Here is a 57,671-nt window from a genome sequence, read left to right as displayed (position 1 = left end):
AGTAATGTAGCGCCATTATTTACTTTGGTTCCACTAGTACCTAATATCGTAGCTCATCTAGGCCTTGATCCGATTACTACTATGCTTGGTATGCAAAACGGTGCAAGCTTAGGTTTGTTCCTTAGCCCAATCAGCCCCGTAATGGTCGGTGTAGCAGGCGTGGCCCATATTAAATCAGTAGACTTACTTAAACGAACTGCTGTACCTGTTCTTGTAGCATTACTTACAAGCTGTGTGGGGATATGTCTCCTTTACTAACTGTCATCTAAAAGACTAATTAGTTATATTTAACCAGATATACTATATATCGCTTTTTAAGTTTAGTTTAAAATTAGAAAACCCTCTTTACATGTATCATAAAGAGAGTTATTATATTCCAATAATAAATCATATGTAATTAAAATGGTTTCCTGCTAAGGTACAAGTTTTAGTGCGTTGCGGATAAAAAGGGCCTTTCTTCGCCGGACGGTTCTAGAAGCCAGAAAGGATGTAATGAGCGATCAAGTTTCTATTTCAACAGCAAATATTCGTGGTGCCTTTGGGGGCTTCTTTATCCCAGGTATGTATACAGCCTTGTGGGCTGGTTTTGTACCATATTTAAAAGCAAAGCTTAGTATCGGTGAAGATGTATTGGGTTCTATGATTTTAGTGCTCGGTGTAGGTTCTTGTTTGTCCATGGCCATAGCTGGTAAGCTAGTAGAGAACTTTGGATGCAAGAAAGTCGTTTTATTAGCTAGCTTTATTGGCATGTTATCTCTTGCTATTGTTACGATGTGCTCTACAATTGCTACGACCACAGCCGCTTTATTCTTCTTTGGTATAGGTGTAGGTCTTAGTGGTGCATCCGCTAATTTACAAGCTATCTTGACCGAAAAGGTGAGTAAAAAGCACTTGATGGGGGCTTATCACGGTGGATGGAGTTTAGGCGGTTTTGCCGGTGCTGGTGTTTTGTTGGTGCTTTTAAAAATATTATCTTTACCTGTTAATGCTAGTATTTGGGGACTTCTCATCGTATTATTCATTGCCATGGTCGTGGTTAGCCAATTTATGTTAACCTTTGGTAGTGATCCAAATGCAAAGGTTACTAAAAAATCTAAAAGCCCACTATCTTTCCATCCGATAGCTATTATCTTTGGTCTCTTGTCCTTTGTATCTTACTTGGTTGAAGGCGCAGTAGGGGATTGGAGTGCATTATACTTATTCGAAGATAAAGGTATTGTTATCGAAGAAGCCGTTATGGGCGTTATGCTCTTTAATGGTACTATGTGTATCGGCCGTTTGCTTGGTAATACAATTGGTAAACATTTAACCTCTAAACAAGTTGTTATTGGTGGTTATTTGTTAGGCGCTATTGCAATGGGCCTTATTGTATTCCTACCAGGTTATGGCTCTATGTACACATACTTATTACTTGGTATTTCTTTAGCCATGGTTGTACCAAATTTATTCTCTGCTATGGGAGAACAAAATGTTATTCCTATGACACAAGCTGTGGCAACATCTACCATGCTTGGGTATATGGGGATTTTGATGGGACCTGCATTGATTGGTTTCATTGCTCATGGCACAAGTCTTACAGTAGCATTTATCGTATTGACTGCATTACTTGTTGTTAGTGCTGGTATTGGTAAATACGCTTATATGTTAATGGACAAATCAAAAGAAGCAGAAGCTTAAATAATAGCCCCAAAGACGAAATGTCTTTGGGGCTAATTTTTTGAAATATATCCAATATTATTAGCAATATGTTAATCCATTATATATATAACATTGATGAGATAAAAAAAAGCCACAGGATAGAACCTGTGGCTTTTACATGTAGTATTTGTATTAACGGTCGCCGTTGAAGATGGAGTTTTTAACAAGTACATAGTCTACTTTGCGGATTGCTTGTAGAGTAGTACCGCCAGCATAAGAGATAGCGGATTGTAAGTCTTGTTCCATTTCAATTAATGTATCAAAGATAGAACCTTTGGAATCGATGAAGATTTTTTTGCCTTCTACGTTTTTGCGTTCACCTTTTTGGAACTCAGAAGCGGAACCAAAGTATTCTTTTACTGCTTTACCGTCAACGATTTTTTCTTCCCCTGGGGATTCTTCATGACCAGCGAATAGGGAACCAATCATAACCATAGTAGCGCCAAAGCGGATAGATTTAGCAATGTCGCCATGATCGCGGATACCACCGTCAGCAATGATAGGTTTAGTAGCTGCTTTTGCGCACCAGCGTACCGCAGCCAATTGCCAACCACCAGTACCGAAGCCAGTTTTTAATTTAGTGATACAAACTTTACCAGGACCGATACCAACTTTAGTTGCATCTGCACCAGCATTTTCTAGTTCACGAACTGCTTCTGGTGTACCTACGTTACCAGCGATAACAAATGTACCAGGTAAGTTCTTTTTGATGTATTGAATCATATCGATTACTGCGTTGGAGTGACCATGAGCAATATCGATTGTAATGTATTCAGGAGTTAAGTTTGCTTTTTTGAATTCATCAACTAAAGCAAATTCTTCAGGTTTTACACCGATGGAAATAGAAGAATATAAGTTAAGGTCGTGCATGCGTTTTACAAAGTCCATACGACGTTCTGGTTGGAAACGATGCATGATATAGAAATAACCTTCACGAGCTAATTTTTCTGCCAATTCTTCGTCGATAATAGTTTGCATATTTGCAGGAACTACTGGCAAGCGGAATGTGCGGTTGCCTAATTTAACATGTGTATCACATTCGCTACGGCTTGTTACGATACATTTATTAGGAATCAATTGCACGTCTTCATAATCAAAGATGTTCGTTGTGTTAATCATAGTTTCTATATCTCCTTCGAGTATTACAAATTGAACCTGTACCATTATACAAGAGACTCGTAAAATTTTCAATACGTTCCGAATATTTTGTTTGGACTCAGAAACGAACTGTAGTACAATACAAGTAGATTGTATAAATAATATATTCTTTAATATATTCTTTAATATATATAGTAAAAGGAGGTTGATTGACATGGATCAGTCTAAAACCCGTATGCTCGCTGAAGCAGGTGTGGCTATTGCAATTGCTCAAGTATTATCGTTTATTACGATTTTCCATATGCCTCAAGGGGGCTCCATTAAGGCAGCGTCTCTTGTACCACTTATGATTTATGCATACCGATGGGGTGGGGCTCGCGGCATCTTTGCTGGCGTCGTATATGGTATTTTGCATTTTATTCTAGGCTTTAAATCATCTGTACACTATTTAAGTATTATATTAGATTATCTTGTAGCATATGGTGCTATCGGTGTTTGTGGGTACTTTAAGGATTCTATTTCTGGCCTTATTACAGGTTCTGTTGTGGGCATTGCATTACGCTGGGTAGCCACTGTTGTAAGTGGTGCCGTTGTATTTGCTAGTTATGCACCACAAGGGCAAAATCCATGGATTTATTCTATGATTTATAATGCTTCCTATATGGTACCTGATGGTATCTTAAATATTGTTGTTTTACTATTTATCTACAAAGGTGTTAAACGAGGTTTAGGACGTCGTGAATAAATTAGGATTAATCATTTTAGCAGGTGGTCTGAGTACACGGATGGGGCAACCTAAGGCTTTGTTACCTTGGATTAATGGTGAAAGCCTCATATCTCATGCACTTCGTAAGGGGTTGGATGCAGATGTAGAGGATATTCTTATCTCCATTGGTGATGATGAAGTGTTGGGCCATGCTATCCAAACTCATATCATAGATACTTTGTCGAACGATGAAAAAGAAAAAGTTTCTATTGTTCGGGATTCTGTTGAGCGATGTGGCCCCTTAGGTGCACTCTATAGTGCATTAGCCGTTGGACCTAGTGCAGCCTATGCAGTTATGGCTGTAGACATGCCGTTTATGGAAATGGACCTATACTTTGATTGGCTATACAAGGTAGACCATAATGACTGGAATGCTATCATTCCTACTAGTGCCAGTGGTAAAGCAGAGCCCATGGCAGGGATTTATAAACCGCACATTGCATCATTGCTACCTGCTATTTTAGCGGGTAATGATGTATCGCTACATCATGCTCTGGATACGATAGGTCTTGTTATCTCTGTTGATGCAAGCGATTATAGTGTAGAGTTACGAAATGTCAATCATTATGAAGATTACTTATGGGCACGCGCATTAGCGGCGAATGAGTATCGTCGAGTTCCCCTAATCAGCGTGGTCGCATCAAAGCGTAAAACGGGGAAGACTACCGTTGTGACACGTCTTGTGTCCGAACTACAAAAAGTGGGGCTATCTGTTGGTGTCGTAAAGAGTGATAAACACGGCTTTCACATGGATCACGATGGGACTGATACTGATTTAGCCTACAAAGCTGGAGCTGATGTAGTTGCTATTGCAGGCCCTAATGAAACGGCGATTCGTATGCGTACACAAGAACAATCTAATCTGTATGATTTATCACAGTTTATGCCTGTGGATATAGTTATACTAGAAACAAGATCTCAAGGTATTGCCCCTATTATAGAGGTAACACAAGAGGGACATACGGAAGAGTTAATCTCGGATCCGATGGACCGAGTAGCTATCGTAGAAATTAGCAAGTTAGATCAAGACGTACCTGAACTGGTACGCCGCATACAGGACATGATGAGGGGTTTACATGATCGTTGTTACTGTTGAGAAGGCACTCCAACTATGGGATGAGGCCTTACAAACAAAAGTCCACAAAGTGGAAACTATTGATGTGAAGGATGCAAAGGGCTATGTGTTGGCCGAAGATATTGTGGCGCCCACCGATGTGCCGGCATTTCCAAAATCTGCTATGGATGGGTATGCTATTAGTTATGAAGAAAGCCGTACAGAATACATTGTTGATGGTATTATAGGGGCCGGCGTAGTGTGGGATAAACCTGTTGAAGCAGGTCATGCTGTACGTATTATGACAGGGGCACCGATTCCTACAACCTGTGACACAGTTATTATGCAAGAACAGGTGGTTGGTTCTGGCGAACCTGGTACAACAATTACTATACAAGGTAAATATAAATGTGGTGATCATATCATCCCACAAGGTGAGGAATGTAGTGCTGGAACTACTGTGATTCCACGTGGTACAGAGGTAACCTCTACAGTACAAACTATTTTGACTGGTCTAGGATTTACTGAAATAAATGTAAATGCAATGCCTCGTGTATTAGTCCTTACGTCAGGACATGAGGTGATTGAACCTGGTGAAAGTTTAACACCTGGTAAAATTTATAACTCTAATCGAGCTATGATTTGTGGGCTATTGGAGGACTTAGGTTTTCATAAGATAACCCATTATCATGTGAGTGATGCGCCAGAAGCGCTTGATTCTGAAATTGACCATGTATTAAAACTCAGTGAAAACGCTGATATTATCATTAGCTCTGGCGGTGTATCCGTAGGTCTATTTGATACAATGCCTCTTATTTATGAAAAATTAGGCGCTAAATCTATTTATGCGCGCATTCAAATGCGGCCTGGTGCAGCATCTTATGGTGCTGTAACGCCTAAAGGTCAAATTATTTTTGGCCTGTCTGGTAATCCGGGGGCTGCATTCAATGGTTGGCATCTAATCGTAGCACCAACATTGAAACGCTATAAAGGGTTAGCAAACTGGACGACACCGGTAGTAGCTTGTGTAATGGATTCCGAAATCTTTAAGCGTAATGCCTTTGATCGGTACGTACAAGGTAAAGTCATATTCGGTGGTGGTGTTCCACGCTTTGTGGCTAACCGCCATTTTAATAGTAGCAGTATGTTAGGCCTATATACGGTGAATGCATTGGCATGTATTCCGCGTGGTGTACATGAAGTACATCCTGGTGATACCTTTGATGCATATCTATTAGGACTATTACCTGCTGTATAAGGGTATATATTCGTATCATCTAAAATTCTGTTGACCACAGATAAATAAATATATCATAATAAATGCATCCCTTATTGTGAGGGATGCATTTTTTGTGCGTTGAGAGAGGGCTAATGTATGGATGTCGTTGAACAGTATAATTTAACTTTACAAGTTGAAGTTGTAAAAGAACAGAGCGCAGAAACGCTAGCTCGTCTTTGTAAATTAGTAGAGGAATGTGGCAGTAATGACTGTGAAGATTTGTTAAAAGCTTTTTCTCATATCGTAAATACAAAACTATATATGGTTACATCTATAAATGACTTAGAAATTCTAAAGTCTGATATGGAAGAGCTTGAAGATAATATTAAAGCGTTACTAATACAAGCTTCTCAAGGCGTTCGTACCTCTAAAGACGTTAAAGCTATTAATGATTCACAAGATATTGAGTCCTATAGTTCTGAAGATTTTAATATGGCATTAGAGCGTACTATTGAATTACTTACTTTTAATAAAACCATTTCAAATGAACCCCATGCGGTTATTTTAGGTGGCCAAAGTGGCGCTGGTAAAACAACAATTCATCGTGTAAAAATGTTGGAGTCGAAAGACGATTATATCGTCATAGATGGTGACACTTATCGTGCACAACATCCATATTTTAGAGAACTTCAAGAAAAATATGGTGTTGATAGTGTAGATTACACAAAAGTATTTGCTGGAAAGATGGTAGAGGCTGTAATTGATACATTAAGTTCCCTAAAATATAATTTAATTATTGAAGGTACATTGCGTTCTGCAGTAGTGCCAATTAAAACGGCGAAATTATTAAAATCTAAAGGCTATACTGTCGATTTTTGTTTGATTGCTACCAAGCCTGAGCTATCGTATTTGACAACACAATTGCGATATTTAGAAATGCTCGTAGTAGATCCACTACAGGCTAGAGCGACACCTAAAGAGCATCATGATGGAATTGTAAAATCCTTGATTGATAATATTAATGAAATTGAACAGAGCGGATTGTTTGAAAGTGTTCAGGTATATAAACGTGATTTAGTACAGGTATATAATTCAAAACACTGCGCTGAATCTGTAGGAACTGTTGTAGACCAAATTCTATTTGGCGATTGGACACTAGATGAAACCGATTTGTTGAATGTAGGTAAAGAACGGGAACTGGAGCTACAAAAGCAATTACGTTAGAGGGTTTTAGAAATTATGAATTATTTCGACTATTCATATAAACATGATTATATAGAATTTAGCAGCACCATATATAAAGTAGGAACCTATCATTATAACTGGCATGGAGAAACAGAGATTTTGATTCTTCTCAAAGGCCGCGTTGAAATGAGTTGTAATAACGAAGTTTTTACAATGGAACCTCTTGATGCTGTCATTATCTCTCCTCAAGTAGGACATTCTGTATTAGCGTTAGAGGAGGATGTTATTGCTTTAGTTGTACATGTAGGCAATGAGTTTTATCAGCAGTATGATCCGAACTTTGGGACATATCAATTTGTTGTTCGTTCTGATGAAAGTACCCGTCATAATCAATTCTTTACAACCTTGCGTCATCATGCTGCAATGATGATGTTAATAAAAATAAAAGGGGAAAGCCCTGTACATCGAATGTGGGTAGAACATCATTACTTAGCATTGGCAGGCGATGTGTATCGGGAGTTTGATTCTATAAAATGCATTCATGAAAATGCTAGACCCGGTGACATTAAGCCGGCAACCTTCGACAAGATGATTTCTTATATAGATGAGCATTACCAACAAAAAATTGAATTGGAAGAGATTGCTAAAATTGGTGGCTATAATGTAGCCTATACATCGCAGTTCTTCAAACGCCAAATGGGGATTTCCTTTGTAGAGTACGTGTTGCGCTTACGCTTGCGGGATGCGACAACTCGTCTGACAACCACTGATGAGGCTATAGCAAGGATTGCTAGTAGTTGTGGATTTGCAGATATTAAAGCGTTCAATGTGGCCTTTAAAAAACACTTTAACTTAACACCTACAGAATATCGCAAGCAAGTTAAAGCGCTAGGGCGAAAAACCATACTACAAGATGGAAAGGAAATTATGGCTGTTGATAATCAAGCTATTCTTGATTTACTACATTCTTTCTTGTCCTATGAAGATGACTCTAGATCTAAAGCTGAGTTAGAATTTATGAGTCAAAAACTAGAATCCTTAAAAGCGAAGCTAGCTGACGTAGTTAATGAATTATAATCAATATCTAAGTTGTATGTAATTTTGGCGTATATAGAAATATTAGAATTGGGTGATTTTCTATATATTTTTATTACGAATACATTATTATGAAAGCACTACTATGATAAGTAGTGCTTTTTTTGATGCCTTTCTTGGTAAATTTATAGGTTGAAAATGCGTCGTAATAGTTTGAATAGAGAAAAATCAATCTATTTTTAGTGGTTTTTCTAGAAAAACTACCTTTTAATTTGGATAGTTATAATCTCAAAACTGAGTAGAATATACTTCATCAGGAGTAAACAAATTAGTAAGTTATAATTTTGGAGGATATATGAATCAAGTAAAATTTATGGAAAACGTAGGTAAAGTTGCAACTGTTACTGCTGTAGCTATGTATGTATCTTATTTTCCACAAATCATGCATAACCTAGCTCATCCAGGTACTGGTGATTGGATTCAACCACTCGTAGCTGCGATCAACTGTACATTATGGGTAGCCTATGGTTTGTTCAAAGAACATAGAGATATTCCAGTAGCATTAGCAAATGCACCTGGTATCTTCTTTGGCTTGGCAGCAGCTATCACAGCGGTTATGTAATTTAAAGAATAGAAACATAAAACTATAACGTTAATGATATATAATTATAACTTTAATGACATATAAAATTACTGTTGACCGCTGTTAATTATATATATCATAATGAATGCATCCCTTGGATTAATAAGGGGTGCATTTTTTATGTAAATAAGAGAGGTTTTTGTGGTTAATAGTACTGACTCTATTAATGTATATAGACAAATTTTTAATGCCCTTGTGAGTCCTAACTTATGGTTGCCATACTTTCGGGATAGAGGAACTTTAAGCGGTTCTATAAAAGCTGTTGTATTTTATATAGTATTCATGCTATTTATTATGACTTTGGGGAGCGTAAGTGTTAATTTATTAAAACCTGAATCTACAACAACATTAGCCGAACTTTTAATTAATCCTACTCTTGCAAGGAATATAATAGGTTCATTTTTAACGTTTATTGTTATGTCTGTTGTGTTCGTGCCTATCTTTTTATTGATAGGAAGAGGGGCCGACGCAACATTAACATTAAATCGAGTTTTTATGGTATATTTATATGCTTATTCTGAAATATTTTTAGTTAAGAGTATAGAGTTATTTATTTTTTCACTTATGGCTGTTTTTGTACTGACAAATATTGTTAATATGGTTTTTGCAGGCGCAGTAATTTTTGGGACAACCTTAATCTGTGGACTTTTACAGATAGTGCTGTTTTTTAAAACCTTTAAAATAGTTCTTGATATTCCGTATTTGACAATAGCAGTAGCTGGTGGAATCGGTGGAGGTATTTCTATGTTTACCTTGTCTCTGTTAGAGAAAATCGGAATTTAAATTTCTGGACTCAATAATTATTGTTTGATTTACTAGGGAGAATTTTGTAGTTATGGATTACTTTCATTATTCCTATAAACACAATCATATAGATTTCAATAGTGATATATATAAGGTTAGTACATATCATTACAACTGGCATAGTGGCGTAGAAATCTTAATCTTGCTAAAGGGCAGAATCGACATGAGTTGTAATAGTGAGGTTTTCACAATGGAACCTCTTGATACAATTATTATTTCCCCTCAAGTTGGTCATGCTACTTTGGCCTTAGAGGAGGATACAACGGCTCTTGTTATTCATGTAAGTAAGGAGTTTTTCCAATACTTTGATCCTAACTTCGGTATGTATCAATTTGTATTGCGTTCAGATAAAACTAACCGAGATAATGAATTTTTTACGTCCCTACGTCATCGTGCTGCACAAATGATGTTGTTAATGGTGAATAGTGAAAGTCCTGATCGTCAATTATGCTTGGAGAATCATTATTTAGCCATGATGAGTGATATATATCGGGAAATTGATGCGGTTAAGACTATCCCTGTACATACAAAGCCTGCTGATATGACTGTAGCTACCTTTGATAAAATGATTGCCTATATTGATGAAAATTATAAGCAGAAGATAGAGTTAGAAGATATTGCTAAAATTGGCGGTTATAATGTGAACTATACATCTCAGTTCTTTAAACGCCAATTGGGTGTTTCATTCTTAGAGTATTTGTTGCGGTTGAGATTACGAGAGGCTACCGTTCGTTTAGCTAACTCTGAAGATGGAGTAGCACATATTGCAAGTAGCTGTGGATTTGCAGATATTAAAGCCTTTAATGTGGCCTTTAAGAAACACTTCCATACAACCCCGTCAGAGTATCGTAAGCAAGCAAAAGAGATGGGACGTAAAACAAAGCTACATGATTGGAAGGAAATTATCTCTACTCAGGAAAAAGATATTATAGATATATTGCAAAACTATTTACCATATCAAGATGACTCTACCAATAAAATCAGATTAGAAGTAGCTAATCAAAAGTTACAGGATATTAGAGAACAACTTGAGATGGTTGTAAAAAAATTACAATCATAATTTTCATTGTTATAGTACTTTGTAATTAGTTGTAATTTTATGATTTTGAAAATTAAAATTAGGTGGATATACAATCATTAGGTATAGGTGATTTTATATATTTGATAAGCATATAAAAATAAATGATGAAAGAGCACTACCTTTTGATAGGTAGTGCTCTTTTTGATATTTCTAAATAGGTGTAATTGTATATTTTAGATGGGTGAAAATATAATTATATGGGTAATTTTGTATGAAATTAGCGTATTTTCACAAGCAAAAATCAACTTATAAATTGGATAGTTATATCCTGAAAAAAGAGTACAATGAAATCATCGAAAGGAGCTAAGGTTCCGAAACAGAAATAATTACGTCTTAAATAATGAAGTCTTTTTGGAGGTTTGCGATGAGTACGAAGGAACAACAAGTACAAGAAATGACTAATAAGATAGCTAATTTCATTTCTTATATGGCAAAGGTATTGCCTGATGATGTACAAGAAAAAATTCATGAATTGGCGCAGGATGAAAAAAATCCTATGGCCAAATCTATTTATGAGACAATGCAACATAATATGGATTTAGCAGCTCAGCTTAATCGTCCTTCTTGTCAAGATACAGGGGTCTTACAATTTTGGGTAAAGGTTGGATCTAATTATCCCTTACTAGGAGAATTAGAAGATATTCTAAGAGAAGCAACCTATAAGGCTACACAAGAAGCTCCATTACGATTGAACTGTGTAGAAACCTTTGATGAATTTAATACAGGTAAAAATATTGGCCTCACTGCACCTTATATTCACTGGGATATCATTCCGGGCCGTGATGATGTAGAAATCTTCCCATACATGGCTGGTGGCGGGTGTTCCTTGCCAGGGTCAGGTAAAACATTGATGCCAGGAGAAGGCTATGAAGGTGTTGCTAAGTTTGTTCTTGATTTGATGACAAGCTATGGCTTAAATGCGTGTCCTCCACTATTGGTAGGTGTAGGGATTGCTACAACTATTGATACCGCTGCTGGATTATCTAAAAAAGCATTAATGCGTCCTGTATCTTCCAAAGCACCTAATGAAAAAGCGGCTTATATGGAACAATTATTAGAAGATGGAATTAATAAAATTGGTATTGGACCTCAAGGTATGGGTGGAGATAAAACTGTTTTAGGTGTAAATATTGAACATGGTACACGTCATCCATCTGTTATTTCTTGTGCTGTTAGCGTAGGTTGTTGGAATCATCGTCGTGGCGATCTTGTATTTGATAAAGATGGTAATTGCACAGTTAAATCCCATAAAGGAGTGACATTATAATGGCTAAGAAAATATTAACTACACCGATTCAACAATCTGATTTAGCAGGCATTAAGCCAGGTGATGTGATTTATTTGACTGGGTATATTACAACTAGTCGTGATATGGGGCATCGTCGTGTGGTAGAAGAAGGTAAAACTTTACCGGTTGATGTTAAAGATGGGGCTATACTTCATGCAGGTCCAATTATTCGTACTATAAGCGAGAATGAATTTGAGGTAGTATCTGTAGGTCCTACTACATCTATGCGAATGGAAAAATTCGAATATGACTTTGTTAAAAAGACCGGTGTACGTCTCATTGTAGGTAAAGGCGGTATGGGTCCTGAAACAGCACGAGCATGCAAAGACTTTGGCGCACTACATTGTGTATTCCCTGCAGGCAATGCGGTTCTTGCTGCTACAGAAGTTGAAAAAGTAGAATCTGCTAATTGGCGTGAATTAGGTATGTGTGAGACTTTGTGGACCTTTAAGGTTAAAGAATTTGGTCCGCTTATAGTATCCATTGATGCAGAAGGCAATAACTACTTTGAAAATAAAAAAGTAGAATACAATGCGAAAAAAGAAGAAGTGTTAGAAGAAATCTATAAACACGTAGGCTTCATCAAATAATTGCATTGTGAAATGTAACTAAATAGGAGGATTATACGGATTTTGTACAATCCTCCTTTTTTGTACCCTTTTTTAGGTAGATTACACGTATTGGGAGGTATATATGGATACGAGTGTAATGATAACTCTTGGCTTCTTGGTGTTTGCCATTGTCATGTTTGCATGGGAGAAAATCCCATTGTCTATTACCGCTATGGTTGTAGCGGTAGGTCTGCACTTAAGTGGGGTATTATCCGCTAAAGAAGCGTTCGCCGGTTTTGTGGATCCAAATGTTTTACTATTTATGGGCATGTTTGTTATTGGTGAAGCTTTCTTTGCAACAGGGGTAGCCGTAGGCGTAGGTAATGTAGTTCATAAGTTTGCTAAAACTGAAACATCTTTACTCGTTGCAGTTATGATGATTACAGGCACTTTATCTGGTTTCTTATCTAATACTGGTACAGCTGCTGTGCTGATTCCTGTAATTATCGGTATTTGCAAAAAGAGTGGTTTTAAACAAACTAAACTATTGATGCCTCTCGTATTTGCAGCGGCTATGGGTGGTAATATCTCTCTTATCGGCGCTCCTGGTAATATGATTGCCCAAGCGGGATTACAACAAGCCGGCTTAGGCTCTTTTGGTTTCTTTGATTATGGTTTAGTAGGTTTGCCGATTCTAATCGTTGGTACTATTTTCTATGCTACAATTGGTAAACGTTTCTTACCAGACGCTCCAAGTCATCAACCAGATGGTGCTTTTGAAGGTAATGATGATTATAGTCATGTGCCATCTTGGAAGAAATGGACTGCTGCGATTATATTGATTTTGACAGTTGTTGCTATGATTTTTGAAAAACAATTAGGTGTAAAACTCTATGTAAGTGCTTGGATCGGTGCTCTTGTATTAGTAGCGACTAATGTTATTAGCGAAACGGCAGCTGTTAAATCTATTGATATGAAAACAATTATGCTCTTTGCTGGTTCCATGGCTCTCGGTGATGCAATGGTAAAAACTGGTACTGGCTCTGTAGTTGCTGATATTATTGTTAATAGCCTTGGCGCGAGTCCATCTCCAATCGTTGTGTTAGTAGTAATCTTTGTGCTTGGTGTGTTTATGACAAACTTTATGTCTAACACAGCTACTTGTGCGTTATTAGTTCCTATTGGTCTTAGCCTTGCGTCTCAACTTGGATTTGATCCTAAAGCAGTGCTTGCAGCTATCGTAATTGCTAGCTCTTTAGCATATGCTACACCGATTGGTATGCCTGCCAACACTATGGTATACAATATAGCTGGTTATAGCTTCATGGATTATGTGAAAGCTGGTTTGCCACTTATCGTTGTATCTAGTATCGTAGCACTTATTTTACTTCCAATCCTATTCCCGTTCTAATAAGATAAGTATTCGGTATATATTGAAAGACCTGATGTAGATTTACGTCAGGGCTTTTTCTTGGATATCTGTATATATTGTGTTGGTTTGCTATATATTAGATAGATTACTAAATTTGTTAGACATAAGTATTAGACATTAGAGGAACTTTCACATATAATAGAGTAATGTAAGTGTACAAATATACATTCACAGTAGACATATATTGCAAAACATATACGTCTATCTAATAGTTGTTATATAGGTTTATGTGGCCATAGCGCCGAGGAGGCTTTATGTTAAGCGATATTGAGATTGCCCAACAGAATAGAATGGAAAAAATTCAGGTTATTGCCGATAAATGCGGATTAACACCTGATGATATTGAACAATATGGTCATTATAAAGCGAAGATTTCTTTTGATGCCATTCGTCGCTTAGAAGCTAAGCCAGATGGTAAATTGGTGCTTGTTACGGCTATTACACCGACACCAGCGGGGGAAGGTAAGTCCACAACGAGCATTGGTCTCGTACAAGGCTTACAAAAAATAGGTAAAAATGCGATTGCAACCTTGCGTGAACCATCCTTGGGACCTGTATTTGGTATTAAAGGTGGTGCAGCAGGGGGCGGTTATGCTCAAGTAGTACCAATGGATGATATCAACCTTCACTTTACAGGTGATATGCATGCCATTACAGCAGCCAATAACTTATTGTCCGCTATGATTGATAATCACATCCATCAAGGTAATGAATTGCAAATCGATTTGCGTCAATTATCTTGGACTCGTGTTCTAGATATGAATGACCGTGCACTTCGCAACGTAACCGTAGCACTTGGTGGTAAAGTATGTGGGTTCCCTCGCGAAGATCACTTCATGATTACCGTTGCTTCTGAAATTATGGCTATTCTTTGCTTAGCAAAAGATCTTGAAGATTTGAAAGAACGATTCGGTCGCATTGTAATTGGTTGCAACTTAGCAGGTGAGCCTGTGTATGTACATCAACTTGGTTGCCAAGGTGCGATGGCACTCCTTATGAAAGATGCTATTAAACCAAATCTCGTACAAACATTAGAGCATACGCCAGCCATCGTTCATGGTGGTCCATTTGCAAATATTGCTCATGGTTGTAACTCCATCGTAGCTACAAAATTAGGTCTTAAATTAGGTGATATTGTAGTTACTGAAGCAGGCTTCGGTGCTGATTTAGGGGCTGAAAAGTTCCTCGACATTAAATGTCGTTACGGCGATATTTTCCCTGATACAATCGTTATCGTAGCTACCTTGCGAGCTCTTAAAATGCATGGTGGCGTACCAAAACAAGAGCTTAATACTGAAAATGTTGAAGCGATTACTAAAGGTTTCAGCAACTTACAAAAAGCAATCGAAAACATGCGTTACTTCAATGTGCCTGTACTAGTAGCAATCAATAAATTTGCTACCGATACAGATGCGGAAATCGCTGAGTTAACCCGCTTGTGTAATGAATTTGGCGTACCTGTTGAGCTTAATGAGTGTTGGGAAAAGGGCGGCGAAGGCGGCATTGATATGGCTAAAAAGGTCGTTGAATTGCTTGAGGGTCCAAAACCAACACCTAAATTCGTATATGATGTAGAAGATAGCTTAGAAGAAAAGGTAAATAAGATTGTTACTACGATTTATGGTGGTGATGGTGTTATCTTTACGGATAAAGCTAAAAAGCAAATTAAACAATTAGCAGATTGGGGTCTCGATCGTTTGCCTGTATGTATGGCGAAAACACAATACTCCTTGTCTGATAATCCTGCGTTGCTCGGTGCACCAAAGGGCTTTACTATCACTGTATCCGATATTCGCGTTGCCAATGGGGCTGGCTTTATCGTATGCCGTACAGGTGATGTAATGGTTATGCCAGGTCTTTCTAAACGCCCAGCAGCTCTCAACATGGATATAGAAGCAGATGGTACGATTAAAGGCTTATTCTAATATTAAATACATATAGTTAGTCTTTCTAAAAAGATTAACCTGTAAGACTAATTTTAATTAGAGTTATAGCGTTTATTGATTTAACTGATACAGTTTTATAGTAATTTTAAGGAGATAACAAGGTCTACCTTGTTATCTCCTTTACATGAGGTATAGATATGAAATTAGTAGAACAAAAAGTGAGTGACTTTGTAGCCGCTACTGCATCTAAAGAGCCGACACCTGGTGGTGGTGCCATTGCGGCTTTAACAGCTGCAACGGGCGCTGCATTAGCTGAAATGGTGGCAAACTTAACCTTTGGTAAAAAAGGGTATGAAGAGGTTCAATCTGAAATGAAAGACCTTCAAGGTAAAGCAGAAGCCATTCGTAATCGCATGCTTGAGTTGTCTCAAGCTGATGCGAATGTATTTAATATCTTTATGAATGCATTAGGTTTGCCAAAGAATACTGATGAAGAAAAGGCTACACGCAGTGCAGCTATTCAGCAAGCTTATAAAGATGCGGCTATGGTGCCCTTTGAAATCGGTGAGTTAGCATATCAGATCTTTGATTTAGCGGATTTGGCATCTCGCAAGGGCAATCAAAACCTCATTACCGATGGTATTATTGCTGCTATTAATGCCCGTGCTGCCGTAAAGGCGGCATTCTTAAATGTACGTATCAATTTATCTGGGATTAAAGATGAAGCCTTTGTAACTGATATAACTGCAAAAATGAATGCTATTGAAAAAGATCTTGATGCTAAAGAGTCGGCTATTATAGGCTTATATGTATAATTAGCTCAAAACAGTAGCTCAAAATATAGCCTGAAATAAATAGATAGACGTCTGGATTTATTAATTAATAAATTTTGAATGGTTTCGAACGATTTATGTTTTTGAGAGTTTAATGTTCGGAAAATATAAAAGAGAGAACTTGTTATTACTTTTAAAAATAATGAGTTCTCTTTTTTCTATTGTTAAAATCCGAACGATAGTGTAAAATGAGTGGGTGTTATTTCGAGGTTTGATGTAGGAGACATTATGACAGATCAAAAACAAATGAATACGGTCGATAGTATGTTGCCAATACCACAGCTCTTTGCCTTTGGTTTACAGCACGTATTGGCCATGTATGCAGGCGCCGTTGCAGTACCTATTATCGTGGCGCAGGCCATGCATTTACCTGTGGAAGATTTGATTCGCTTAATTACAGCGGACTTATTTACTTGCGGTGTTGCCACATTAATCCAGACGTTAGGTTTTGGTAACATTGGTGGACGTATTCCAATGATCCAAGGGGTTACCTTTGCATCTGTAGGCCCTATGGCGATGATTGGTGCCCAGCATGGTATGACTGCTATTTATGGCGCTATTATCATAGCCGGGTTATTTACATTTTTGATAGCGCCATTCTTTAGTCGTCTTATTCGACTATTCCCTCCGGTAGTTACAGGTACAATTATTACCATTATCGGTATTAACTTGATGCCAGTTGCTATTAATTGGATGGGCGGTGGTGTAGGGAATCCACAATTTGGTAGTTTTACTAATATTGGACTCGGGTTCCTTACATTCTTAATCGTCGTATTTGTTTACAAATTTGCAAAAGGTTTCTTCAGTAATCTTTCTGTACTAATCGGTTTGATTGCAGGGACAGCTATTGCTTTTGCCATGGGCGTCACCAACTTTGATGAAGTTGGTCGTTCCAGCTGGATTGCAGTTATTGAACCTTTCTATTTCGGTTTACCAACCTTTGATTGGGCTTCTGTGCTTTCCATGATTATCGTAATGCTTGTTGTTATGGTTGAAACCACAGGTGACAGTATTGCGATTGGTGAAATTGTAGATAAGCCAATTGGACGTAAGGAATTGGCATCTATCATTCGTGCTGATGGTGTATCTACTGTTATCGGTGGTATTCTTAATAGCTTCCCATATACAGCATTTGCTCAAAACGTGGGCCTTATTGCTGTAACGGGTGTTAAGAGCCGCTTTGTAGTTGCTGCCTCTGGTGTGATTTTGATTTTGTTGGGATTATTCCCTAAATTAGCGGCCATCGTAGCTAGTATTCCAAATGCCGTATTAGGTGGTGCTGGTATTGCCATGTTTGGTATGATTGTTGCTAGTGGTATTCGTTCTTTAGGCAAGGTTAGCTTTGAAGGTAATCATAATTTAATGCTTGTAGCAATTAGTATTGGTGTGGCTATGATCCCTATTGCAGCGCCAAACTTTTATGCTAATTTCCCTGCTTGGGCACAAATTATTTTAAAATCTGGTATTACCTTTGGTAGTATTATGGCAATTTTGCTGAATTTACTACTTAATGGTGTTAATCGTGGTGATGAAATTAAAGAAATGGGTCGCCGATAAGACATATTATATGAGAACTCTGTTCCTTGGAGCAGAGTTTTTTTTAGTGATTAAATTCATAGGAAATTTGTATGAATACTATGCTATAATAAATAGATAATTGTAGAATAATTTTGTGGTGCTTTCAGTAAGATGAGAATCATAAAATTAGTTGCAATTACATGTTGAAATAAAGTTATGTATATATGGTATGTTCCCATAAGAAGGGAAGGGTTACATGGCAGACGGAAAAATTATTGCTATCTCTATTAGTGAGAAAAAAGGGCAAAAGAAACATAATATTGAATCCGCTAATCTTATCGTAGATCACGGTATGGAAGGTGATGCGCACGCAGGTAACTGGCATCGTCAAATCAGCTTACTTGGCATTGCAAGTATAGACCATATGCGCGCTCAAGGTGCGGATGTTAAACCTGGTGATTTTGCAGAAAATATTACTGTTGAAGGTATGGTGCTTTACGAATTAGCAGTAGGTACACAATTACAAGTTGGCAGTGATGTAATTCTTGAAATCACTCAAATTGGTAAGGAATGTCATCATGGTTGTGAAATCATGAAACAAGTAGGATCTTGTATCATGCCTACACAAGGAATCTTTGGTAAAGTCCTTAAAAATGGTACGATTCACGTAGGTGATGAAGTATCTATTATTAAATAGCTTTGTATTATAAACGAGGTGTGTTATGAAAGACGCATGGGGCCGTACAATTGAATATGTACGTCTGTCATTGACAGATGCGTGTAATTTTTGTTGTCCCTATTGCCGACCTGCTGAAATTACACCTCAAAGTCAAACACAATTATTATCAGTTGATGAATGGATGACTATTTTAGGTGCCTTCCATCGTATCGGCGTGAAAGCAGTGCGCTTAACTGGTGGCGAGCCATTGTTGTATCCACATATCGAAGAGCTTTTAACCCGTATTAAGGATACTGGTTGGTTTGAAGATATATCTATGACTACGAATGGTAGCTTACTCGCATCTCGAGTACAACGATTGAAAAAACTTGGATTGAACCGAGTGAATATTAGTCTTGATTCTCTTGAAAGTGATGCCTTTGCTACTTGTGTAGGCAAAGAAGGTCAGCTGGATTCTGTGCTCGATGGTATTCGCAGTGCTATTAGTGCAAACTTTAAATCCGTAAAGATTAATACTGTATTATCTCGTCATTGGTCTGATGAAGAAGTCAAATCTTTGTTACAGTATGTAGAAAAATGGCCTGTTGTATGGCGATTTATAGAATACATGCCATTCCAAGGTGATGCATTCCATGGACCGACCTTTGATGAGTGGCGATCTCAATTGGAACGTGTAAGTGGAGGGCCTCTTACAGAGGTTCATTCTGTGTATGGTTTTGGTCCTGCTACGTATTTAGCGTTGCCAAGTGGAAAGGCTGTAGGTTTCATCTTTTCTATGTCTCATAGCTACTGTGATACATGTAACCGTGTACGTCTTACATCAGATGGACAAATGCGTTTATGCTTGTTACGTGATGATGAGGCTGATCTTGTATCTCTTGTGCGCAATGGTGCAACCGAGAAAGATTTAGCTCTGCATATTGAACGTGCGTTGCAACGAAAGCAAGAACGTCATGATGGCGTAGGTATGGAACAACCAGAACGTCCTATGTGGCGCATCGGAGGGTAATATGGGCTTTTTTGATTTTCTGAAACCAAGATCCAAGGAGCATGTCGAGGCTTGCTGGCCTGGTGGCAAAATGCTCCAAGTTCATATGGAGTATAATACAGAAAAGACTGTATTTACTTATTTCGGTCGATTTGGGCTTACATTTAACATTCAAAAATCTCAATTAACGGAGGTCATTGTTAAGGAAGTAAGCCGTACCCATAGTGTCCTTCAAGTATATAGTGGTGTTGACTGTGTAGGCACTACAGATATATTGCCTACAGAGGCTTGTAATATTATGAGAGACTGGGTATTACAATATTAATATAGGTATCAATGTAATGTTTTATAGGGATGTAATAATTATTCTTTACATTCCTATAAAATAAGCATATAATTAGTCATGTCATGGACCACTAGCTCAGCTGGCAGAGCACCTGACTCTTAATCAGGGTGTCCAGGGTTCGAACCCCTGGTGGTCCACCAAAATAACCCGTACAACTGTGCGGGTTTTTCTTTTGACATCATTTTGACATCAATTAGAATATGTTTGAAATCTTTTCTACCACGTCAGCTTCCATTTCACTTCTGTTAAACACATTAGATAACCAAATTGAAAGAGCAAATCAAGGGCGACAAACGAACAATTAAACTCTTACGGACGCAACGCAACTTATCTCAAATGGTGGGACAGTAATCGGAGTAGCGATTCATCGATGATTGAGAGGTGATCCATACATCTCTATACCGTGTAATGGTGGATACACGCAACTATAAATAAAAGAGCCTACTAACCTAGATATTATCTACGTTGTTAGGCTCTATTTTGTTTGTAAAAATCAAAATAAAACTTGCATTTATACACGATATAGGGTGTAATATAGACATAAGGAAGGAGGTGAAGCCGTTGAAGAAGTTAAGGAAGATAATAAAAAAGTGGCTACCGATAATAACCGCGTTTATCCAACTAGCAATAGCGATAATATAGTTATTAAATCAGTAACCACAGGAGCTCGAAGGAGCTCCACTCTTCCTAACTATTATAACAATGGCGAGCATATGATTTCAAGATTAACTTTAACAATTAGTATTATTGCTTTTGTTTTATCCGTTTATAATCTATTAGTTATATTGGGAGTATTATAATGAAATTAGATGATGTAATGACAACACAAGAGGCCGCAGAACGATGGAATGTTACGGCTGATGCATTGAAACAGAATTGTAGAGGCCGTGTAAAGAATGGATTTTTAGAAGGTGAGTTTAGAAAGTCTGGGAAAATGTGGCTTGTAACTCGGCAAGGAATGGAACGTCTATACGGTGAAGAAATGGATCACAACATATAATGTATATAATAGACGACATCATTTTGACATCATTTCAATAAAAAATATACTGAAATATAGTTAAATGTGAGAATATAAAATACAGTAAAGTACTATATTTATAGTTTTTGTCAGTAGTCGAATAATACACTCTTAATTAGGGTATCTAGGGTTCTAACCACTGGTGGTCCACAAAAAAACCGCACAACTGTGCGGGTTTTCTTTTAATGCATCATAAAATTGTGTAAGCCATTTTTGTAACTTATAAAGATGGCCTATAAAAGATAAGAAAACAAGGACAGTGGAGCATTTATACTATGGTTATAGTTGAGTCTTTACTAAGTATTATTGGCATAATTTTTATTGTTATATGAATTTAAGAATTTCTCTTTGACTTTAAAAAATCAATATATTTTAAGGTTTCAGCCATTTCCTCTTCTGACAGATCCGTAATAGAGGTGATGAGGTTATTGGCATATGGACTGTTCTGTAGGGCTTGAGCAAATTGTGTTATCTCTGGATTAGCATAATAGGGCTTGTTTTCGTCGTAACGCTCTACCAAATCTGATTTTGATACACCAAAGTAATTGGCCATCATTTCTATTTTATCAATTCTTGGGTATGTGTTACCTTTAACCCAGTCAGTAAAGGTTGTATATTTAAAACCTAAATCGGTACAAATTTTATTTCTATCTATGCCACGCTTATCCATGAAACGTTGGATATTCTGCGCCATGATTTCCTTGTTACCTAAATCGCTCATTCTGAAAGTCCCCTACATCTGCCTATTAATCAGTGTTTATTAATACTATCGTACAATAAACCTGTCATTGTTACAATAGATAGCTTATATACTGTATAGTTAACACTAGACAATACGATTTAACCGTATTACAATCATTATTATATATGGTAAGGTTAGCTATGATATATGTGAAGGGAGGTTGTCATGAAAGTAACCTTAAAAATGTTGAGAGTATCTAGAGATTGGTCTCAAGAACGAGCTGCAAAAGAGGTTGGAGTATCGGTTGCTACATGGCGAAACTGGGAGCGAAAGAAGTCCTACCCTGATGTTATAGCTATCGCTAATATTGAAAAAGTATTTAATGTATCCTACGATGATATTATTTTTTTATAGCTGTTTACGGTTAAACCGTACATAATAATTAAAAATATATTGTAATTGAATGATGCTGTATGCATATTATTAATCTGTTAATCTATTAATCTATATTTTGATGTGTTATACATTATAGACAATATAGTATTAATAGCTTATGATGACAATATAGTAGTTTTTCTCATTAGGAGGTACCCGATGGCAGTAGATGTTTCTAGAACACAAGATGTATATAAAGATGCTGGCCAAAGTGTCAATTTCACAACATTATTACTAAACCGTAAAGACCATGATGCAGAACTTGAAGTAATTCAAGATATGGCAGATCGCATTCAAGCTATTAAACGTTCCGTTAGCATTCGTGCGAATGGCGAAGGTTTGGGAATCGCTTTTGGCTTCAGCCGCAAAGCATGGGATTATTTATTCCCTAATGCACCGGTACCAAAAGAGTTAGAAGATTTCCAAGGTATTAAAGGGGATAAACAAGACGTACCAGCTGTAGCTGCAGACTTATTCCTACATGTACGTTCTAACGATGAATCCGTTACTTATACTGTAGTAGACCAAATTATGGAGTTTTTACGTCCTATTACATCCGTAGTAGATGAAACTCATGGCTTCCACTATGAACAAGGTCGTGCAATTATCGATTTCGTAGATGGTACTGAAAATCCTGTTGGTCAAGAGGCCGTTGAGTGGGGCGTTATCGGTGATGAAGATCCTGAATTCGTAAATGGTTCTTATGCATTTGCTCAAAAATATGAACATGATCTTGATGCATGGCGTGCACTTCCTACAGAAATGCAAGAAAAATTCATTGGTCGTCGTAAATTCAGCGATATTGAATTAGAAGATGATGAAAAAGATCCAGCAGCTCACAATGTAGTAGCTCAAGATAATCGCGATGATGAAGAACATAAAATTGTACGCATGAATGTACCATTTGCTCAACCAGGTCAAGGTGTACGTGGTACATACTTCATTGGTTATGCTCGTTATTGGGATGTAACTAAAACTATGCTTACTAATATGTTTACTCAAAACGATAAATTGCTCGATTACTCTAAACCTATTACAGGCATGCTATTCTTCATCCCATCCCTTGACACATTGGATGCTATTGCAGAAGGCGAATTATAATTAGCATAGCTAGTTTATGCATGCTTTATATGATTTATTATGCTCTATGACGTTAGAGGCATACAATAATAATAAAAATATCATATAAATTCTATAGAAGCGCTCCTTTTAGGGGCGCTTTTATGCTATAATAAATCTATTAAACCCGTAAAATCCATTGTAGTTAAAAATGAGGTATTTCATGAATTACACTAGCACCCGCGGTACCGTTGCGGTAAATGAAACATATGCATTGTTGCACGGATTAGCAGAGGATGGTGGTCTATATGTACCATCTTTATTCCCTACAAACTGCTTAACTTACAATGATGTAAAAGATAAAAACTATCAAGAGGTAGCAGCTGTTGTACTAGCAAAGCTATTCCCATGCTTCTCTGAAGCTCATTTGAAAGAAATGATCAATTCTGCGTACAGTGATGCTAACTTTAGTACTCGCGATATTGCACCATTGCATTCCTTGTTGGAAAAGGTATCGGTATTGGAATTGTTCCACGGCCGTACACAAGCTTTCAAAGATATGGCATTGTCCTTATTTCCATATCTTTTAGTAGCTGCGAAGGAAGCAGAAGGTGAACAAAAAGAGGTTCTTATCTTAACAGCAACATCTGGTGATACTGGTAAAGCTGCTCTTGAAGGCTTTAAAGATGTACCTGGTACTCATATCCAAGTATTCTACCCAACAGATGGTGTAAGCCCTATGCAAGCTGAACAAATGCAAAAACAAGAGGGTGAGAACGTAAATGTAACTGCTATTCATGGCAACTTTGACGATGCTCAACAATTCTTGAAACGCCTCTTCGTAGATAAGGCTACTGCAGAAGAAGTAGCTGCAAAAGGTGTGATGTTCTCCAGTGCGAACTCCATCAATATCGGCCGCTTAGCACCGCAAGTGGTGTACTATGTAAACGCTTATGCTGAGCTCGTGGCACAAGGTGCTATCCATGAAGACGAAGCTTTCAACGTAGTAGTACCAACAGGTAACTTCGGTAACATTTTGGCAGCTTACTATGCTAAGAAAATGGGGATTCCTATTGGTAAATTGATTTGTGCATCGAACCAAAACAATGTACTTACTGATTTCTTTGAAACTGGTACATATGATATGAACCGTCCGTTCTATACAACGATTTCTCCATCTATGGATATTCTTGAATCTTCTAACTTTGAACGTTTCTTGTACTATATCTCTGGTGAAGATAGTGAACGTACAGCCGGTTGGATGAAAGATCTTAAAGCGACAGGCAAATTGACTGTAAACGAGGAAGAATTCAGTCGTGTTAAAGCTAATTTTGCAGGTGCTTACGTAGATGATGAAGAAACAAAAGCTATCATTGAACAAGTATACAATTCCTATGGATATGTAATGGATCCTCATACGGCGGTAGCTATGGGTGCATATATGAAGGAATTGGAAAAACATCCTGAAGATGGTGCGCGTCATACAATTATCGCTTCTACAGCGCATCCATTTAAATTCCCTACAGCTATCTGTGAGGCGTTGGATATCAAGGTTGGAGAAACACCTTATGAAAGCTTAGATAATATTTCTGCTGTAACAGGTGTAGCGTTCCCTAAACAATTGGAAGCATTGCAATCTAAACCATTGCGTTTTACAAAAGCAATCGATAAAGAGAATATGAAACAAGAAATTTTAGATTTTGTCGATACATTCTCTAAATAATAGAATGCCGCCTTTCATCAGAAGGGCGGCATATATTTTGGCTTTGTAAGATCTGTATCGTTTATATATAGGCTAGAGTGATTAGATGATATAGAAACAGTAGTTATTTAGTTATACTATTATGGTAAAAAGCGTATAGGGAGGTAGCATGGCTAAAAAAGGCCTTATATATGCATTGTTGTCGGCTCTCTTATTGAGTACGATGAATTTATTCGTTAAAATGCTAGGTTCCAACATTCCATCTGGAGAAATTGCTTTTTTCCGTGGCTTGTTCGGTACCGTAGCGGTTCTTATCGTCATGTATACCCAAGGTATCCGATTCTCTAAGGAGGATAGAGGACATCTTGTTATGCGTGGCTTATATGGCGGCTTTGGCATGGTATGTAACTTTATTGCCTTAGTGCATTTAAAGTTATCTGATGCGACGATTTTATTTCAAACATCAGGTATATTCGTGCTGATTTTTAGCGCCTTATTTCTTAAAGAACGGGTACCTAAAGGGGCAGGAAAATGGCTACTCTTGATCTTTATAGCTGTTATGGTTATGGTAAATCCATTTAGTTTTACTGGCTTTACTTGGTTTGCCTTAGTAGCTATTTTAGGGGCTGCTCTATCTGCAGCTGCGTATACGACCATTCGCCTTATATCTAAGAGAGGTAAACATAGCAATTTCGAAATTATGGCTTATTTCATGATTACAGGTATGATTGCAGGCCTCGTTACAACTGATAAGCTCGTTATGCCGCAGGGAACAGATTGGCTAATCATCTTAGCTATTGGTGGTATTAGTGTGGTGGCACAGTTCTTCTTGACCGGTGCTTTTGTTACCACAAATGCTGTAGTAGCTCAGTTTTTACAATATGTTGGGGTGTTCATTAGTTCCTTCTATGGCTTCCTATTCTTTGGTGAAAGCATATCTATTGAAACCATAGGCGCTGGTGTTGCCATGTTCGTTTCCTCTGTTATGTTGGCCCGTCTTAAAGAACAAAATGGTCCTTTGCGTGAAGGGAAGGTCATAGAGGATAAAATTAAATAATTGTCGAAGATATACAATAATAGATGTTGTATGACAGAGGTGCTAATCACATTCGTGATTGGCACTTTTTATATGGTGCGAAAAGTACGCATAAACACTGATTTATTACAATTTTAGATAGAACTATGAAAAACTATATTAAATAAATTCGAAAAACTACATCGAAAAATGTTGACATCCCTTCATCTTTCCTTTATGATTAGTACAGTTATTAACGCATTCTCAATTAAGTGTATCTAGGAGTAGAGAGAAATGAAAGAATTTTTAAACGATTTTAAAGCTTTTGCCTTTAAAGGTAACATGATGGACTTAGCTATTGGTATGATTATTGGTGCTGCTTTCACAGCGTTGGTTAACTCTGTTGTAAGCAACTTGTTCATGCCTATTATCAGCTTGTTCACAGGCGGTATTGATTTCAGCAACTTGTACTTACCATTAAGCGTAGGTTCTAAAGATGCATTCATGTCTGGTGCTGATATTGCTACAGCTCGTGCTGCTGGTTCTGTATTGCCATACGGTACATTCATTACTGACTTGATTCAATTCTTGATCTTGGCATTTGTTGTATTCTTGATGGTTCGCGCTTTGGCTAAAATGATGAAAAACGCGAAAGAAGAAGAAGCTGCTGAAGCACCTACAACAAAAGAATGTCCATTCTGTAAAACAGAAATTCACATCGACGCAGTTAAATGTCCTAACTGTACAGCAGATTTGAAATAATCTAAAAGCTAAATAAAAGGAGTAAGGCCTAGGCCTTACTCCTTTTTGTTGTATAGCATAGCTTTCTAGTATAAAATATACTTATAATCAAGAAAATATTTTCAATATAAAATATTAAAACTATTAGATACACAAAATGAACATATTTTGGAGGGAGTATAACATGGATAAAAAACCTCTTGTTGTTGTAAATGGTTTAGTTCGCAAAGATGCAATTGCTTATTTAAAAGAGCATGTAGATGTGCGTCAATGGACAGAAAAGACAGTAATGCCTCGTGAGACATTGAAGGAATGGCTCGTTGATGCAGATGGGCTATGGTGTGTAAGACCTTTAGATGTAGATGGAGATCTCGTTAAAAATGCACCGAATTTAAAGGTTATTGCTCAGGCTGCCGTAGGTTATGACAATGTAAATATTGATGAGTTAACAGCAGCGGGCATTCCTTATGGCAATACGCCGGGTGTTCTCAACGAAACTGTAGCAGAACTTGCTTTTACATTAATCGCCACTGCTAGTCGCCGTATTTTAGAAAATGCTAATTTCGTAAAGGAAGGACGCTGGGCTCAAAGACCATCTAATATTAAGGGCTTTGATTTAAGTCGTCGTACCCTTGGCATTATTGGTATGGGCGCTATTGGTGTATCTATTTCTCGTCGTGCTCGTGCCTTTGGCATGACTGTTGTATATCATAATCGTAACCAGCGTATAGATGATAAAATCCATAAGACTACGTATATGGAGCTAGATGATTTGTTGGCTACTAGTGATGTGGTTTGTGTAATGGCTCCATTAACAGATGAAACCTATCACATGTGCGATGAGGCATTCTTCAAGAAGATGAAAAATACAGCTTTATTTGTAAATGTAGGCCGTGGACCTATCGTTGATACAGATGCTCTCATTAATGCCTTACAAACAGGTGAAATTGATTATGCGGCACTCGATGTAACTGATCCAGAACCATTACCAGCCGATCACCCACTATTAAGTGTTGAAAACTGTCTTATCGTACCACATATTGGTTCCTATACTGACCGCACGCGTTATGATATGTCTATTTTGACTGCCGATAATATTATTGCTGGTGTTCATAAGAAGCCATTAAAAACTTGTGTTAATGAAGAGGTTAACTATAAAAAATCAGAAATGGATGTAGAATCTGCTTTAGAAGAGCTTAAAAAAGCAGGCGTTGATTTAGCTGATTTCGACTAATATCACAAGACCTCAAAAGATATGCGGTATTATGCAAAATATGGTAAAATAAAAGAATATTTATCCTATGGAGGTTAGAACGTTGGAACATAAAGATATTGAAAAAACTATAGCTCCTGAAGAAGTTGTATCCGTTAACTTTATCGAAGCTATCATCAACAAAGATAATGAAACTGGTAAATACGGTGGACGCGTATTAACTCGTTTCCCGCCAGAACCAAATGGTTACTTGCACATTGGTCATGCTAAATCTATCTGCCTTAACTTTGGTATTGGCAAGCAATATAATGGCTTAACAAACCTTCGTTTTGATGATACAAACCCAGCAAAAGAAGACGTTGAATACGTAAACTCCATTATGGAAGATGTAAAATGGCTCGGTTTTGATTGGGCTGGAGAGCCTCGCTATGCATCTGATTATTTCGGCCAAATGTACGAATATGCTAAGAAATTAATCACTCTTGGTAAGGCTTATGTAGATGATCAAACAGCAGATGAAATTAAACAAACACGTGGCGATTTCTCAACACCTGGTACCAATAGTCCATACCGTGACCGTAGCGTAGAAGAAAACTTGAAACTCTTCGAAGAAATGAAAGATGGTAAATACGCTGATGGTGAAAAGGTATTGCGTGCGAAAATCGACATGGCGCATCCTAATATCGTTATGCGTGACCCTGTTATCTATCGTATTGTAAATGCAGAACATCATAATACAGGTAATGAGTGGAAAATCTATCCTATGTATGATTTTGCTCATCCTATTGAAGATGCTATCGAGCGTATTACACATTCCATTTGTACTTTAGAATTTGAAGTTCACCGTCCGTTGTATGATTGGGTACTTGAAGACTGGGATGACACTGAAATTCCACAACAAATTGAGTTTGCTCGCTTAAACGTAACTAAAATGGTTATGTCCAAACGTAAATTGCGTGCTCTTGTTGAGGCAGGTCTTGTAGCTGGTTGGGATGATCCTCGTATGCCTACTATTTCTGGCTTACGTCGTCGTGGTTATACTCCAGAGGCTATTCGTGATTTCTGTGACCGCATTGGCGTAGCTAAGGCTGACAGTGTTGTTGACATTGCTTTGCTTGAGTTCTGTATCCGTGAAGATTTGAAACTCAAAGCTACACGTCCTATGGTTGTTATTGATCCTGTGAAAGTTGTTATTACAAACTATCCAGAAGGTCAAACTGAACTTTGCACCGTTGAAAATAACCCAGAAAATGAAGAGTTGGGTAACCGTGAAGTTGTATTTGGTCGTGAAATTTACATCGAACGCAATGACTTTATGGAAGAGCCAGTTAAGAAGTTCTTCCGCTTGGCACCAGGTAAAGAGGTACGCTTAAAAGGCGCATACTTCATTACATGTACTGATGTTATTAAAGACGAAAATGGCAATATTACAGAAATTCACTGTACATATGACCCAGAAACTAAGAGCGGCAGCGGTTGTACTCGTAAGGTAAAAGGTACATTACATTGGGTTGAAGCATCTACTGCTGTAGATATTGAATCTCGCTTATATGACTACTTACTAAAAGAAGATTCTGATGGTAAAGACTTCTTAGGTGACTTTAATCATGAGTCCTTACAAGTATTCCATAGTAAAGGGGAAGCATGTCTCAGTACAACTGTACCAGGAGACCATTTCCAATTCTTGCGCCAAGGTTATTTTGTAACTGATAAAGATAGCACACCAGATCATATCGTAATGAACCGTATCGTTGGTTTACGTGATAGCTGGGCTAAGGCACAAAAGAAATAATGTATCCTACATTGTTAAGATAATGATAAAGAACCGCTCCGTTAAGGGCGGTTCTTTACTACTGTGTTGTTACTAGACATGATGTTGAGAGTTTGTGACATTAACGTTTTATTCGAGGAGATATATGAAAAAATTAGTATTACTTGCTACTGCAGCGGCTGTTTTAGTATCTGTTCCAGCGATGGGTTCTGCAGCAAATATTAAGTCCATTTTAAATAGAAGCCAAACGGTAACATATCAAGGTGTTAAATTACCTGAAGGCGTTACTATGTATCCAAATAATCCTAAAGCGCTTTTCGCAGGAGATGCTAAAAAGGATATAAAATCTGTATTTATCGAAGCCGGTGCTACATCTGCTAATGTATATACATTAAATATTAAAAACGAAAATGAAATGAATTATGCTGTATATGGTGACGTAGTATTAGGTAAACAATTATCAGGTCAAATTAGTGAAACAAAGCATGTTAACTCAGATCCATCTGCACTAGGTGCACTTGCATCTGCTATTAATAAGGGGGATAGCCCAATTCTTGGTACTTTCACAGTAGTGACGCCATTATCTAAACAAGGTAATGTCTATGAAGGAACATTAAAATATAAAAGCGTAGCTAATAATAATTCTTATAATGAAGCATTACATATTAGTTTGTCTGACGATAAGTATACTGGCCCAAATGCACGCTTTATCGCTATAGATGAAGCTAATGATGCTGCGATATTCCCTAAAGTTAAGTCTTTGCTAATGGCTAAAAAATAAATAATTATTGAAAATATATATCAATTATTCTTGACAATTTTTCTCATCAAGAGTACTATGTGCATATAGGAATTATTCTCATTAGGGGTGATTCTAACGATATGCAACAGGCAGGTACTATTATGATGAATTCAATTGACCATATCATTGGATATCATTGTGCACCGGCAATTCGAGGGATTAAGCTTTCGAACTTGGTTTCTATTCCACGGGACATGAATGAACAAATCCAATTTGTATTGACAGAATATAACAAAGAGTTTAATGAAAAAGGTTTGTTCTTCTTTGAATTATGTCGCTGTAAAGCGCGTAGACTTTTATTGGTATTCCGTGAGAAGCAATTACGAGACTATGTACGGCAACCTGCGGTGATGACATTTTTGAAAGCCTACGGTTATCATGATCGGATGAGCATTATGGAGATGCTAGAACATCTACGATACCGTATGGAGGCGAGCATTGTTTTTCCACATGAAATCGGCGTATTTCTAGGCTATCCATTGAATGATGTGAAATACTTTATTTCCCGTCGTGGCAGTGGATATCGTATGTGTGGGGAATGGAAAGTTTACCATGACGTGGTAGATGCTAAGCGCTCTTTCATATGTTACAAAGCATGTCGTGAATTTTGTCAAACTCAATTGATGTTGGGAAAAACATTTAGTTCATTGGTCGCAAGAACGGCCTAGGAGGTACAAGATGATTGGTGTAATTTATTGGTCCGGTACAGGCAATACAGAACAAATGGCTCAAGCAGTAGCAGAAGGTATCAAAGCTGCAGGTCAAGAAGTTGAAGTAAAATCTGTTTCTGAAGTATCTGTAGATGACGCAGCAGCTTATGAAAAATTAGCTCTTGGCTGTGCTGATATGGGTGCAGAACAATTAGAAGAAGGCGAATTTGAACCATTCTACACTGAATTAGAAGCTAAATTGGGTGGCAAAAAAGTAGCAATCTTTGGCTCCTATGGCTGGGGTGGTACTTGGTTGGAAGACTGGGGTACACGCATTAAAGATGCTGGCGGCGAATTAGTAGCTGATGGCGTAGCTATCTTGGGTGAACCTGATGATGATGGCAAAGCACAATGTGAAGAATTGGGTAAAACATTAGCAAACGCATAATTTACTCTTAATCATTAACATAATCCTAACAGATAACTGTATATAAAGGCTGTAATAACGGTAATTCGTTATTACAGCCTTTTTTGTTTATATTGGTATTAATTATAAGGGTGTATCTCTATATATAATAGAAAATTTGGGTGGTCATGAGTGATAGGAATATTTATAACATATATACATGTATATGGATATAGTAAATCTAATTTGTAGATATAAAAATATAGATATATACTTACTTCTATAGAATTTTACTATATTTATTTATATAGATGTGATAATGCATTGGTCATTAAAATTTTTAATAACAATAAAATAATGTGATAAAAATCATAGTGTTTATATGTGTTTCTATCAGCGCACGTATATAGTTGAATAATTATTAATAACTTTAATGCATGATAGCGTTGCATTTTTGTATACATAGACCTATAATTTAAGTAAGGAACCTAACAAAAAATTAGGTTAATACAAAAATAGTTAGAATTGTTCTCACAATACTAACTATATAAGCGGACTGAAGTTATTTAGACCATGAAGACTAACCGATACCGATGAGAGGGAGGTTATCTCAATGAGTACATTGGAACGGCTAAAAGTTATAGCCCATGGATTGGCCATACAATTCGGACCATCTTGTGAAGTGCTGATACATGACTTACAAGGTGATCTTGATACATCGCTTGTATATATAGAAAATGGTACGATAACGAATCGCCATGTTGGGGATGGTCCATCACATGTAGTTTTAGATGTACTCAACTATGATGATGGTAGTGAAGGTAGATTTGGGTATCTAACAAAAACTAAGGATGGACGGATATTAAAATCCTCTACCATGTATATCCGTGATGATAATGGCAATGTTGCATACCTATTAGGAATTAATCAGGATATCACAGAGTTTGTTATGATGCATCGATCACTTGAAAGTCTTATAGGAATAGGCCAAGCTGAGACTGGCACTGTTGAAAAAATTACTACAAGTGTATCGGAGTTATTAGATGATTTACTACTAGAAGCAGAACGGTTAGTTGGTAAACCTGGACCACTCATGAATAAAGTAGAACGGCTAAAAGCTATTAGCTACTTAAATGAAAAAGGGGCTTTTCTTATCTCTAAATCTTCAGAAAAGATTGCAGAGTATTTCAATATTTCTAAGTTTACTCTTTATAGTGATTTAAATACTGTAAAGGAAGAATCCTAGGAGGCAAATATGGACCGAATTCAGTGGAAACGTAATACGATGGCACCATCTAGTGACAAGTTCTTGTCCGTTATGGATGTTAGAGAAATTAAGAAAGCAAAAGCGTTTCATGAAAGTTTTCCACAATATAGTGTAACTCCACTAGTATCGCTAGAAAAATTAGCAGATTATATCGGTGTTAATTCTCTCTTTGTAAAAGATGAATCTTACCGCTTTGGCCTAAATGCCTTTAAAGTATTAGGCGGCTCTTATGCAATGGCAAAATATGTAGCTCAACAAACGGGTAAAAATGTTGAAGATGTACCATATGATGTGTTAACTTCTCCACAATTAAAAGATGAATTCGGACAAGCTACATTCTTTACAGCTACTGATGGTAACCACGGTCGAGGCGTAGCTTGGGCTGCTAATAAATTAGGTCAAAAAGCAGTAGTATTCATGCCTAAAGGCTCTACAGAATATCGTAGAAAACAAATTGAAAATGAAGGTGCTACCGTAACAATTGAAGAATTTAACTACGATGAATGTGTACGGTTAGCAACTAAAAAATCTAAAGAAGTTCCAAATGGTGTTGTAGTTCAAGACACCGCTTGGGAAGGTTACGAAGAAATTCCAAACTGGATCATGCAAGGCTATGGCACAATGGCTATGGAAACAGCAGAACAGTTAGAAGCTGCAAACTGCAAGGTACCAACTCATGTAGTGGTACAAGCTGGTGTAGGTTCTTTAGCAGGTTCTGTAGTAGGCTACTTTACTAATTTATATAGCAATGCAGCTAAGAAGCCTAAATTAGTAGTTGTAGAAGCTCAAGCAGCAGCTTGCTTATACAAAGGGGCTGTAGCTGATGATGGTAATCCTCGTATCGTTGAGGGTGATTTAGATACAATCATGGCAGGTTTAGCTTGTGGCGAACCAAATACAGTTTCTTGGGATATTTTAAGAAACCATGCGGATGTATTCGTATCTGCTCCTGATTGGGTAGCAAGACTTGGAATGCGCGTTGGTGGGGCACCAATTAAAGGTGACACACCAATTACGACCGGTGAATCTGGTGCAGTTCCACTAGGTCTTGTAACGGCAATTATGACAATGCCAGAATATGAAGACTTACGCAAGGAATTAGAATTAGATGCGTCTTCAAAGGTGCTCTGCTTCTCCACTGAAGGTGATACAGACCCTGAAAGATATAAAAACATTATGTGGTACGGTGAAGATCGTTAGGAGGCATTAATTATGGATTTACAAGCAATTAAACAAGCAGCAGCAACTTATGGACCAGCGATGACCAAGTTCTTACGTGAAATCGTAGCATTCCCTGGTGAAAGTGCAGAAGAAAAAGAACACGTTCAACGCATTGAAAAAGAAATGAAAGATCTTGGCTTTGACGAAGTTGAAGTAGACCCAATGGGTAACATTCTTGGTTACATGGGTACTGGTAAAACCCTAATTGCCTTCGACGCTCATATCGATACTGTAGGTATTGGTAATCGCGATAACTGGAACTTCGATCCTTATGAAGGTTTCGAAGATGAAACTAAAATCGGTGGTCGTGGTGTATCCGACCAATTAGGTGGTATCGTATCCGCTGTATACGGCGCTAAAATCATGAAAGACTTAGGTCTTTTAAGTGATAAATATCGCGTACTTGTTGTAGGTACAGTTCAAGAAGAAGACTGCGATGGCCTTTGCTGGGAATACATGATTAAAGAACGTAATATTCGTCCTGAATTCGTAGTATCCACTGAACCAACTGACGGTGGTATCTACCGTGGTCAACGTGGCCGTATGGAAATCCGCGTAGACGTACAAGGCGTATCTTGCCATGGTTCCGCTCCTGAACGCGGTGACAACGCAATCTACAAGATGGCTGACATCCTTCAAGATATCCGTGAATTGAATGCTAACTCTGCTGATGAAAGCACAAAAATTAAAGGTCTTGTTAAAATGCTTGACCCTAAATTCAATCCTGACCACTACGAAGAAGCTCGCTTCTTAGGTCGCGGTACTGTAACTACTTCCCAAATCTTCTACACTTCCCCAAGCCGTTGTGCAGTAGCTGACTCTTGCTCCGTTTCCTTAGACCGTCGTATGACAGCTGGTGAAACATGGCAATCCTGCTTGGCTGAAATCGAAGCTTTACCACATGTTAAAGAATATGGTGCAAAAGTATCCATGTACGAATATGCTCGTCCATCCTGGACTGGTTTAACATATCCAATCGAATGTTACTTCCCAACTTGGGTAATTCCTAAAGATCACAAAGTAACAGAAGCTTTGGAAGAAGCATACACTAGCTTGTATGGTAATGAACGTATCGGTGCAGAAGACACAGTTGAAATGCGTAAAGCTCGCCCATTGACTGATAAATGGACATTCTCCACAAATGGTGTATCCATCATGGGTCGTAATGGTATCCCTTGCATCGGCTTCGGTCCTGGCGCAGAAGCACAAGCTCATGCTCCTAACGAAATCACATGGAAACAAGACCTTGTAACATGTGCAGCTGTATATGCATTATTGCCATCCGTATACTGCAAAGACTAATATCAAATACATTGAATTAGATCTATTTAAAGCACACATAATTAAAAATAGTTGATATTAAGAATTTCATATGGTACCTCACCCTTGGTTGAGGTACCGTATAAAGTTAGATCCTAAGTAGCCCTTTAGGGAATTGAAAGAGAGGACTTACAGATGACAGACTTCAATAAAAGTATTGAAACTTTAAAAGGCTTAGACGTTAGCAAAATGTACGGCGAAGATTTCTTCCTTACATGGGAAAAATCTGAAGATGAATTAAAAGGTGTTTGGGCAGTAGCTGATGCGTTACGTGCTCTTAGAGAACGCAATATTTCCACTAAAGTATTCGACAGCGGCCTTGGCATTTCCTTATTCCGTGATAACTCCACAAGAACTCGCTTCTCCTTTGCTTCCGCTTGTAACCTTTTAGGTTTAGAAGTTCAAGACTTGGATGAAGGTAAATCCCAAATTGCTCACGGCGAAACAGTTCGTGAAACAGCTAACATGATTTCCTTCATGGCTGATGTTATCGGTATCCGCGATGATATGTATATCGGTAAAGGTAATGCTTACATGCATCAAGTATCCGATGCAGTAAAAGAAGGTCACGAAGATGGCGTATTAGAACAACGTCCTACACTTGTAAACTTACAATGTGATATCGACCATCCAACACAAATCATGGCTGACGCAGCTCATATCATTAAAGAGTTCGGTGGTGTAGAAAACCTTAAAGGCAAAAAACTTGCTATGACTTGGGCTTACTCTCCATCTTATGGTAAACCTCTATCCGTACCTCAAGGTGCTATTGGTTTATTCACTCGTCTAGGTATGGAAGTTGTATTAGCACATCCAGAAGGCTATGAAGTAATGCCAGAAGTTGAAGAAATCGCTAAAAAACAAGCTGAAGAAAGCGGCGGTTCCTTCCGCAGAACTAACGATATGAAAGAAGCTTTTAAAGATGCAGATATTGTATATCCTAAGAGCTGGGCTCCATTTGGTGCAATGGAAAAACGTACCAAATTATATGGTGAAAATGACCATGAAGGTATTAAAGCATTAGAGAAAGTTCTCCTTGAAGAAAATGGTAAACATAAAGATTGGGCATGTACTGAAGAGATGATGAGTCTTACTAAAGACGGCAAAGCTCTCTACTTACATTGCTTACCAGCAGATATTACAGGTGTAAGTTGTGAAGAAGGCGAAGTAGATGCAACAGTATTTGATCGCTATCGCATACCTCTTTATAAAGAAGCAAGCTACAAACCATATGTTATTGCAGCGATGATCTTCTTAAGCAAATTTAAGAATCCTGTAGAAACTTTAAAAGAATTAGAGCGGAAGGGAACTGATCGAGTTCAACCGTAAAGTAAAGTTTAGGGGCCATCCGCGGTGATGGCTCCTTTTTATTCTAAATAGTTTGTTATGAGGCATAACATGAAAAAAAGAGTTGTAGTAGCACTAGGCGGGAATGCATTAGGTAATTCCCTTCCAGAACAAAAAATTGCCGTAAAAAGTACAGCTAAAACAATCATTGATTTAGTTGAAGCCAATTGTGATGTAGTAGTAACACATGGCAATGGCCCTCAAATCGGTATGATCAACAATGCGATGGCTGCATTGACACGTGAAGTAAAAGGTCAACCAAATACACCATTGTCTGTATGTGTGGCTATGAGCCAAGCATATATTGGATATGACTTACAAAATGCGCTTCACGAAGAATTGTTAAATCGTGGTATTGAACATTTGCCAACCATGACAATGGTTACGCAAGTATTAGTTGATCAAAATGACCCTGGTTTTAAAAATCCTACAAAACCAATTGGTCACTTTATGACTAAAGAAGAAGCTGAATATGCAGAAAAGAATTATGATTACGTTGTAAAAGAAGATTCTGGCCGCGGTTATCGCCGTGTAGTAGCATCCCCAGCACCTAAAGAAATTATCGAAATCGAAGCGATTAAAGGCTTAGTAGGTAAACAACTAATCGTTGCTTGTGGCGGTGGCGGTATCCCTGTAACTAGAGAAGGTAATGAACTTCATGGTGCAGCAGCCGTTATTGATAAAGATTGGACTAGTAGCTTGTTAGCACAAGAAATTGATGCTGATGTACTTGTTATCTTAACAGCGGTTGAAAAAGTAGCCATTAATTTTGGTAAAGAAAATGAAAAATGGCTTGATGAAATAACTGTAGCAGATGCGAAAAAATATGCAGCAGCAGGCGAGTTCGCAGAAGGCTCTATGAAACCAAAAGTAGAAGCTGCCATTGCATTTGCAGAATCTAAAAAAGGCCGTGTTTCCATTATCACATTATTAGAAAAATCTAAGGATGGTATAGCAGGAAAAACAGGTACGCGTATCGTATTATAATAATATATAGATTTATAAGTATGCATCCAACGATTCGTTGGGGAGGTGCCCTATGATTTTATTAGGAAAAGGTACTGTAATTACTCGCGATACTGATAGACCTATCATTTATGATGGCGCTGTTGTTATTGACGGAACTCAGATTATTGATATTGGCGCATATGATGAATTATGCAAAACATATAAAGAGGCAGAAGTTATTGATGCTCATGGCGGTTTGATTATGCCAGGCTTTATTAATGCACATCATCATATTTATTCTGCTCTTGCACGAGGCTTATCCTTACCAGGTCCAGCACCAACAAACTTTGGTGAAATTTTAGAAGGCCTATGGTTCTACTTAGATAATAAATTGACCGCTCCAGATGTAAAAGCTAGCGCATTACTTACATATTTAGGTTGTATTGAAAATGGTGTAACTACTATTTTTGACCACCATGCAAGTTATGGCGAAACTGCTAATAGCCTATCTGTTATTGCTGATGTAGCTAAACAGTTCGGTGTTCGTTCTTGCTTATGCTACGAAGTATCTGACCGTAACGGTGTTGACCAAATGAAAGCTGCTGTTGCAGAAAATGTACGTTTTGGTAAAGAGGCGAAAAAGGATCCATCTAGACTCGCAGCTATGATGGGCTTACATGCATCCTTTACATTAAGTCCTGAAACATTAGATTATGTAAAAGCACAAAATGAAGACAAGTTAGGATATCACGTTCATGTTGCTGAAGGCCCAGAAGATGTGGCAGATAGTAAAGAAAAATATGGCATGACACCTGTAAGACGACTTGTAGAAGCTGGTATTTTAGGACCTAAGAGTATCGCTGGTCACTGCGTACACGTAACTGACCAAGATGTGGAATTATTAAAAGAATCTCAAGCTAAGGTTGTTCATAACCCTGAAAGTAACATGGGTAATGCAGTAGGTACAACAGATATCCTGAAGCTTTTAGGGGCTGGTATTACAGTTGGCCTTGGTACAGATGGCTATACAAATGACATGCTCGAATCCTACAAAGTTGCAAATTGCCTTGTTAAACATGAGCAACATAAACCATATGTAGGTTGGGGCGAAGTTCCTCATATGCTATTTGAAAATAACCGTAAAATGGCGAATGAATTCTTTGATACTACAGTAGGTATTCTTAAAAAAGGTGCCGCAGCTGACGTAATCGTTCTTGATTACGCGGCACCAACACCACTTGATGAAAATAACATCAATGGTCACTTATTATTCGGTGCTAATGGTATGTATGTGGTAACAACTATTAGTGATGGTGTACCACGTATGATTGATCGTAAATTACAAGGCATCGATAAAGCTGAAGTAATGAACGAAGTTTTAGCAACATCTAAAGGTTTATGGAAACGACTAAACCCATAACGCAAACGCTTTAAAGGAGTGTGACATTATGAGTGACATTATGTATCCGGTAAGTTTCGGAAAATTGATGAACCACATTATGACTGAGTACAAGATGTACAATCGTATTTATAATGTAAATAAAATTCATCGTATCAATCATGAACAACGTTTACCAATGTTTGGTAAATCTATTGAAAATCCTGTAGGTCCAGCAGCAGGTCCTAATACACAGTTGGCACAAAACATTGTGGCATCTTATGTAGCAGGTGCTCGTTGCATCGAATTAAAAACTGTACAAATTATGTACGGTGAAGAACTAGGTATTCCTAGACCTTGTATCTACTCTGTAGACGAAGCATACAACGTAGAATGGTCTTCTGAATATAGCTGTGATGAAGCTGCTGATGAATATATCAAAGCATGGTTCGCATTAAAATTAATCTCTAAAGAATTAGGCTTAGGCGATCCAGATGGTTTCCTATTCATCATGAGTGTTGGTTACAACTTGGCTGGTATTAAGAGCCCAATGGTTGATAAATTCATCAACACAATGCGCAGCGCATCTCAATCTCCTATGTGGGATACATGTAAACAATGGTGCTTAGACCATGTAGATGAATTTGAACATATTGATGCTGATTATATCAACTCTATCAGTGATGAACTTTGTCAAGCAATTACATTATCAACAATGCACGGTTGCCCAGCAGAAGAAATCGAATCTATTTGTTCTTACCTTATCAGTGAAAAAGGCCTTCATTTATACTTGAAATGCAATCCTACATTGTTAGGTCCAAAACGCATTAGAGAGTTATTAGATAATGCAGGCTTTGAATATATTGACTTTGAAGATCACCAATTCGAAGTTGACCTTCAATTTGATAAAGCTGTTCCAATGTTAGAACGTCTTATCGCTCTTGGTGAAAAACACAACAAGATCTTTGGTGTTAAATTGACAAATACATTCCCTGTACAAATTCACAACAATGAATTGCCAGGTGAGCAAATGTACATGTCTGGTAAATCCTTGTTACCTGTAACGATTGGTGTAGCTGAGCTCTTAAGTGCTCAATTCGGCGAACGTTTACCAATGTCTTACAGTGGTGGTGCTGTAAAACAAAATATCAAAGCTATCTTTGATTGTGGTATCTGGCCTGTAACAGTATGTACAATTCTTCTTCAAGGTGAAGGCTACAATACATTTAAAGGTTTAGCCGATGAAGTAGAATCTACTGATTACAACGCTGCTTTGAAAGTACATAAAGATCTCATCGCTAAACTTGCTAAAGACATTAGTGAAAATAAAATCTTCAAGAAGAGCGATGCAATGAAGAAAAAACGTGAAGCAATGCCATCCTTCCCAGGTACACGTAGTTCTGATTATCACTGCCGTGTAACATGTGGATCTTGTGTTCGCGTATGTCCTAATAGATGTAATGAAGTCGTTACTGTAAATGATGCTAAATTGATCGTTCATGTAGATCAAAGCTGTAATGAGTGTGGTAACTGTGCATGTCATTGCGTAGAACCTTGTCAACCATACAAGGATCGCATTACATTCTTCCACAATGCTGAAGCTTTAGCAGATAGTACAAATGATGGTTTCTACATCACAGGCACTAGCTGTGGTTATCGCTTCAAAGGTGAAGAAGCAGTATGTGACATCGATGCATTACCTGAAGAATTGAAAGGAGTCGTACATGCCTTCTGTAAAGAGCATGTGTACTATGTATCATGATTATCATACAACAAGGGGACTTGGTCTTAACTGATCGAATTCTTACCGGAGATTTACTTATCGATGGCGACAAAATTGTCGCCATCGATGAACACCTTTCTGTTCCAGAAGGTGCTGAAGTTATTAATGCAAAAGGTTGCTATGTGTTCCCAGGATTTATAGATCCTCATACACACTTTCAGATGACAAATGCCTTAGCGTCTACTGCGGATGATTTTGATAGTGGTACAAAAGCCGCTATTCTTGGTGGGACAACATCAATCATTAATTTTGCTTCTCCTGAGGAAGGATCCCTTTGTAAAGGTTTAGAAGTTCACAAGGAGCGTGCTGCAGGGCATTGCTCCTGTGATTACAAATTCCATATGGAACTTGTAGAAATGAATGAAGATGTAGCTCGTGAGATACCACAGGTCGTAGAGGCTGGTGTGTCATCCTTTAAAGTGTACTTAGCGTATGGTTTCCGTTTAACAGATCGAGAAATTTATGATGCTATAGAGGCAATTAAACCTACAGGAGCTCTTGTTGGAGCACACTGTGAAAATGGTGATTTAATTGACGCTCTCGTAGCTGATAAACGTAAACGTGGTGAATTAGATGTAGGCAATCATCCACTCACAAGACCGGCCATAATTGAATCGGAAGCGATTAAGCGTTTTAGTACAATAGGTGCTGCATTAGAGTATCCCGTACATATTGTTCATGTAAGTTCTAAAGAGGGTATAGAAGAGGTTATTCGGGAACGAGACCTTGGACATAAAGTAACTTGTGAAACTTGCCCACAATATTTGGTGCTTGATGAATCACGATATAATTTACCTGATTATGAAGGTGTTAAATATGTGATGAGTCCACCGCTGAGAACGATACAAGATCAAATGGCATTAAAGAATGCCTTAGTAAATGGTCTATTCCAAACTATTGGTTCTGATCATTGTAGCTTTACCTTCAATGATCAAAAACTAAAGAGTCGACATGACTTTACCCGGATTCCTGGTGGCATCCCAGGTGCTGAGGAACGAGGGATTGTCGCTTATGATGTGTTGGTAAATCAATGCAATATGAGCGCTGTAGATTTTATGAAATTAGTTAGTGAAAACCCTGCAAAACTTTATGGTATGTACCCTAAGAAGGGAACATTATCCATAGGTAGCGATGGGGATATTACAATTGTTGATAAGCGCATTGAGCATGTGCTTTCAAAAGAGTTTGCCCATACAAAGGCTGACTATATACCTTATGAGGGGATATCCGTAACAGGCAAAGTTCGAGATGTTATCCTTAGAGGTCACCATGTGGTACAAGATGGATCCTTATTAGAATCATATCTTGGTGAATGTATTCCTTAATGAGAGGAGGGCTATATATGTACCGCTTTCAAGTGAATGGCACCCAACATGAGGTTCAAGAGGATCAACGTTTAATTGATTTCTTGAGAGCTGATTTGAAATTGACGGGCACTAAAGAAGGCTGTAGTGCTGGTGCTTGTGGTACGTGTACAGTAATTATAGACGGAAAAAAAGCAAAGGCTTGTGTAACTAAATTATCCCAATTAGATGGTAAATCAGTTGTAACAATTGAGGGCTTATCTGAACGGGAAAAAGCGGTATACACCTATGCTTTTGGTGAATGCGGAGCGGTGCAGTGTGGTTTCTGTATACCAGGTATGATTATTAGTGCAAAAGTTTTGATTGATGAAAATAATGACCCTACATCTGACGATGTTAAAAAAGCTATTTTAGGTAATATCTGTCGTTGTACTGGTTATGTGAAAATCGAAGAAGGCATAATGCTAGCAGCAAAAATGTTCCGCGAGAACTTACCAGTTCCTGAAAAGGATACAACTGGTAATGTTGGTTCTCGTTTACACCGCGTTGATGCGGAGGAAAAAGCATTAGGCGTTGGACAATATGCTGACGATATCCATATGGATGGCATGATTTACGCAAAAGCGTTGCGTTCTAAATACCCTCGTGCTAGAGTCGATCGCGTTGATGTGTCTAAAGCACTTGCACATCCTAAGTGTGTAACGGCTTTGACAGCTAAAGATGTACCATTCAATAAGACTGGTCACTTAGTGCCAGACTGGGATGTACTCATCGCAGAAGGTGATAATACTCGCTATGTTGGTGATGCAATTGCACTTGTGGCAACTACAGAAAAGAAATACTTAGATGAAGTATTAGCTCTAGTTGAAGTAGATTACACAGAGTTAGAGCCAGTAGTAGATCCATTAGAGGCGTTGAAACCAGATGCTCCTCAATTACATCCAGACGGAAATGTATTGACTCGTCAAACATTATCTCGTGGCGATGTAGATAAGGCTATTGCTGAGGCTGCATTTGTTGTAACTAATCACTATTCTACACCACAAACAGACCATGCATTCATGGAACCTGAATGTGCTGTAGCATATCGTGAAGGCGATGTAATTCATTTACATTCCGGTAGCCAAAATGTTTACGATGATCGTCATGAAGTATCTCGTATGCTTGGCATTCCTGAGGAATCTGTAAAAGTTCATAGTATGCTTGTAGGTGGTGGCTTTGGTGGTAAAGAGGACATGAGCGTACAGCATCATGCATCTCTTGTAGCTTGGCTCACAGGCAAACCAACTAAGGTTCTCTTCTCTCGTCAAGAAAGTCTTAATATTCATCCTAAACGACATGCGATGGAAATGGATATTACTACGGCTTGTGATGCAGAAGGTAACTTGGTAGCAAGTAAGGTGAACATCGTATCTAACTGTGGTGCATATGCATCCTTAGGTGGTCCTGTACTTCAACGTGCAGGTACACACTCTTGTGGTCCTTACAAATTTGATAACTTTGCCTTTGATGGTGTTTGCGTTTACACAAATACTGTTCCTGGTGGTGCATTCCGCGGGTTCGGTGTAACACAAACCATCTTTGGTCAAGAACAAAACATTGATGAATTAGCTGCATTGGTAGGCATGGATCCTTGGGAGTTCCGTTATAAAAACGTTGTTCGCCCTGGTGATTCTTTACCAAACGGCCAAATTTGCTCCGAAGAAACTGCATTAGCAGAATGTTTGGAAGCAGTAAAAGATGCATACTATGCATCTGACCGTACAGGTCTTGCAGTATGTTTGAAAAACAGTGGTATCGGTGTAGGTTTACCTGATACTGGTCGCGTTATCTTAGAAGTACGTGATGGTAAAGTTCGTATCCGTACAGGTGCAGCATGTATCGGTCAAGGTATGGCGACTATGGCTACTCAAGTGCTTTGTGAAACAACTGGCTTAACAGCGGATAAAGTATTTGTGGAACGTCCGGATACGGTACGTACACCAGACTCTGGTACAACTACTGCATCTCGTCAAACAGTATTCACTGGTGAAGCAACGCGTAAAGCAAGTCTTCGCTTAAAAGAAATGTTAGAAACTAAGACCTTAGAAGAATTGAATGGTGTAGAAATTTATGAAGAGTTCCTTGGTGCAACAGATCCATTCAACTCTGATAAACCACATCCAAAAAATCACGTTGCTTATGGGTATGGTGCATGTGTAGCTAGAATTGGCGAAGATAATAAAGTTGCTGAGCTTCATGTAGCATATGATGTAGGTCGTGTAGTTAATCCTCAATCTTGCTCTGGTCAAGCTGAAGGCGGTGCCATCATGGGTATGGGCTATGCCGTTACAGAGGACTTCCCTTATAAAGATGGTTATGTAACAGCTAAATATGGTACGTTAGGCCTTCTTAGAGCTACACAATGTCCTCCAATTCATGTAAGCCTTATTGAAAAAGGGACACCAGAACAATATGCATACGGTGCCAAAGGTATTGGTGAAATCTCCAGTATTCCAATTGCTCCGGCCATTGCAAATGCGTATCGTCGTATCGACGGAGAACCACGTAGGTCCTTGCCGATTCAACATACAGGTTATAAAAAATAGAATATTTGCTTAGTGGAGAGGGGCTACGGCCCCTGTCCATCAAGGTTCCCACGTGAAGTCTATGAGATTTTTAAACTCTATCAAGTACGATAGTATGACTATATTATTTACTAGTAACTAAAACGTAAGATATGAGGTGATTCTTATGAGTAAAGGTGTATCTGGTGTCAACCATGTAGATGGTATGCTGCCAATCCCGCAATTATTTGCTTATGGTTTACAGCACGTGTTAGCCATGTATGCTGGTGCCGTAGCGGTACCAATCATTATTGCGCAAGCCATGCATTTGCCGATTGAAGATTTAATTCGTTTGATTACAGCTGATTTGTTCACATGTGGTGTAGCCACATTGATTCAAACATTAGGCTTTGGCCCTGTTGGTGGTCGTATTCCTCTTATTCAAGGTGTAACATTTGCTTCTGTAGGACCGATGATCATGATTGGTCAACAGCATGATATTAATACCATTTATGGTGCTATTATTGCAGCTGGTATATTTACATTTATTGTGGCACCATTCTTCAGTCGTTTGATTCGCTTATTCCCACCTGTGGTAACAGGTACCATCATTACCATTATTGGTATCAACTTGATGCCAGTAGCCGTTAACTGGATGGGTGGTGGCGTAGGTAATAAAAACTTCGGAGATCCGCTATACATAGCTCTTGGTGTAGCTACATTTATTCTCGTTATTTTGACATATCGATTTGGTAAAGGGTTCCTTGGTAATCTGGCTATCTTGGTAGGGCTTATCCTAGGTACTGCTCTTGCTATGATTTGTGGTATTACGGACTTCTCTGAAGTAGGTCGTTCTCAATGGATTTCCGTTGTAACACCATTCTACTTTGGCATGCCTACCTTTGATTTTGCATCTATTATTTCTATGATTATTGTAATGCTTGTAGTTATGGTAGAAACAACAGGTGATAGTATTGCTGTTGGTGAAATCGTAGACAAACCTATCGGCCAAAAAGAATTGGCTGCAGTACTTCGTGCTGATGGTTTATCCACTTTAATCGGTGGTATCCTTAATAGCTTCCCTTACACTGCATTCGCTCAAAACGTTGGTCTTATCGCTGTAACACGCGTAAAAAGTCGCTTCGTTGTAGCCGCATCTGGTGTAATCTTGATTTTATTAGGTCTTTTCCCTAAGTTAGCAGCTATTGTAGCATGTATCCCTAATGCTGTATTAGGCGGCGCAGGTATCGCAATGTTTGGTATGATTATTGCCAGCGGTATTCGCTCCCTTGGTAAAGTTAGTTTCGATGGTAACTATAATTTGATGCTCGTTGCAATTAGTATTGGGGTATCCATGATTCCATTGGCAGCGCCTCAAATCTATGCACACTTCCCAGCTTGGGCACAAATTCTTTTGAAATCTGGTATCACAGCTGGTAGTATCGTAGCCGTTCTTTTGAACGTTGTATTCAACGGCTTCGGTTACAAAACAGTTAATGAACCTAACCGTGCAACACGTAAATATCGTCACTTCACACGATTCAAAGGTTATCCTAAACATTTCTATCAATAAGATATAGTTAAATTAGTTAATTCTCATACGATTACATGTATTGTCTCTCACGGTAGAAACCTTGTTTATATAGGTAAAAATCTATATACATGTTTTCGCTCTTTCAAAAGGCCTCACTCTAGTTTTAGAGTGAGGCCTTTTTTGTATGGAATCGTGTACTACTTTGGTATATAATTAAATAATATTATTGCAAAGGAGACGCATTATGAAAGACGAGCGATTTATAGTTACGTATCGAATAGAAGCAAGTTCATATGAAGAGGCAAAAGCCATTGCCTGGGCTGTTCAGGTAGAACAAACCATAGAGTTTCCTTATGAGTTTGTTACGGATCCGTATATTAAAGGCACTGTCACTGGTAGATTAGAGTCACTTGAACCTATGGGGCCTGATTCCACATATGCCAATGTAGGGGTTATGCCTAATGTTACGATTAATCCGTCTCATTACTATTTGGCTCGTATTTCATACCTTGTAGATACAACAGCGCTAGAAGCAACGCAATTCTTAAATGTAGTCTTTGGTAACTCATCGTTGCAACCACATATTTGGGTTGTTGATATTGAACTCTGTCCAACTTTATATGATGTATTTAAAGGCCCTCGATTTGGCTTACAAGGGCTTCGTCAATTGGTTGAAACGCCAACGCGCCCTATGATTCAGGCTGTAGTAAAACCTATGGGAACACCGAATGAAGAGCTCGCTCGCATGTGCGGTGCTTATACACGTGGTGGGGCCGATGTTATCAAGGATGACCATGGCATCTCTAATCAGTCATTCTCTCAATTTAAGGATCGTGTACAACGATGTGCTGCTATGGTGCGTGAAATGAATGAAGCCCATGGTACACATACATTATATGCTGCCAATGTATCTGGTGATGGCACAGACGTAATAGAACGAGCTTATTTTGCTAAAGAAGCAGGTGCCACAGCTCTTATGGTGGCTTCCGGTCTTGTTGGCTTTGGATGGCTTCATAAATTAGCAAGTGATGAAAAGTTAGGCTTACCAATCATTCATCATCCTGCTTACTCTGGTGGCTTTGTGAGCCCTGGTGTATCTGGTATTGCCGATTATTTACAATTGGGACTGTTACCACGTATCTTTGGTGCAGATATGCCTATCTTTGTATCCTATGGTGGACGTTTTACTTTCACAGTAGAGCAATGTAAGAGAATTTCCTCTTATATTAAACATCCATTTGGATTGATGAAAGCCGCCTGTCCAGCACCGGGTGGTGGTGTAACAGATGCTCGGCTTAATGAGCTGGTAGAGTTGTACGGAAATGATACGATGTTCCTCGTTGGTGGTGACATGTTCCGCCGTGGACCAGATATTGAAGCTAATATGTCATACTTTGTAGAACGCTTGAGTGAATTATCTGAAACCAATTAATGATTGTGTTAGTGAAAGTGATAATAGATTGACTTTCACAGACATATGTAAAAAATTATGATTTAGTATATGGAGTGTTTTGATGAGTGAATCCTCACCGTTGGAGGTCCATGTTCTTGCTAGTGGTAGCAAAGGCAATTGTACAGTAATAAAAAAAGGGAACTCCGTCATATTGCACGATGTGGGCATTAGTTGCCGGCGCATCGTCAATGGTTTAAAAGAATTGCATATCGATATGGCACAGGTAGAGGGCATTTTTATCAGTCATGAACATAGTGATCATATTGCAGGTCTTCAACAATTGTTGAAACGTTTTGATATCCCTGTGTATACGAAACAAGGGACGTGGCGTGAAATTCAAGATAAGTTAATTGTGCCAAAGAATCAATTAATAGAATTGACTAAGGGGAGCCTCTCTCTTGGTAATCTTGTAGTCGAGTCTTTTGGCGTTAGTCATGATGCGGCTGATCCAATAGGTATTAATGTATTTGCTGGAAAAGATAAGGCTACTGTCGTTACCGATACGGGTGTAATTTCTGATAGTATCTTACATCGTATGGATGATACGACTCTGTTAGTACTAGAAGCCAATTATGATCCTCATATGTTACGGTTTGGTCCTTATCAACCATTTTTAAAACAACGTGTTGCCAGCGATGAAGGCCATTTAAGCAATGAAATGGCTGCCCGAGCTTTGCTTATGATGAAGCGACCTGACTTTATGCAAGTTATTTTGGCCCATCGTTCTGAAAATAACAATAATGCCATCCTTGTTACGCAAACAATAGGACAAATGCTCGTAGATGGAGGCATTCGCATTGGACCGGAAATGAAGTTGCAACATGGACAACCTAATGAAATTGTGTCTATGCAATCTGTAAAGAGGTAGAGTATGAGATTTTATGTAGTTTGTATTGGCAAGTTAAAAGATGCTTACTTGCGCGATGGGGTAGCAGAGTTTGTGAAACGGATGCGACCTTATGGTGGGATTACCATTACTGAACTAAATGAAAGTAAAATTGGGGATAAGCCGAGTGATGCAGATCGAAAACAAGTCGTTGCAGAAGAAGGGGAACGTTTATTAAAAGCTGTTCCAAAGAATGCTTATACAGTGTTGTTAGATGTGTACGGTAAAACGATGTCCTCTGAAGACTTGGCCAAAACAATAGCTAAACTAGAAGTCGATGGTATAAGTGATATGGCATTCATCGTTGGCGGTGCTTTTGGCGTAAGCGATGAGTTGCGCAAGTCCGTAAATTATAAATTATCCTTTAGTCCTATGACATTTACCCATCAAATGGTACGTTTATTACTAGTAGAGCAAATTTATAGAGCATCTAAAATTAATCGCAATGAACCTTATCATTGGTGATGTAGTTAATTTAAATAGATCGTATCGCTTGAATAAATAATATATATTATGATGAGTGCAGATTGATTTTGTATTAGTATCAGAAATACTATTTGTAATAGCCTTATAAATTATTTATATAATGTTCTTATAAAAAAAGGAGTTTTATTATATTATGTCGAATAGTATAATAAAGCAAGATGTATTTGTAAGGAGGAATTCACTATGAAAATCCAAGAAGTAATGAATAAATACCCTGTTACTGTTGGCAAAGATGCGCCAATTTCTGATGTAGCTGATTTGTTGGTAAAATATAATTTAACAGCTGTTTCCGTAGTGGATGACAACAATAAATTATTAGGTATTATTTCTGAAGGCGATTTGCTTTACAAAAAAGTACGTCCTCATGTACCTCACTATGTAAATGTATTAGGCGCTAGTATCTATTACAATGGCATTGGCGAATATAATGCTCAATTTAAAAAATTGTTAGCGTCTCATGTTCATGAGTTGATGACTGAAGAAGTAATTACAACTACACCGGATAAAGATGTAGAAGAAATTGTATCTGTTATGCTTGATCAACATTTGAAAAATGTTCCTGTAGTAGATAAGGATTACCATTTGATTGGTATCTTATCTCGCCGTGACATCATCAAATTGATTGCTAAAGATAACTAATTCGCATAATTATGTAATACATAGAAAGACCACCCGTTTTGGGGTGGTCTTTTAGTGTAAATTGAGAAGAATTGCATTGACCTTGCATTTATGTTATTATTAGGAGTGCATAATATACTACAGAAATTTGGGCGTATTGCCCTTCGAGGAGGACATATTTTAAATGAAAGCAACTGTAAATCCTGTTGATCAACACGTAGTAACGTTAACTATTGAAGTACCTGCAGCAGAAGTAGATAAAGGCATTAAACAAGCTGTAAAACGCATTGCAGGTCAAGTAAACATTCCTGGCTTCCGTAAAGGCCATGCGCCTCGCCGTATTTTAGAAATGAACTTCGGCAAAGACGCTATCTTGGAAGAAGCATTCGAAGTATTGGCTAGCCAAAACTACAGTGCTGCACTTCGTGAAAACGATATCGTTCCAGTATCTGAACCAGAAATCGAACGCGAACAATTCGAAGAAGGTAAAGACTTGATTTTCAAAGCTACTGTAACTAAACGCCCTGAAGTTAAACTTGGCGATTACAAAGGCTTAGAAGCAGAAAAACAAGACGCTACAGTAACTGATGAACAAATCGAAGAACAATTGAACAACATTCGTGAACAACAAGCGAAAATGGTTGTTGCTGAAGAAGGCGCTACAATTCAAAAAGACGACTTCGCAGTAATCGACTTCGCTGGTTCCGTTGACGGTAAACCATTCGATGGTGGCGAAGGTAAATCCTACCCATTACAAATCGGTTCTGGTAGCTTCATTCCTGGCTTCGAAGATCAATTGATCGGCGCTAAAGCTGGTGATGATGTAACTGTAAAAGTAACATTCCCTGAAGACTACTTCGTAGCAGAACTTGCTGGTAAAGAAGCAGAATTCAAAACTCATATCCATGACATTAAACGTAAAGAGTTGCCTGAATTGAACGATGAGTTCGCAAAAGAAGCAAGCTCTTACGAAACTATTGAAGAATTGAAAAAAGATCTTCGCGCAAAAATGGAAGAAGAAGCTTCTCGTCGCGCAATCGATACTTACAATGCTGACTTGATTCAAACAGCTGTTAAAAATGCAACTGTAGACATCCCAGAAGTAATGATCGAAGATCGCGTAGAACAAATGATTCAAGAATTGGCTATGAACATGGAAGGTCGTGGCTTGAAACTTGATGACTACTTGAAATTCTCCAACAAAACTATCGAAGATTTACGCTCTGAATACAAAGATTCCGCAGCTGAAAACGTACGCGCTGATTTAGTATTAGACGCTATCGCAACTGCTGAAGGTATCGAAGTAACTCCAGATGATATGAACCGTGAAATCTTCATTATGGCTCAAAACTTTGGGGCAGATCCTAAAGAAGTTTGGGATATTATTGCAAAAGAAGGTCGTGTAGCTATGTTGGCAGGCTCTGTAGCTCGCAAAAAAGCAGCTCGATTCATTATTGATAATGCAAAAGGCGCTGAAGCGGCTAAATAATAGTTTGCTCAACTAGGTACATGAAAAGGTGAATATATGTATGTACCAATCGTAGTTGAACAAAGTGAACGCGGCGAGCGTTCCTATGATATTTACTCTCGCTTGTTAAAGGATCGCATTATCTTCCTAGGTGGACCTATCGACGATAATGTGGCAAATGCGGTTATTGCGCAAATGTTATTCCTAGAAGCAGAGGATCCTGATAAGGATATCCATTTGTACATTAATAGCCCCGGTGGTGTCGTAACTGCCGGTATGGCTATTTATGATACGATGCAATATATCAAACCAGATGTGTCTACCATTTGTGTAGGCTCTGCGGCGAGCATGGGTGCTGTGCTTTTAACAGCAGGTGCTAAAGGTAAACGCTATGCGTTACCTCATGCGCGCGTTATGATTCACCAACCATTAGGTGGTGTACAAGGGCAAGCATCTGAAATTGAAATCCATGCCCGTGAGATTCTTCGTATGCGTGAAGAATTAAATGGTATCTTAGCTTCTCGCAGTGGACAAGATATTGAGGTTGTAGCGCGCGATACAGATCGCGATAACTTCATGAGTGCTCAGGATGCCGTTGAATACGGCTTAATCGATGAGGTACTCACAAGAGAACCTGTAGAAAGCAAGTAATGGAGGCGCCCCTTGGCAAAAGATAAAGACACTATGCGCTGCAGTTTTTGTGGACGCACAAGCGAAGAAGTCCGCAAATTAGTAGCGGGTCCTAACGTATATATTTGTGATGAATGCGTTGAAGTATGTGAACGTATTATCGCTGATGAGTTAGGTGACGTAGAGGCGGATGACTTCAACTTAAAAGAATTGCCAACGCCGAGAGAAATTAAAGCTCATCTTGACGAATATGTTATTGGTCAAGATGATGCTAAAATCTCTTTAGCCGTGGCTGTATATAATCACTACAAACGTTTACAAACAGATAATGTAGTTGATGATGTAGAATTACAAAAGGCTAATGTTTTATTCATTGGTCCTACTGGTAGTGGTAAAACACTATTGGCTCAAACCTTAGCGAAAATGCTAGAAGTACCATTTGCTATTGCAGATGCTACAAGCTTAACTGAAGCTGGTTATGTAGGGGAAGATGTGGAAAATATCTTGCTTAAAATTATCCAAGCTGCAGATTATGATATAGCTCGGGCTGAACGTGGTATTATCTATATCGATGAAATTGATAAGATCGCTCGTAAGTCTGAGAACCCTTCCATTACACGTGACGTGTCTGGTGAAGGTGTACAACAAGCATTGCTTAAAATCTTAGAAGGTACCGTAGCTTCTGTTCCACCTCAAGGTGGCAGAAAGCATCCAAATCAAGAAATGCTTCAAATCGATACTACAAATATTCTCTTTATTTGTGGTGGTGCATTTGATGGTATGGACAAGGTTATTACTAAGCGTACCGCTAAGAAAACCCTTGGTTTTGGTGCAGACGTACAGCGCAAAGAAGAACGTAATGTATCAGCTATCTTAAAAGATGTTGTACCTGAAGATTTATTGAAATTTGGTTTAATTCCAGAATTCATTGGTCGTTTACCTGTTATGGTAACATTGGATCAATTAGATAGAGAGGCATTAATTCAAATTTTGACAAAGCCTAAAAATGCATTAACAAAACAATATGAAAAAATTCTATCCCTTGATGGTGTAGAGTTAACTTTCACTGAAGATGCATTAGAAGAAATCGCTGATGAAGCATTACAGCGAAAAACAGGTGCTCGTGGTTTGCGTGCTATCATTGAAAAGGTGATGAAACGCGTTATGTTCGAGGTTCCTTCCATGCCGGAAGTAGCTAAGTGCATAGTAAATCGTGAATCCGTGTTGAGCACAGGTGAACCTATACTCAAAAATGAGGCAGACCAAGACATCCAGTTGAAATCGTAATTCGAAGAAACTCATTTCTGTGTAGGAATGAGTTTCTTTTCATAATATAAATACCTGGAGGAAGTATGAATTTACTCGAAGTTGGGATTCCAACTGTACCTCTTAGAGGCATGGTTGTATATCCGAATATCGTGATTCACCTCGATATCGGTCGAGACAAATCCATTAAAGCGGTGGAAGCCGCAATGAACGAGGATCGCATTTTAGCAGTTGTCAGCCAAAAGGATGATGCTGTTGATGCGCCAACTGTTCATGACTTAGCCCAAATGGGTACATTAGTAAAAATTAAGCAAATGTTACGCTTACCAGGTGGTATTGTACGTGTTCTTGTAGAGGGCATTACACGTATTCGCGTAATGAATATTACAAGTATGGATCCGTACTATGTAGGGGACTACGAACGTGTAGCTTCCGAATTTGAAGACGATGTTGAGCTAGAAGCATATCGTCGTTTGGTTCAGTCTAAATTCGGCGAATGGGCTGAAGAGGCTAAATCTGTTACAGATGAAGGCGTTACACGCGTAATGGAGTTACGCGACCCATGTGAATTGGCTGATCAAGTTGCGTTCTTATTGCCTATTAATAACACTAAACGCCAAGAGTTACTTGAAGAATTATCTGTAGCTCGTCGTTTAAATATGATTGTAGGCATTTTGAATATGGAATTACAAATCTCTGATTTGGAAAACTCCATTAATAATCAAGTACGTCAATCTATGGAAAAAGCGCAAAAAGAATATTTCTTACGCGAAAAAATTCGTGTTATCCATGATGAATTGGGTGACAAAGGGGATCCAGAGGAAGAAGCTGAAGAGTTACGTGTTAAATTAAAAGCACTTAACCTTAGCGAAGATGTACATGAACGTATCGATAAAGAAATTTCTCGTTATAGCCGCATGCCACAATTAATGCCAGAAGCAACTATTTTGCGCAATTACCTAGATTGGGTATTGGCGTTACCGTGGAATGAATTGACTGAGGATCGCTTGGATATCAAGGAAGCTCACGCTATGCTTGAGGCGGATCATTATGGCCTTGAGAAGGTTAAGAAACGCATCCTTGAATTCTTAGCTGTTCGTAAGTTAACTGGTAAGAATAGTGGTTCTATTCTTTGCTTAGTAGGCCCACCAGGGGTTGGTAAAACATCCTTGGCTACGTCTATCGCTAAAGCGATGAACCGCAAGTTCATCCGTGCATCCTTAGGTGGTGTTCGCGATGAAGCCGAAATTCGTGGCCATCGTCGTACGTATATTGGCGCATTGCCAGGTCGTATGATTCAAGGTCTTAAGAATGTAGGCACTAAGAATCCTGTATTCTTATTGGATGAAATTGATAAATTAGCATCTGACTATAAAGGGGATCCATCCTCTGCATTATTAGAGGTATTGGATCCAGAACAAAATAGTACATTCAGCGATCACTTTATCGAAGTACCATTCGATTTCTCTGAAGTATTCTGGATTACAACGGCTAACGTTGCATCCAATATTCCTGGTCCATTGTTAGATCGTATGGAAATCATCGAGTTATCTAGCTATATGGAACAAGAGAAGTTAGAGATTGCTAAGCGCTATTTAGTACCTAAACAAATCAAGAAAAATGGTCTTGAAGATTACAAGGTTAAATTATCTGATGCAGTGTTGAAAAAGGTAGTTTCCGAATATACTCGTGAAGCGGGTGTTCGTACCTTGGAAAAAACGATTGCTAAGATTTGTCGTAAAATTGCTTATAAAGTCGTTGAAGAAGGTGGAGATGCACCGAAAGTAACGACAAAAAATCTTCACGAATTCTTGGGCGCTCCAATCTTTGTTGACCAAGAGCGTGAAAAGAAACCGCAAATTGGCTATGTAAATGGTTTAGCTTGGACTTCTGTAGGTGGCGTTGTATTGCCATGTGAAGCAACTACTATGAATGGTACAGGTAAACTTGCATTAACTGGTAGCTTAGGTAAGGTTATGCAAGAGTCTGGTCAAGCTGCGATGAGCTATATTCGCCACAATGCAAAAGCCTTAAAAATCGAAGACGATTTCTATAAGAAACTCGATATTCACGTTCACTTGCCTGAAGGTGCAACACCTAAGGATGGCCCTTCTGCAGGTATTACAATGACATTGGCTATGGTATCTATCTTAACAAACCGCAAGGTTCGTTCTGATATTGCCATGACTGGTGAAATTACATTGCGTGGCCGTGTATTACCAATCGGCGGTTTAAAAGAAAAGTTATTAGCAGCCTTGTCTAATGGCATTAAAGAAGTATTGATTCCGAAAGGCAATGAAAAGGATATTGCAGAATTGCCTGACATTGTAAAAGAAGGTCTCATTATTACGCCAGTTAAGACAATGGATGAAGTATTAGCAAAGGCACTTGTGTAATGCAAAAAAAGAAAAAATCCACTAAACAAATGGGCCCAAAACCACAATATACACGAAAAGAACCGAAGGGGCCTCGTATTATAGCAGCAAAATATAATACTTCCTGTGTGAAGGCGGATCAATATCCTGAAGGGGATACTGTAGAAATTGCTTTCATCGGACGCTCTAATGTGGGCAAATCTTCGTTGATTAACTCGTTGTGTAATTATCGTGGGTTAGCCCTCGTTAGTGGTCAACCAGGTAAGACAAAGACGATAAACTATTTTGATGTGGAGTCAAAAGAGGATATTTCTGAAACAGAGGAGCGCCGTTATCATTGGTTCCTCGTTGACCTTCCTGGTTATGGATTTGCAAAGACAAATAAAGGAAACCGCAATTTGTGGTCTTCCTTTATTGCCGATTATATTTTACATTCTGAACGATTGATGTTGTTATGTTTACTAATTGATGGTCGTCATCCAGAGATGCCTATTGATAAGGTGGCTTATGACTGGCTCGTTGAAGCTGGTGTACCATTACAAATCGTAGTGACTAAGGTCGATAAATTAACAGCTAAAGAAAAATCTGCTAATTTAGCGATTATTAAAGAAATGTATCCCACTGCAACGCCGCCAATTCTGTATAGCTCTTTGAAGCATACAGGCCGTGAGCTTTTACAACAACGCATCAATAAAGTTCTAGTAGGAGATGAAGCATGAGTCAAACCAATGAATTAGAGATTATGGAACGCATCGCTCTAGATTTAGAGGGTGTGGAAGAGTCTCTTGCATCATCTTTTAATACAGGTGCAGAAGACTTTAATGCACTGATTCGACCATTATCTGCTGCAGGTGGCAAGCGCTTGCGTGCGCAATTATGTTTATTGATTGCTAATGCAGGTACATCTGTAGAACATCAGCGTATTAGAATTGCTGAAGCTGTAGAAATGCTTCATTTAGCGACACTGATTCACGATGATGTATTAGATCAAGCTGAGATTCGTCGTGGTGAAGAAACGATTCATATGCACAAAGGCAATAAGGTAGCCATCCTTAGTGGGGACTACTTATTTGCTAAAGCATTCCAAATCGTGTCTGAAATGCCTAATATGAAGTATTTACAGGTTTTTTCCCATATTATTACTTGCCTTGTGGAAGGTGAGTTCATGCAAATGGAAGATGTATATCGCATTGATCAAGGTATTGAACGGTATATGACCAAGACCCAAAAGAAAACAGCAGACTTTATGGAAGGCTGTATGGAATTGGGTGGCCTCTTGGGGGGCTGGAGCGAATCTGAAATCGTTGAGTTGAAAAAATATGGTCATGCTTTGGGCATGGCATTCCAAATCACTGACGATATTATGGATTATCGTGAAACAACAGAGACGACTGGTAAACCAGTGGGGAATGATCTTCGCGAAGGTTTATTGACATATCCGTTGTTAAGTATCGTCAATGATGATAATAAAGATAAACTGCTTGCAGATATTAAGTCCTTAAATAATGGCGGTGATGAGCAGGCGATTATCGACTATGTTATCAGTCAAGGTGGTATTGATAATACATTAGCTGTAGCTGATCAATATTGTAAAGATGCTTTGGCAGCACTCGATGCTGTACGCGATTTCCCAGGCAAGGAATTCCTTGTGATGGCAGTAGAAAATTTAGCTGATAGAAAGGTATAATATGGAACCATTCGAACCAAAACCGGACTTCGAATATCCCATACAAAAACCTTCTTTTGATAGTGTAGTTCGTCAAAAGCGTCGTGAAGCTGAATTAAAGGCTGAGCAAGAACGGTATAAGGTGGCAAATCAGCGGGTTCCTGAGGAACCGGAAGATGAACCTATTTATACTGAAATGGAACAGAAAATGATGGACGAAGCGCGGGAACTATCCCTTGTGGGCCATCTATCTGAATTGCGAAAGCGTCTAATTATAATGGCTGTTGCAGTTGTTATAGGAACTTGTATTTCTTATTATTATGTAGACTTTTTATTGGAAATACTCCTAAAACCAGCTGGTAAGCTCTATTATATGAAACCAACTGAAGCCTTCTTTACATATATGAAGGTGTCTATAGTAGGTGGTCTTATTATAGCGGCGCCTATTATATTGCATCAGATTTGGCTATTTGTTAAGCCAGCCCTTACTGTACGAGAAAAGCAGTTATCTAACTGGATCTTACCGGTTGCCATAGGACTATTTGGTATCGGTATTGTATTTTCTTATTTTCTC

Annotated in this window: 53 protein-coding genes and 1 tRNA gene (2 of these 54 cut by a window edge); 52 read left to right on the top strand and 2 right to left on the bottom strand. The window is 38.3% G+C overall.

Translation table 11 applies throughout. The annotated features are described in order from the left end of the window. Positions 1–258, top strand: partial view of a C4-dicarboxylate transporter DcuC gene (dcuC, locus tag ACDF53_RS00815; RefSeq protein WP_370815198.1) — the end only. The gene continues 1,098 nt to the left of window position 1, outside the view; only the last 258 of its 1,356 coding nucleotides appear in the window; its start codon lies beyond the left edge, outside the window; the stop codon is at positions 256–258. A 234-nt stretch (positions 259–492) separates the two neighbouring features. Continuing rightward, positions 493–1,677, top strand: a complete 1,185-nt coding sequence (locus ACDF53_RS00810; RefSeq protein WP_295780531.1) for an MFS transporter — start codon at positions 493–495, stop codon at positions 1,675–1,677. 153 nt (positions 1,678–1,830) lie between these two features. Here ACDF53_RS00810 and ACDF53_RS00805 read toward each other — a convergent pair whose 3' ends face one another. Then, positions 1,831–2,817: a GMP reductase gene (locus ACDF53_RS00805; protein WP_296005678.1), complete on the bottom strand. Its 987-nt coding sequence runs from the start codon at positions 2,815–2,817 to the stop codon at positions 1,831–1,833. Between the two features lie 193 nt (positions 2,818–3,010). Here ACDF53_RS00805 and thiT point away from each other — a divergent pair, with 193 nt between their 5' ends. The 19 genes from thiT (at position 3,011) to ACDF53_RS00710 (ending at position 21,104) form a co-directional block, all read left to right on the top strand. Further along, positions 3,011–3,541 (top strand): energy-coupled thiamine transporter ThiT, encoded by a 531-nt coding sequence (gene thiT / locus ACDF53_RS00800; RefSeq protein WP_370815197.1) that lies wholly within the window; start codon positions 3,011–3,013, stop codon positions 3,539–3,541. Beyond that, a complete protein-coding gene (mobB, locus tag ACDF53_RS00795; RefSeq protein WP_370815196.1) occupies positions 3,534–4,658 on the top strand; it encodes a molybdopterin-guanine dinucleotide biosynthesis protein B in 1,125 nt (374 codons plus the stop codon). The genes thiT and mobB overlap by 8 nt, the downstream gene beginning before the upstream one ends. After that, entirely contained in the window at positions 4,639–5,874 is a 1,236-nt protein-coding gene (locus ACDF53_RS00790) for a molybdopterin molybdotransferase MoeA (RefSeq protein ID WP_370815195.1), read from the top strand. The genes mobB and ACDF53_RS00790 overlap by 20 nt, the downstream gene beginning before the upstream one ends. A 117-nt stretch (positions 5,875–5,991) precedes the next feature. Then, positions 5,992–7,059, top strand: coding sequence for a zeta toxin family protein (locus ACDF53_RS00785; RefSeq protein ID WP_370815194.1), 1,068 nt, complete (start codon positions 5,992–5,994; stop codon positions 7,057–7,059). Between the two features lie 15 nt (positions 7,060–7,074). Further along, a complete protein-coding gene (locus ACDF53_RS00780) occupies positions 7,075–8,097 on the top strand; it encodes a helix-turn-helix domain-containing protein (RefSeq protein ID WP_370815193.1) in 1,023 nt (340 codons plus the stop codon). A gap of 313 nt (positions 8,098–8,410) precedes the next feature. After that, complete coding sequence (locus ACDF53_RS00775) at positions 8,411–8,677, top strand: SemiSWEET family transporter (protein WP_004698672.1); 267 nt, start codon at positions 8,411–8,413, stop codon at positions 8,675–8,677. A 162-nt stretch (positions 8,678–8,839) separates the two neighbouring features. Then, complete coding sequence (locus ACDF53_RS00770) at positions 8,840–9,481, top strand: hypothetical protein (RefSeq protein ID WP_370815192.1); 642 nt, start codon at positions 8,840–8,842, stop codon at positions 9,479–9,481. A 52-nt stretch (positions 9,482–9,533) separates the two neighbouring features. Beyond that, on the top strand, positions 9,534–10,562 hold the full coding sequence (locus ACDF53_RS00765) for a helix-turn-helix domain-containing protein (protein WP_370815191.1): 1,029 nt from the start codon (positions 9,534–9,536) through the stop codon (positions 10,560–10,562). Between the two features lie 385 nt (positions 10,563–10,947). Next, positions 10,948–11,850, top strand: a complete 903-nt coding sequence (gene ttdA, locus ACDF53_RS00760) for a L(+)-tartrate dehydratase subunit alpha (protein ID WP_021148394.1) — start codon at positions 10,948–10,950, stop codon at positions 11,848–11,850. Continuing rightward, a complete protein-coding gene (gene ttdB, locus ACDF53_RS00755; protein ID WP_370815190.1) occupies positions 11,850–12,461 on the top strand; it encodes a L(+)-tartrate dehydratase subunit beta in 612 nt (203 codons plus the stop codon). Before ttdA ends, ttdB begins: the two co-directional genes overlap by 1 nt. Before the next feature lie 103 nt (positions 12,462–12,564). Next, positions 12,565–13,833 carry an SLC13 family permease gene (locus tag ACDF53_RS00750; RefSeq protein WP_370815189.1) on the top strand — a complete coding sequence of 423 codons (1,269 nt, stop codon included), beginning with the start codon at positions 12,565–12,567 and terminating at the stop codon, positions 13,831–13,833. A gap of 275 nt (positions 13,834–14,108) precedes the next feature. Continuing rightward, positions 14,109–15,779, top strand: a complete 1,671-nt coding sequence (locus ACDF53_RS00745) for a formate--tetrahydrofolate ligase (RefSeq protein ID WP_370815188.1) — start codon at positions 14,109–14,111, stop codon at positions 15,777–15,779. Positions 15,780–15,937: 158 nt separating this feature from the next. Continuing rightward, positions 15,938–16,555 (top strand): cyclodeaminase/cyclohydrolase family protein, encoded by a 618-nt coding sequence (locus tag ACDF53_RS00740; RefSeq protein ID WP_370815187.1) that lies wholly within the window; start codon positions 15,938–15,940, stop codon positions 16,553–16,555. Positions 16,556–16,801: 246 nt separating this feature from the next. Continuing rightward, positions 16,802–18,130 (top strand): nucleobase:cation symporter-2 family protein, encoded by a 1,329-nt coding sequence (locus tag ACDF53_RS00735; protein ID WP_296005646.1) that lies wholly within the window; start codon positions 16,802–16,804, stop codon positions 18,128–18,130. 217 nt (positions 18,131–18,347) lie between these two features. Then, entirely contained in the window at positions 18,348–18,788 is a 441-nt protein-coding gene (locus tag ACDF53_RS00730; RefSeq protein ID WP_295780554.1) for an MOSC domain-containing protein, read from the top strand. Positions 18,789–18,813: 25 nt separating this feature from the next. Further along, positions 18,814–19,779 carry a GTP 3',8-cyclase MoaA gene (moaA, locus tag ACDF53_RS00725; RefSeq protein ID WP_370815186.1) on the top strand — a complete coding sequence of 322 codons (966 nt, stop codon included), beginning with the start codon at positions 18,814–18,816 and terminating at the stop codon, positions 19,777–19,779. Position 19,780: 1 nt separating this feature from the next. Next, a complete protein-coding gene (locus ACDF53_RS00720; RefSeq protein ID WP_370815185.1) occupies positions 19,781–20,083 on the top strand; it encodes a hypothetical protein in 303 nt (100 codons plus the stop codon). 85 nt (positions 20,084–20,168) lie between these two features. Further along, positions 20,169–20,244, top strand: a tRNA-Lys gene (locus ACDF53_RS00715). A gap of 659 nt (positions 20,245–20,903) precedes the next feature. Continuing rightward, a complete protein-coding gene (locus ACDF53_RS00710; protein ID WP_370815184.1) occupies positions 20,904–21,104 on the top strand; it encodes a helix-turn-helix domain-containing protein in 201 nt (66 codons plus the stop codon). Between the two features lie 355 nt (positions 21,105–21,459). On the opposite strand, the gene ACDF53_RS00705 is transcribed toward ACDF53_RS00710, so the two are convergent. Beyond that, positions 21,460–21,846, bottom strand: coding sequence for a helix-turn-helix domain-containing protein (locus ACDF53_RS00705; protein WP_370815183.1), 387 nt, complete (start codon positions 21,844–21,846; stop codon positions 21,460–21,462). A gap of 186 nt (positions 21,847–22,032) precedes the next feature. Between ACDF53_RS00705 and ACDF53_RS00700 the strand changes: the two genes are divergently transcribed. The 31 genes from ACDF53_RS00700 to tatC form a co-directional block, all read left to right on the top strand. Then, the gene (locus tag ACDF53_RS00700; protein WP_296005637.1) at positions 22,033–22,221 is read left to right on the top strand and encodes a helix-turn-helix transcriptional regulator; all 189 of its coding nucleotides are present in this window, start codon (positions 22,033–22,035) and stop codon (positions 22,219–22,221) included. A gap of 180 nt (positions 22,222–22,401) precedes the next feature. Further along, positions 22,402–23,343 (top strand): Dyp-type peroxidase, encoded by a 942-nt coding sequence (locus ACDF53_RS00695; RefSeq protein WP_370815182.1) that lies wholly within the window; start codon positions 22,402–22,404, stop codon positions 23,341–23,343. Between the two features lie 181 nt (positions 23,344–23,524). Further along, complete coding sequence (gene thrC / locus ACDF53_RS00690; RefSeq protein WP_370815181.1) at positions 23,525–25,024, top strand: threonine synthase; 1,500 nt, start codon at positions 23,525–23,527, stop codon at positions 25,022–25,024. Positions 25,025–25,172: 148 nt separating this feature from the next. Then, a complete protein-coding gene (locus tag ACDF53_RS00685) occupies positions 25,173–26,060 on the top strand; it encodes a DMT family transporter (RefSeq protein ID WP_370815180.1) in 888 nt (295 codons plus the stop codon). Positions 26,061–26,312: 252 nt separating this feature from the next. After that, positions 26,313–26,780 carry a large conductance mechanosensitive channel protein MscL gene (mscL, locus tag ACDF53_RS00680; RefSeq protein WP_370815179.1) on the top strand — a complete coding sequence of 156 codons (468 nt, stop codon included), beginning with the start codon at positions 26,313–26,315 and terminating at the stop codon, positions 26,778–26,780. 163 nt (positions 26,781–26,943) lie between these two features. After that, entirely contained in the window at positions 26,944–27,993 is a 1,050-nt protein-coding gene (locus ACDF53_RS00675; protein WP_370815178.1) for a 2-hydroxyacid dehydrogenase, read from the top strand. An 82-nt stretch (positions 27,994–28,075) separates the two neighbouring features. After that, positions 28,076–29,764, top strand: coding sequence for a glutamine--tRNA ligase/YqeY domain fusion protein (locus tag ACDF53_RS00670; protein ID WP_370815177.1), 1,689 nt, complete (start codon positions 28,076–28,078; stop codon positions 29,762–29,764). Positions 29,765–29,888: 124 nt separating this feature from the next. After that, a complete protein-coding gene (locus ACDF53_RS00665; protein ID WP_370815176.1) occupies positions 29,889–30,524 on the top strand; it encodes a hypothetical protein in 636 nt (211 codons plus the stop codon). A 101-nt stretch (positions 30,525–30,625) separates the two neighbouring features. Further along, positions 30,626–31,213: a DUF3793 family protein gene (locus tag ACDF53_RS00660; RefSeq protein WP_370815175.1), complete on the top strand. Its 588-nt coding sequence runs from the start codon at positions 30,626–30,628 to the stop codon at positions 31,211–31,213. Between the two features lie 10 nt (positions 31,214–31,223). Then, positions 31,224–31,643, top strand: a complete 420-nt coding sequence (locus ACDF53_RS00655) for a flavodoxin (RefSeq protein ID WP_105089459.1) — start codon at positions 31,224–31,226, stop codon at positions 31,641–31,643. A gap of 571 nt (positions 31,644–32,214) precedes the next feature. Then, positions 32,215–32,847 carry a transcriptional regulator gene (locus ACDF53_RS00650; RefSeq protein WP_298695781.1) on the top strand — a complete coding sequence of 211 codons (633 nt, stop codon included), beginning with the start codon at positions 32,215–32,217 and terminating at the stop codon, positions 32,845–32,847. Positions 32,848–32,856: 9 nt separating this feature from the next. Then, on the top strand, positions 32,857–34,068 hold the full coding sequence (gene dpaL, locus ACDF53_RS00645) for a diaminopropionate ammonia-lyase (RefSeq protein WP_370815174.1): 1,212 nt from the start codon (positions 32,857–32,859) through the stop codon (positions 34,066–34,068). A gap of 12 nt (positions 34,069–34,080) precedes the next feature. Beyond that, positions 34,081–35,391 carry a YgeY family selenium metabolism-linked hydrolase gene (locus tag ACDF53_RS00640; protein WP_119208547.1) on the top strand — a complete coding sequence of 437 codons (1,311 nt, stop codon included), beginning with the start codon at positions 34,081–34,083 and terminating at the stop codon, positions 35,389–35,391. Positions 35,392–35,544: 153 nt separating this feature from the next. Then, a complete protein-coding gene (gene ygeW / locus ACDF53_RS00635; RefSeq protein WP_296005622.1) occupies positions 35,545–36,738 on the top strand; it encodes a knotted carbamoyltransferase YgeW in 1,194 nt (397 codons plus the stop codon). 69 nt (positions 36,739–36,807) lie between these two features. Continuing rightward, a complete protein-coding gene (arcC, locus tag ACDF53_RS00630; RefSeq protein ID WP_296005617.1) occupies positions 36,808–37,743 on the top strand; it encodes a carbamate kinase in 936 nt (311 codons plus the stop codon). Between the two features lie 52 nt (positions 37,744–37,795). Further along, positions 37,796–39,124, top strand: a complete 1,329-nt coding sequence (gene ssnA, locus ACDF53_RS00625; RefSeq protein ID WP_370815173.1) for a putative aminohydrolase SsnA — start codon at positions 37,796–37,798, stop codon at positions 39,122–39,124. Between the two features lie 28 nt (positions 39,125–39,152). Continuing rightward, a complete protein-coding gene (locus ACDF53_RS00620; protein ID WP_005385978.1) occupies positions 39,153–40,844 on the top strand; it encodes a hypothetical protein in 1,692 nt (563 codons plus the stop codon). Further along, positions 40,841–42,190, top strand: coding sequence for a dihydropyrimidinase (gene hydA / locus ACDF53_RS00615; RefSeq protein ID WP_370815172.1), 1,350 nt, complete (start codon positions 40,841–40,843; stop codon positions 42,188–42,190). Before ACDF53_RS00620 ends, hydA begins: the two co-directional genes overlap by 4 nt. A gap of 17 nt (positions 42,191–42,207) precedes the next feature. Continuing rightward, positions 42,208–44,757 (top strand): selenium-dependent xanthine dehydrogenase, encoded by a 2,550-nt coding sequence (gene xdh, locus ACDF53_RS00610; RefSeq protein WP_370815171.1) that lies wholly within the window; start codon positions 42,208–42,210, stop codon positions 44,755–44,757. 145 nt (positions 44,758–44,902) lie between these two features. Then, positions 44,903–46,288 (top strand): nucleobase:cation symporter-2 family protein, encoded by a 1,386-nt coding sequence (locus tag ACDF53_RS00605; protein ID WP_105089451.1) that lies wholly within the window; start codon positions 44,903–44,905, stop codon positions 46,286–46,288. 205 nt (positions 46,289–46,493) lie between these two features. Beyond that, positions 46,494–47,681 (top strand): RuBisCO large subunit C-terminal-like domain-containing protein, encoded by a 1,188-nt coding sequence (locus ACDF53_RS00600; protein WP_370815170.1) that lies wholly within the window; start codon positions 46,494–46,496, stop codon positions 47,679–47,681. A gap of 82 nt (positions 47,682–47,763) precedes the next feature. Continuing rightward, complete coding sequence (locus ACDF53_RS00595) at positions 47,764–48,570, top strand: MBL fold metallo-hydrolase (RefSeq protein ID WP_227721122.1); 807 nt, start codon at positions 47,764–47,766, stop codon at positions 48,568–48,570. 3 nt (positions 48,571–48,573) lie between these two features. After that, positions 48,574–49,053, top strand: a complete 480-nt coding sequence (gene rlmH, locus ACDF53_RS00590; protein WP_295794286.1) for a 23S rRNA (pseudouridine(1915)-N(3))-methyltransferase RlmH — start codon at positions 48,574–48,576, stop codon at positions 49,051–49,053. 204 nt (positions 49,054–49,257) lie between these two features. Next, entirely contained in the window at positions 49,258–49,713 is a 456-nt protein-coding gene (locus tag ACDF53_RS00585) for a CBS domain-containing protein (protein WP_005385985.1), read from the top strand. A gap of 163 nt (positions 49,714–49,876) precedes the next feature. Continuing rightward, positions 49,877–51,181 carry a trigger factor gene (gene tig, locus ACDF53_RS00580; protein WP_105089448.1) on the top strand — a complete coding sequence of 435 codons (1,305 nt, stop codon included), beginning with the start codon at positions 49,877–49,879 and terminating at the stop codon, positions 51,179–51,181. 36 nt (positions 51,182–51,217) lie between these two features. After that, the gene (gene clpP / locus ACDF53_RS00575; protein ID WP_005385987.1) at positions 51,218–51,811 is read left to right on the top strand and encodes an ATP-dependent Clp endopeptidase proteolytic subunit ClpP; all 594 of its coding nucleotides are present in this window, start codon (positions 51,218–51,220) and stop codon (positions 51,809–51,811) included. Between the two features lie 12 nt (positions 51,812–51,823). Then, on the top strand, positions 51,824–53,077 hold the full coding sequence (gene clpX, locus ACDF53_RS00570; RefSeq protein ID WP_295805120.1) for an ATP-dependent protease ATP-binding subunit ClpX: 1,254 nt from the start codon (positions 51,824–51,826) through the stop codon (positions 53,075–53,077). 65 nt (positions 53,078–53,142) lie between these two features. Next, positions 53,143–55,452: an endopeptidase La gene (gene lon, locus ACDF53_RS00565; RefSeq protein WP_005385995.1), complete on the top strand. Its 2,310-nt coding sequence runs from the start codon at positions 53,143–53,145 to the stop codon at positions 55,450–55,452. Beyond that, the gene (yihA, locus tag ACDF53_RS00560) at positions 55,452–56,150 is read left to right on the top strand and encodes a ribosome biogenesis GTP-binding protein YihA/YsxC (protein ID WP_105089446.1); all 699 of its coding nucleotides are present in this window, start codon (positions 55,452–55,454) and stop codon (positions 56,148–56,150) included. The genes lon and yihA overlap by 1 nt, the downstream gene beginning before the upstream one ends. After that, positions 56,147–57,118, top strand: a complete 972-nt coding sequence (locus ACDF53_RS00555) for a polyprenyl synthetase family protein (protein WP_370815169.1) — start codon at positions 56,147–56,149, stop codon at positions 57,116–57,118. Before yihA ends, ACDF53_RS00555 begins: the two co-directional genes overlap by 4 nt. 1 nt (position 57,119) lies before the next feature. Then, on the top strand, positions 57,120–57,671 hold the 5' portion of the coding sequence (gene tatC, locus ACDF53_RS00550) for a twin-arginine translocase subunit TatC (protein ID WP_296005593.1). It continues 339 nt past the right edge of the window; 552 of the gene's 891 nt are visible here — the first part of the coding sequence; the start codon lies at positions 57,120–57,122; the stop codon falls past the right edge of the window.

Origin of the sequence: Veillonella sp., assembly GCF_041333735.1 — a bacterium.
Classification (GTDB): Bacteria; Bacillota; Negativicutes; order Veillonellales; family Veillonellaceae; genus Veillonella.
This window is presented reverse-complemented; position numbering and strand designations above follow the sequence as displayed.

Bases quoted from the DNA above. Each gene is read 5' to 3' on its own strand.
- ACDF53_RS00810 (WP_295780531.1), top strand. From the start codon at position 493: ATGAGCGATCAAGTTTCTATTTCAACAGCAAATATTCGTGGTGCCTTT.
- ACDF53_RS00805 (WP_296005678.1), bottom strand. From the start codon at position 2,817: ATGATTAACACAACGAACATCTTTGATTATGAAGACGTGCAATTGATT.
- thiT (WP_370815197.1), top strand. From the start codon at position 3,011: ATGGATCAGTCTAAAACCCGTATGCTCGCTGAAGCAGGTGTGGCTATT.
- ACDF53_RS00790 (WP_370815195.1), top strand. From the start codon at position 4,639: ATGATCGTTGTTACTGTTGAGAAGGCACTCCAACTATGGGATGAGGCC.
- ACDF53_RS00785 (WP_370815194.1), top strand. From the start codon at position 5,992: ATGGATGTCGTTGAACAGTATAATTTAACTTTACAAGTTGAAGTTGTA.
- ACDF53_RS00780 (WP_370815193.1), top strand. From the start codon at position 7,075: ATGAATTATTTCGACTATTCATATAAACATGATTATATAGAATTTAGC.
- ACDF53_RS00775 (WP_004698672.1), top strand. From the start codon at position 8,411: ATGAATCAAGTAAAATTTATGGAAAACGTAGGTAAAGTTGCAACTGTT.
- ACDF53_RS00765 (WP_370815191.1), top strand. From the start codon at position 9,534: ATGGATTACTTTCATTATTCCTATAAACACAATCATATAGATTTCAAT.
- ttdA (WP_021148394.1), top strand. From the start codon at position 10,948: ATGAGTACGAAGGAACAACAAGTACAAGAAATGACTAATAAGATAGCT.
- ttdB (WP_370815190.1), top strand. From the start codon at position 11,850: ATGGCTAAGAAAATATTAACTACACCGATTCAACAATCTGATTTAGCA.
- ACDF53_RS00750 (WP_370815189.1), top strand. From the start codon at position 12,565: ATGGATACGAGTGTAATGATAACTCTTGGCTTCTTGGTGTTTGCCATT.
- ACDF53_RS00745 (WP_370815188.1), top strand. From the start codon at position 14,109: ATGTTAAGCGATATTGAGATTGCCCAACAGAATAGAATGGAAAAAATT.
- ACDF53_RS00740 (WP_370815187.1), top strand. From the start codon at position 15,938: ATGAAATTAGTAGAACAAAAAGTGAGTGACTTTGTAGCCGCTACTGCA.
- ACDF53_RS00735 (WP_296005646.1), top strand. From the start codon at position 16,802: ATGACAGATCAAAAACAAATGAATACGGTCGATAGTATGTTGCCAATA.
- ACDF53_RS00730 (WP_295780554.1), top strand. From the start codon at position 18,348: ATGGCAGACGGAAAAATTATTGCTATCTCTATTAGTGAGAAAAAAGGG.
- moaA (WP_370815186.1), top strand. From the start codon at position 18,814: ATGAAAGACGCATGGGGCCGTACAATTGAATATGTACGTCTGTCATTG.
- ACDF53_RS00720 (WP_370815185.1), top strand. From the start codon at position 19,781: ATGGGCTTTTTTGATTTTCTGAAACCAAGATCCAAGGAGCATGTCGAG.
- ACDF53_RS00710 (WP_370815184.1), top strand. From the start codon at position 20,904: ATGAAATTAGATGATGTAATGACAACACAAGAGGCCGCAGAACGATGG.
- ACDF53_RS00705 (WP_370815183.1), bottom strand. From the start codon at position 21,846: ATGAGCGATTTAGGTAACAAGGAAATCATGGCGCAGAATATCCAACGT.
- ACDF53_RS00700 (WP_296005637.1), top strand. From the start codon at position 22,033: ATGAAAGTAACCTTAAAAATGTTGAGAGTATCTAGAGATTGGTCTCAA.
- ACDF53_RS00695 (WP_370815182.1), top strand. From the start codon at position 22,402: ATGGCAGTAGATGTTTCTAGAACACAAGATGTATATAAAGATGCTGGC.
- thrC (WP_370815181.1), top strand. From the start codon at position 23,525: ATGAATTACACTAGCACCCGCGGTACCGTTGCGGTAAATGAAACATAT.
- ACDF53_RS00685 (WP_370815180.1), top strand. From the start codon at position 25,173: ATGGCTAAAAAAGGCCTTATATATGCATTGTTGTCGGCTCTCTTATTG.
- mscL (WP_370815179.1), top strand. From the start codon at position 26,313: ATGAAAGAATTTTTAAACGATTTTAAAGCTTTTGCCTTTAAAGGTAAC.
- ACDF53_RS00675 (WP_370815178.1), top strand. From the start codon at position 26,944: ATGGATAAAAAACCTCTTGTTGTTGTAAATGGTTTAGTTCGCAAAGAT.
- ACDF53_RS00665 (WP_370815176.1), top strand. From the start codon at position 29,889: ATGAAAAAATTAGTATTACTTGCTACTGCAGCGGCTGTTTTAGTATCT.
- ACDF53_RS00660 (WP_370815175.1), top strand. From the start codon at position 30,626: ATGCAACAGGCAGGTACTATTATGATGAATTCAATTGACCATATCATT.
- ACDF53_RS00655 (WP_105089459.1), top strand. From the start codon at position 31,224: ATGATTGGTGTAATTTATTGGTCCGGTACAGGCAATACAGAACAAATG.
- ACDF53_RS00650 (WP_298695781.1), top strand. From the start codon at position 32,215: ATGAGTACATTGGAACGGCTAAAAGTTATAGCCCATGGATTGGCCATA.
- dpaL (WP_370815174.1), top strand. From the start codon at position 32,857: ATGGACCGAATTCAGTGGAAACGTAATACGATGGCACCATCTAGTGAC.
- ACDF53_RS00640 (WP_119208547.1), top strand. From the start codon at position 34,081: ATGGATTTACAAGCAATTAAACAAGCAGCAGCAACTTATGGACCAGCG.
- ygeW (WP_296005622.1), top strand. From the start codon at position 35,545: ATGACAGACTTCAATAAAAGTATTGAAACTTTAAAAGGCTTAGACGTT.
- arcC (WP_296005617.1), top strand. From the start codon at position 36,808: ATGAAAAAAAGAGTTGTAGTAGCACTAGGCGGGAATGCATTAGGTAAT.
- ssnA (WP_370815173.1), top strand. From the start codon at position 37,796: ATGATTTTATTAGGAAAAGGTACTGTAATTACTCGCGATACTGATAGA.
- ACDF53_RS00620 (WP_005385978.1), top strand. From the start codon at position 39,153: ATGAGTGACATTATGTATCCGGTAAGTTTCGGAAAATTGATGAACCAC.
- hydA (WP_370815172.1), top strand. From the start codon at position 40,841: ATGATTATCATACAACAAGGGGACTTGGTCTTAACTGATCGAATTCTT.
- xdh (WP_370815171.1), top strand. From the start codon at position 42,208: ATGTACCGCTTTCAAGTGAATGGCACCCAACATGAGGTTCAAGAGGAT.
- ACDF53_RS00605 (WP_105089451.1), top strand. From the start codon at position 44,903: ATGAGTAAAGGTGTATCTGGTGTCAACCATGTAGATGGTATGCTGCCA.
- ACDF53_RS00600 (WP_370815170.1), top strand. From the start codon at position 46,494: ATGAAAGACGAGCGATTTATAGTTACGTATCGAATAGAAGCAAGTTCA.
- ACDF53_RS00595 (WP_227721122.1), top strand. From the start codon at position 47,764: ATGAGTGAATCCTCACCGTTGGAGGTCCATGTTCTTGCTAGTGGTAGC.
- rlmH (WP_295794286.1), top strand. From the start codon at position 48,574: ATGAGATTTTATGTAGTTTGTATTGGCAAGTTAAAAGATGCTTACTTG.
- ACDF53_RS00585 (WP_005385985.1), top strand. From the start codon at position 49,258: ATGAAAATCCAAGAAGTAATGAATAAATACCCTGTTACTGTTGGCAAA.
- tig (WP_105089448.1), top strand. From the start codon at position 49,877: ATGAAAGCAACTGTAAATCCTGTTGATCAACACGTAGTAACGTTAACT.
- clpP (WP_005385987.1), top strand. From the start codon at position 51,218: ATGTATGTACCAATCGTAGTTGAACAAAGTGAACGCGGCGAGCGTTCC.
- lon (WP_005385995.1), top strand. From the start codon at position 53,143: ATGAATTTACTCGAAGTTGGGATTCCAACTGTACCTCTTAGAGGCATG.
- yihA (WP_105089446.1), top strand. From the start codon at position 55,452: ATGCAAAAAAAGAAAAAATCCACTAAACAAATGGGCCCAAAACCACAA.
- ACDF53_RS00555 (WP_370815169.1), top strand. From the start codon at position 56,147: ATGAGTCAAACCAATGAATTAGAGATTATGGAACGCATCGCTCTAGAT.